Source organism: Sphingopyxis sp. (assembly GCF_040216815.1).
In the GTDB taxonomy this organism is placed as follows: domain Bacteria; phylum Pseudomonadota; class Alphaproteobacteria; order Sphingomonadales; family Sphingomonadaceae; genus Sphingopyxis.
Genome location: NZ_JAVJOJ010000005.1, coordinates 221,765 through 276,737, shown reverse-complemented (window position 1 = coordinate 276,737; position 54,973 = coordinate 221,765). Strand labels below are relative to the sequence as shown.

Genomic DNA, 54,973 nt, shown 5'->3' with positions numbered 1-54,973 from the left:
GCGCCGCATGGCCAGCCGGCCGATCCTTAAAAGCTCCGCCTTGCGCCGCGCGGGGGCAAGGTTACAGTTCGCCGCTTCGCGAACCACGGCGGCACCATAGCGGTCGGCGACGATCAGTCCCGAGGTTTCGGGGCGATAGTCGGGCGTTTCGAGGATCGCAGGGTCGAGCCCTGCGGCGAGCGCCCAATAGAAGCGATCGCACCAGTCGCAATAGTCGGGCCATTTGCCGTCGCCGTGGAGGTCGGCGCGGCTGACCTTGATCTCGACGATCGTGATCTGTCCCTTGGCGTCAATCGCGGTGAGGTCGGTCCGCCGTCCGTTGGGCAGCGTGACCTCCGGGATCGCGACCAGCCCCTGCTGCGCAAACAGGCGGCACACGCCGCGCGCCACGTCGGCGGCGGTCAACAGGTCGCTCGCCATCGCTCAAAAAGCCTCAGAAGGGGACGTCGTCGTCCAGATCGTCGTCGAAGGGCGGGCGCCCGCCGCCCGAAGCACCGCCGCCCTGGTTCCAGCCGCCGCCCGAACCGCCGCCGGACGAACCGCCACCCTGATCCCAGCCGCCCGACGAGCCGCCGCCCTGGTTCCAGCTGTCGCCACCGCCGCGCGAACCGCCGCCGCCCGGCGCGCCGTCGAGCATCGTCAGATTGCCGCCCATGCCCGCGATCACCACCTCGGTCGTATAGCGGTCGTTGCCGTCGCGGTCCTGCCACTTGCGCGTGCGCAGGCTACCCTCGATGTAAACCTTGCTGCCTTTTTTGAGATAGCGCTCGACGACGCCGACCAGCCCTTCGCCGTTGATGACGACATTATGCCATTCGGTGCGCTCCTTGCGCTCGCCGGTCATCCGGTCCTTCCACTGCTCGCTGGTCGCGATGCGGATATTCGCAATCTTGCCGCCGTTCTGGAACGATTTGATCTCGGGATCGGCGCCGAGGTTGCCGATCAAAATTACCTTGTTGACGCTGCCAGCCATCCGCCGCTCCGCTCCGCTTGAAAATGGGGAGGATCAGCCCAAGCCCAGGGCAACGGCTGTCCAATATGTGATACCAGCAGCGGCATAGGCGAGCGCGAACAAATAGCCAACCATGAACAGCGGCCATTTCCACCCATTGGTCTCGCGCCGCGTAATAGCGATGGTCGAAATACATTGCGGCGCAAAGACGAACCAGGCGAGAAAGGCGAGCGCGGTCGCAAGGCTCCACTTGCCCTGCAGCCGCTCGCCGAGCGACGCGGCCACCGCTTCCTCGTCGTCGCCCGCGTCGATCGCATTCGCCGTCGCCATCGCCGACACCGCGACCTCGCGCGCCGCCATCGCCGGAATCAGCGCGAGCGCGATGTCATGGTTGAACCCGATCGGCGCGACGGCGACCTCGAGCCCGCTCGCGATGCGGCCGGCGACGCTATATTCGACCTGGCTCTGCCCCTCTGGCGCCTTGGGAAAGGTCAGCAGCAGCCACAGGACAATAGTGGTCAGCGCGATGATCGTCCCCGCTCGGCGGAGGAAGATCCACGCGCGCTGCCACAGACCGAGCGCAATGTCGCGCAGACGCGGCATCTGATAACGCGGCATTTCCATCATGAACCCCGCGCCCGCGCCCTTCGCCACCGTACGGCGCAGCGCGAATGCGACGATCAGGGCGCCGACGATTCCCGCGACATAAAGGCCGAACAGCACCAGCCCCTGAAGCCCGATCGCGGTGCCGCCGACGCCGCGGTTCGGGATGAAAGCGGCGATGATGAGCGCATAGACGGGCAGCCGCGCCGAACAGGTCATCAAGGGTGCGATCAGGATCGTCGTCAGCCGGTCCTTTTCGTCGGGGATCGCACGCGTCGCCATGATGCCCGGCACCGCGCACGCGAAACTCGACAAAAGCGGGATGAAACCGCGCCCCGATAATCCGACCTTGCCCATCAGTCCGTCCATCAGGAACGCCGCGCGCGTCATATAGCCCGACGCTTCCAGGAGCAGGATGAAAAGGAAGAGGATCAGAATCTGCGGAAGGAAGACCACGACCGCGCCGACTCCCGCGAGCAGCCCCTCGACCACAAGGTCGCGGAGAAAATTCTGCGGGACATTGTCGACGACCCAGCCCTGCATCGTGCCGACCAGCCCTTCCAGCGCGTCGGCGGGGGGAGCGGCCCAGGCATAGACCGCCTGGAACATCACGAACATCAACGCGAGCAGGATGGCCATGCCGAACACGGGGTGCAGCACGACATTGTCGACGCGCTGCGTCCAGCGGCGGACCGGCGTTTCGCTGATGATCGCCGCGCGCGCGATGGCGCGCGCGCGCTGGTGCAGCACGGTGTCGGCCTCCGGTTGCTGGGTCGCGGCGCGCGGCGGCTGCGCGCGGATCGCATCGTCGACGGCAACGAGCAGTTCGGCAAGTCCGCGCCGCCGCACCGCGACCGTCGGCACAACCGGTACGCCAAGCTCGCGCGCAAGCCGCTCAGGATCGAGGGTGAGGCCATCGCGCTCGGCGAGATCGACCATGTTCAGCGCAACGACGGTCGGGAGCCCAAGCGCAAGCAGTTCGAGCGCGAAGCGGAGATGATTGTCGAGGTTCGCGGCGTCGAGCACGACGACCAGCGCGTCGGGGCGCGCCTCGCCCGCCTGACGCCCAAGGATCACGTCGCGCGTCACCGCTTCGTCGAGGCTTGCGGGGGTCAGGCTATAGGTGCCGGGCAGATCGATCAGCGACAGCGGGCGGCCATCGGCAAAACTCGCATGACCGGCTTTTCGTTCGACCGTGACGCCAGGATAGTTGGCAATTTTCTGCCGCGCTCCGGTCAGCGCGTTGAACAGGCTCGACTTGCCGGCATTGGGATTGCCGACCAGCGCGATCGAAGGGATGGCGGTGGTCATGCGGCGCCCCCGACGCTCGCAATGCCCTCGACTTCGATCGCCGCCGCCTGCCGGGCGCGGATGATCACCTTCATGCGCCCCACGGTGAGCGCGAGCGGGTCGCGTGAAAAGATGCTGCCCCGATGCAGCGGCGTAACCTCGCACCCCTCGATCAGACCGAATTCGCGCAGGCGGCGCCCCTCGTCATCGGACATGGCGGTCCAGTCGATGCGCGCGACGCGCACCGTCTCGCCCAGCGGCGTCTTGTCGAGCAAAGCAGTCATTTGCGAGCGATTATCAATAACAATCGCGCGGCGCCAGCCTTTTGTGCCCCACGCTTTATCGCCCCGGATAGCGCAGTCGGCCGACAAAGCGCGCCAGGCTCGGCCGTTCGCGCCTCGTCGCGGCGCGGCGGTGCTTCCAGCCTTCGAACCGCATCACTTCGCCAATGCGGCGGGCGAGGAAGGCACGCGTGTCGCGCTGCCCCTCGCTCTCGTCGTTCAGGAGAACGGCCATCGTCGAGCCGTACACGGCGCCGAGGATCGCGCGCTTGCTGTAGTGGTTATAGTCGGTCGCCGTGTCGCCGGCGAGGCGCCACATCAGGTCGGCCGCGCGCCAGCCAAGCCGCGCCGCACGCGGCACATTGGCGGGCAAGGCGAGCAGCGCCAGCGCGCGCCGCAGCGATTCGCGGTCGGGCGCAAGCAGGTCGATGCGCGTTTCGACCAGCGCCGTGATCCGTTCGCGAATCTTGAGGTCGGCGAGCTTTTCGGCAGGCCATTTCGCCGCCATGCGCGCGTCGATGCTGGCGAACCAGGCATCGACCATGTCGCGCGCGCCGCCCGGAAACGCCAGCCGTGCGACGTCGCGATCGACCCCGACACGCGCCGCAGCGTCCGTCAGCGCCGCATCGCCAAAACCGTCGAAGGCGGCGTTCTGCGCGACAAGCGGCCCCAACGCAGCGCGAATCTCGTCGAGCGTGGGGTCGGCGGGAAGGATCGAGGCCATAGCTTCAGATAGGCGCCGCGCCGCCGATCGGCAACCGGAACCCGCAAGGGCGAATCGCCGCGCCGCGGCACATCTTCGTCAAGGTTTAGATTTTCTTTTGCTACTCACCCATTGTGTCTGCGCCGTGCGGGCCATAGCTTTGACCCAAGCCCGGCGGCCATGGGGCCGCTCGCGGGATTTGACATGTGGAGGCAATATGACCGCATCGCTGTTCGAACCGATCACGCTGGGCGCCATCGAGGCGCCGAACCGCATCATCATGGCGCCGCTGACGCGCGGCCGCGCGGGGCCCGGCTTTGTTCCGAACGAGCTGGCGCGCGACTATTATCGGCAGCGGGCATCGGCGGGGCTGATCATTTCCGAAGCGACGGGCATTTCGCAGGAGGGCCTCGGTTGGCCGAACGCGCCCGGCCTCTGGACCGAGGCCCAGGTCGAAGGCTGGAAACCCGTGACCGATGCGGTGCACGAAGCGGGCGGCCGTATCGTCGCCCAGCTATGGCACATGGGACGCCTGGTCCATTCGGTGTTCAACGACGGCAAGCAGCCCGTGTCCGCCTCGGCAACGACGGGCACCGGCCGCGCGCACACGCCCGTCGGCCGCCGCGACCTCGAAGAAGCGCGGCCGCTGCGGCTCGACGAAATCCCGCGGGTCATCGCCGATTATGTAAAGGCCGCAGAAAATGCCAGGAAGGCGGGGTTCGACGGGGTGCAGCTCCACGGCGCCAACGGCTATCTGATCGACCAGTTCCTGCGCGACAATTCGAACCTGCGCGATGACGATTATGGCGGGTCGGTCGAAAACCGCATCCGCCTGCTCCGCGAGGTGACAGCGGCGCTGATCGAGGTGTGGGGCAAGGACCGCGTCGCGGTGCGTCTGTCGCCCAACGGCGAAACGCAGGGCGTCGACGACAGTGCGCCCGAGACGCTGTTCCCTGCCGCCGCCGCCGCGCTCAGCGAGCTCGGCATCGCTTTCCTCGAACTGCGCGAGCCCGGCCCCGACGGCACGTTCGGCAGGACCGAGGTGCCCAAACAATCGCCCACGATCCGGCAGGCGTTCAACGGGCCGCTGATCCTCAATAGCGATTATACCGCCGCGCTGGCCGAAGCGGCGATCGCGAGCGGCGCGGCCGATGCCATCGCATTCGGGCGCCCCTTTATCGGCAACCCCGACCTGGTCGAGCGCATTCGTTCGGGCGCCGAATGGGCCGCGGACAATCCGCAGACCTGGTATTCGCCGGGCCCCGAAGGCTATACCGATTATCCGGTGTTGCAGATGGCGTAAGGCGGAATAATCCTCCCTGTCGCGAGCGATGGGGAGGATTTAACCCTTCTCTGCGAGCGCCTTGTCGACGATCCCCGCGCCGATCGGGCCGAGGACCTGGCTGCCAAAGCGGAACAGCAGAAAGGCGCCGATAAAGAGCAGCAGCGGCTCGACAAGCAGTGCGACGACCGCTGCGATAACGACGCCGAAAAACAGGAACATCAGCCCGCCGCTGAGTTGGGCTTGCCCCTTCGGCCCCAGTTCCAACGTGCGCGGGCCCTTCGCATCCCACCATTTGCCGGTAACGACCGTCTTTCGGCCGGGCAACGACGCGGCGGGCCTGGAGGCGGCGCGCGCTGGCGCAGGGGCTTCGGCAGGGGCGGGTGCGCGCGGCGCCGGAGTTTGAGGTCGGGCACGCTCCTTTTGGCCGCCCCATGGCGCGCGCTTGCTTTCGCCCTGCATCGCGGCCTGCCGCTCGCGCTTCGCAGCATCAGCCCCGCGCCTTGCAGCGCGGACCGATGCCGCGGGAGCGGCGACGGTCCGCGGCGGCCGCGCAGGTTCGACCAGCGTTTCCGAAACCCGATCGGGAAGGACAGGGCGTTCGGCCGCATGGCCCCGGCGCCGGTCATGCTCGGCCATGCGCTCGGCCGCGCTTGGCGGCGTCCGGCCCGTTTCGCGATCGACAACCACCAGCCGTCCGCCGCGTTCGACGACGGAGTAACGGCTGGGAGGGGCGCGATCAACCAATGCCGAATTGTTCCTTCAGGGCCAGCATCGCGAGCGCGGCCTTCGCCGCCTCGCCGCCCTTATCCTTGCGCGTCTTGTCGGCGCGCGCAAGCGCCTGTTCCTCGTCCTCGACAGTCAAAATGCCGTTGCCGATCGCGAGGCCATCGAGCGTCAGCGCCATGATGCCGCGCGCGCTTTCGTTCGACACCACTTCGAAATGATAGGTTTCGCCGCGGATCACGACGCCGAGCGCGACATAGGCGTCAAAGCGCCCGGCGTCGGCGGCCAGCGAGATCGCCGCGGGTATTTCGAGCGCGCCGGGCACCGTCACCGTCTCGTGGCTATGCCCCTCGGCCTCGAGTGCGCTGCGCACACCGTCAAGCAGCAGGTCGTTCAAATGGCTGTAGAAGCGGGCTTCGACGATCAGGATATGCGCCATCAGGCTTCTCCGGGAATGGGGCGTTCGCCGACGATCGACAGGCCATAGCCTTCGAGACCGACGATATTGCTGTGGGTGGGGGTGAGCAATTCCATCGCATGAACGCCAAGGTCGGCCAGAATCTGGGCGCCGATGCCATAGGTGCGAAGGTCCATGCCGCCCGTCGGCGGCGGCAGCGCTTCGGCATCGGCCGATCCGGGCAGCGGACGCATCAGCATGACAATGACGCCCGCGCCGGCCTCACCGATCGCATCCATCGATCGTTGCAGCCGACGCTTCTTCGGCCCCGGCCTACCCATGATGTCGTCGAAAAGCGATACAGGGTGCATCCGCACCAACGTCACCCCATCGGGATCGACCGGTCCCTTTTGCAGCACCATATTAACGCTGCCGTCGATCTTGTTGCGATAGGATTTCAAGCGCCACTCGCCGCCATAGTCCGATTCGAAGGGTTCGTCGGCGACGCATTCGACCAGCCGGTCGCTGCGGTTGCGATAGGCGATGAGGTCGGCGATCGTGCCGATCTTGAGCCCGTGGCGCCGCGCGAAGGGGATAAGGTCGTCGAGCCGCGCCATCGTGCCATCGTCGTTCATAATCTCGCAGATCACGCCCGACGGGTTGAGCCCGGCAAGCCGCGCGATGTCGACCGACGCCTCGGTATGCCCGGCGCGCACGAGAACGCCGCCGTCGCGCGCAATGAGCGGAAAAATATGGCCCGGCGTCACAATGTCGTCGCGCCCCTTGCCCGCGTCGATCGCTACCGCCACCGTGCGTGCGCGGTCGCCCGCCGAAATACCCGTGGTGACACCTTCGCGTGCCTCGATCGAGGTGGTGAAGGCCGTTTCGTGCCGCGTCCCGTTCTGGCGGCTCATCAACTCCAGCCCCAGCGCATCGACGCGCGATTTGGTGAGCGTCAGGCAGATGAGGCCGCGGCCGTACGTCGCCATGAAGTTGATCGCATCGGGAGTCGCCATCTGCGCGGGGATGACCAGATCGCCCTCATTCTCGCGATCCTCATCGTCGACGAGGATGAACATGCGGCCATTGCGCGCCTCGGCAATAATCTCTTCCGGCGTCGCCATCGGCGACAGGTCGCTGCCGTTCGCGAGCCAGTTTTCGAGTTTGCGCAGCGTTTCCGCAGTCGGATTCCAGCCCGGCGAATCGAGATCGCGAAGGCTGTTGGCATGAAGACCCGCGGCGCGCGCGAGACCCGACCGCGACATGGTTCCGTCGGCGACGATGGCGCGGATGCGATCGATGAGCTGGATAGACATGAAAGCCATGTCTCACATCATAATGTGATTGTCAACTCGACAATCACATCTCCGTGGTCAATTGGGTCCGAAAGTCGGTCCATATTCGCGCTTCGGCGCGTCTGCGTCGGCCTTGGTATCGAGAATGGCGAGCAACTGGCCCGACCGATCGTCGCGCTTCGCATAGTCGCGCGCCGACAGGCCCGCGATATGGTCGGCCTTGTCGGGGTTGGCGCCGCGCCGCATCAGCAGGCTGGCCATCGCCGCGTTCTTCGACTGCACCGCCAGAATCAACGCCGTCTCGCCGCGCCGGTTCGCCTGGTCCACGGGGGCCTTCCGCTTGAGCAATTCATCGGCACCGTCGGTATAGTTGAGCAGCGCCGCGTGCATCAACGGCGTCATGCCGTTGCGGTCGCCGATCGCCGGATCGGCATCCTTGGCCAGCAGGAAGCGCAGCCAGTTCGTATCGCGCCGCTTGGTGACGATCATCAGCGCGGTTTCGCCCGTGTCGACATTGCGCGTGTTGATCAACGTCGGATCGTCCTGAAGCGCCGCCGTCGCCTTGGTCCCGTCGCGGTTTTCGACCGCTTGCAGGAAAGCATATCCGCCGCGGAACTGCGCCTGCGCCGGACCATGGGCCAGCCCCGCCGCGGCAAGCGGGACAAGGGTGAAAGCGGCAAGGCGAAACGCGGCGTGGCGGAACATGATGTGGCGACCCCTGGGGCAATTTGTCCGCCGCGCGCGCGACGACAATGGTTGATTTTCGCGGGCTAGCCGACCAAGGCTGGCCGCATGATGAATATCGCAAATATGGGACAAAGGATCGTGCGTGCAAGCCTGATCCTCGCTTTCGGGGCCGCGGTGTCGGGCTGCGACGGCGGCGGCAGCGCCGCTGCACCGGCCAAGCCGCCGCTCGAAGGCGCGCGGATCGGCGGGCCCTTTGCGCTTACCGACCAGAATGGCCGGAGGGTCAGCGATACCGATTTTGCAGGGCAGTACCGGCTCATCTATTTCGGCTACAGTTTTTGCCCCGACATCTGCCCCGTCGACCTGCAAAAGCTGATGCGCGGCCTCGCTCAGTTCGAAAAGGCCGACGCCGCGCGCGGCGCCAAGGTCGCGCCGATCTTCATCACCGTCGATCCCGAGCGCGATACCCCCGAAGCACTGAAGCCCTTTGTCGCGCGTTACCACCCGCGCCTGCTCGGCCTGACCGGCTCGCCGGAACAGGTTGCGGCCGCTGCGAAAGCCTTTGTCGTCACCTATAACAAGGTGCCGGGCTCGGCGCCCGATCGCTATCTGATGGCGCACAGCCAGCTCGCCTTCCTGATGGATCCCGAAGGCAAGCCGCTGGCGCTGCTGCCGCTCGACGACCCGACCACCGACGCCGACGAGGGCGCACCTGCCAAGGTCGCCGCCGAACTGGCGAAATGGGTCAAATAACGATGGCGGGGGCGACTTCGGAGCGCCCCTTCTGGGAAGCGCCGCTCGCCAGCCTCGACGCGGGACAATGGGAGGCGCTGTGCGACGGCTGCGGCAAATGCTGCCTGCACAAGCTGGAGGATGAGGATACGGGGCGCATCTATCCGACCAATGTGGCGTGCCGCCTGCTCGACCTTTCGACCGCGCGCTGCGGCGACTACAAGCATCGCCGCCGCCACGTTCCCGATTGCCTGACGTTGACCCGCGCCAAGGTCGATGACATCGAATGGCTGCCGCAAACCTGCGCCTATCGCCTGCGTGCCGCGGGCGAGCCGCTGCCCGAGTGGCACTATCTGGTGTGCGGCGATCGCGCCGCGGTCCATCGCGCGGGCGAATCGATCGTCGGCTGGACGGTGAGCGAGGATGTCGCCGGTTCGCTCGAGAATCATCTTGTCGAACGCGTCATTTGACCCCGCGGCGGACGGACCGCATATCCGCGTCGGGGACGAGGCTTGGCCGGTGCGGGTCGTCCGTCACGCGCAATCGCGCCGCTATCGGCTGATTTTCGACGGCGCCCGCGGCGAGCTCCGGCTCACCGTTCCGCGCCGCGCCAGCGAGCGGGCGGCGATCAAATGGGCGGCCGAACAGCAGGCGTGGCTCACCGAACAGATCGGCAAGGCGATCAAGCCGCTGCTCGTCGGCCCCGGCACGGCGATCCCCTTTCGCGGGATCGAGCGGCGGATCGACTGGTCGCCGACCGCACCGCGCGCCGTTCGTCTGGGCGAAAGCGCGATCGGCGTCGGCGGTCCGGCCGAGGGCGTCGGCCGCCGCGTCGAGCGCTGGCTGAAGGGCGAGGCGCTGGCGCTGATGGAACGCGAGAGCCGCGACATCGCCGAAGCCGCAGAGCTCGCCGTCCGCCGCGTCGGCGTCGGCGACCCGCGCAGCCGCTGGGGCAGTTGCACGGCGGGCGGCGACCTACGCTACAGCTGGCGGCTGGTGATGGCGCCCGATCATGTCCGCCGCGCCACCGTCGCGCACGAGGTCGCGCATCTTCGCCACATGGACCATGGCCCGGCCTTTCACGCGCTCGTCGAGCGGCTGCACGACGGCGACGTCGCGGCGGCGCGCGGGTGGCTGCGCCGCGAAGGGCGCGCACTGCACCGCTATCGCTTCAGGCCCTGAGCGGGGTCAATCGGCAGGCTCGGCGGGCCCCGGGCGCGGCGGTGCGATCCGGACCGGCGGCGGCGGCGCCTTGGGCGCCGAAATCATCTTGGGCTGGCTGCCGTTTCGCGGCGCTGCGGCGGCGGCCCCACCCGGGGGAGTTCGGCGGCCGGTCTGCTCCTCGATCCATTGCTGGTCGAGCACCGGGCCTTCGTTGGCGGGGGGCGGCGGCGTGTCGGATTGTTCGGGCGGGCGGCTGTCGTACGGCAGCTCGATCGGCATCCCGTTTTCGTCGACGAACAGCCCGTCCTCACCCGGTTCGCCCAGATAGGCCTCGTCCTCATCCTCGAGCTGCCATTCGGGCAGCACCACCTCGGTATCGAAAGGCTCGACCGGGCGCCGCGCGACGGCGACGCGCATATAGTCGGCAAAGGCCTTGGCCGGCGCGCGGCCGCCCTGGAGCCCGCCGACGGGTTTCGCATCGTCGCGGCCCATCCACACGCCGGTGGTGATCCCGCTCGAAAAACCGAGGAACCAGCCGTCCTTGTTGCTCGACGTCGTGCCCGTCTTGCCCGCGACCGGGCGGCCGATCTGCGCCGCGCGCCCGGTGCCCGTGTTCACCGCGGTCTGGAGCAGGTCGGTGATCCCCGCCGCGACCCAATGGTCGACCAACGTGCTGCCGCGTTCGGCAGGGCGTTGATAGAGCAGCTCGCCGCTCGCGGTCGTCACCTTGGTGATGCCATAGGGCTGCACCGACACGCCGCCGCGCGCCACCGCAGCGAAAGCGGCGGTCATGTCGATCACGCGCACTTCGGCGCTGCCCAGCACCATCGACGGATGGGTGTTGACCGGCGTGGTGATGCCGAACCGCCGTGCCATGTTGGCGACCGCTGAAAAGCCGATTTCGTCGCCCAGCTTGGCGGCGACGGTGTTCACCGAATAGGCAAAGGCGCTGCGCAAATCCATCGTGCCCGCAAAACGCCCCGACGAGTTGCGGGGCGACCAGCCGTTGATCGTCACCGGCTCGTCGACCACGGGATCATCGACCTTATACCCCGCCTCCAGCGCAGCCATATAGACAAAGAGTTTCCACGCCGATCCGGGCTGGCGCAGCGCCTGCGTCGCGCGATTATAGTTCGACGTCACATAATCGCGGCCGCCGACCATCGCGCGTACCGCGCCGTCGCGGTCGAGCGAGACGAGCGCGCCCTGAACGCCGCCCGGCGTGTTCGCCTGAATCGACGCGGTTGCGGCGCGCTGCATCCCAAGGTCGATCGTCGTATAGACGTCGAGCGCCTCGCTGCCCTCGTCGATCAGCATGTCGAGCTGCGGCAGCGCCCAGTCGGTGAAATAGCGTGCGCTATTCTGTCCCTGTTCCTTCGCCAGCTGGACATTGGCGGGTTCGGCGGCGTCGGCCTGCGCGCGGCTGATCACCCCGGCATCGACCATGACGTCGAGCACGACCCCCGCACGGCCAAGCGCGGCCTGTGCGTCGGCGGTCGGCGAATAGCGCGACGGCGCCTTGACCAGCCCGGCGACGACCGCGGCTTCGGACAGCGACATTTCGGTCGCGCTATGCCCGAAAAAGCTGTTCGATGCGGCGTCGATGCCATAGCTGCCGCCGCCGAAATACACTTTGTTGAGATAGAGTTCGAGGATCTGGTCCTTCGAGAATTTCCATTCGAGCGCGAGCGCGAGGATCATTTCGCGCATCTTGCGCGACCAGGTATAGCTGTTCGACAGGAAGATGTTGCGGGCCAGCTGCTGGGTGATCGTCGAGGCGCCCTGCATCCGCCGCCCGGTGCCGTAGTGCTGGACCGCAAAGACGGCGGCGCGCGTCATGCCGACGGGATCGAGCCCGGGGTGATAGCGAAAGCGGCGGTCCTCCACCGCGACCATCGCGTCCTGCATCACCTGCGGCGTTTCGCCGAGCGACAGCCAGCGGCCGTAATTGGGGCCGAGCGACAGAAAGACGGTGCCGTCGGCGGCGCGGACACGGATCGTCTGCCCCGCAGGCGACTTTTTGAGCTCCTCGAAACTCGGCATGCGCTGCACGGCGATCCCGACCGCCACGGCGAGCGCAACGAGGCCGACGACCGCCAGGCCGAGGCTCCAGCGAAAGATTCGGCGCAACCACAGGCGCCAGCGCGGCGGCTCACCACCGGACGTGCGCTTGCGGGATGATGGCGATTTATTCGACGAAGCTTGCTGTCTCTCGCGGCGCAAAGCCCGTATTCCTTCCCTCACTGCGCCCCTGATGCGTCAGTCCGGGAAGGGGTCAGCCTTCGCCGGTTGACGCCTCATCCGGCGAGCGCTCCGCGAAGTCAAGCGCCGCGCTGTTGATGCAGTAGCGCAGACCCGTCGGTCCGGGGCCATCGGGAAAGACGTGGCCGAGGTGGCCTTCGCACGCCGCGCAGCGCACTTCAGTTCGGATCATGCCGTGGCTGCTATCGCGATGCTCGCTTACGGCCGCCGCGCCTGCCGGCGCGGTGTAGCTGGGCCAGCCCGACCCGCTGTCATATTTGGTCCGGCTGTCGAACAGCGGCGCGCCGCATCCCGCGCAGCGATAGATGCCGTCGCCCTTGTGATCGGTATATTTGCCCGTAAAGGCGCGCTCGGTGCCGCCTTCGCGCAGCACATGGTGCGCCATCGGATCGAGCGGCTTGTTGGTTTTCGGATCGGTCATCGGGAATCTCCAGCGGGCGTGTGGCCCTTGTCCGTCATAATATCGGGACGGCGCCGCACCGCAACAAGGGGGGCAGCCCGCTCCGGGGCTTTACGCCGAATTAACGCCGTTTGGGGCATGGATAACGCGTGAAACCCTATCTTTTCCTGTTGGCGGCCCTCGTGCCCGGCGTTACGCCGGCCGCCGCACAATGCCTGCTTTGCGCGCAGGAGAGCACAGCGATTTCCACGGCGCGAAAGGGCGAAATGCCGCTGCGCATCGAGATCGAAACGCGGCTCGATATGGGCCGCATCGCGGTCGGCGCGATGGGCGGCGAGGTCGAGGTCGATCCCGTATCGGGCGCGCGGCGGCTGCGCGGCGATGTCGTCGACCTTGGCGGTTTTGCGCTGTCGGGCACTGTGAGCGTGCGCGGCGAACCCGGCGCCGAAGTACGCGTGATCCTGCCCGCGAGCGTCGACCTCGAAAGCGGCCGCGGCCGCACCGCTCGCGTCACCGGCCTTGTCACCGACCTTGGCGCGGCGCCGCGGCTTGGCCCCGACGGCCGCCTGCAATTCCGTTTCGGTGGCCGGTTGCAGGTCGCCGCGCTCGACGACGGCGACTATCGCGGACGCATTCCGGTAACGGTCGAGTATCAATAGGCCGGGAGACGGCTTTGGGGTGGGAAGCGGACTTCTTCAATTCCGTCATCCCGGCGAAGGGTGTTCAGAGGCACGTGACTCTGAAACACGATCTCACCCTAACGATTTGCCGCACCGGCGAGATCCCGGCCTTCGCCGGGATGACGATAGAGTTGAGGGCAGCTTTCGGTCGCTAGCCGCCATCCGCCCTCAATCGTCGGCGAGGAGCGCCAGTTTCACCCGCGCGGTGCCGCTGCGGTGCATCCCGATCTCGCGCGCCGCGGCGTGGCTCACGTCGATCACCCGTCCGTGCGCAAAGGGTCCGCGATCGTTGATCCGCACCACAACGCTGTCGCCCGTCGCCACGTTGGTCACGCGAACCATCGTACCGAAAGGCAGCGTACGGTGCGCGGCGGTCAGCTGGCCGGGATCGAAGGTTTCGCCGCTGGCGGTACGATTGCCCGCAAGTTCATTGCCATAATAGCTTGCGATCCCGCCGTCGATTTCGCTTTCCTGGACAAGCTCGGCGATCGGATTTTCGGCGATTTCGGTTTCCTGCGACGCCGCCGGACCGACGAGCAGAAGCGGAAGCAGCATGGCTGAAACGGCCCGCATGGCACATCCCCTTGTCAGAGGAGGCGCCCAAAGCAGCCGCCGCGCGGCAAGGCAAGCCGCCGCGCGTTAAACGGAACCCGATTTGCGGCCGAACGTGCGTTCAGACGTCGAGATTCGCCACCGACAGCGCGTTGGTCTGGATGAAATCGCGCCGCGGCTCGACCTCGTCGCCCATCAGTCGTTCGAAGATTTCGTGTGCGACGTCGGCCTGTTCGGCCTCGACGCGCAGCAGCGAACGGTTGGCGGGATCGAGCGTCGTTTCCCAAAGCTGCTCGGCGTTCATTTCGCCCAGCCCCTTGTACCGGCTGATCGCGAGCCCCTTGCGGCTGTGCGCGAAGATCGCGTCGAGCAGTTCGGACGGGCGCGTCACCGGATTGGCCTTCGCCCCCGCGACTCCGACGGCCGCTTCGCCGTCCTCGCCCTCGACGGGTTCGGGCTCGGCGGCGGCGGCGCCCGCTTTTACCAGCCGCGCGGGGCGGGCATAGGTGTCGGCTTGCTCGGCGGCGAGCTTGTGCATCCGGCGCGCCTCCTGGCTGGCCAGGAAAGCGGCATCGATCGCATGATGGTCGCTCACGCCGCGCCAACGGCGTTCGAGCGTGTACCCACCGCCCTCGACCGCATCGACCGTCCAAACGGCCTCGCCACCCCCGGTCAGGGCGCGCTCGGCGGCATTGAGCCAGCTTGCGGCGGTCGCCGCGGCGCTGTGACGCCCCGCAGCGTCGAGATCGGGATCGAGCGCGCCGGTCAGCGCAAGCGCCTCGACAAGCCCCTGGTTGAGATTGCGCGGGACATAGCGCATCAGCGCGCGCAGGCGGCGGCCATGGTCGATCAGCGAACGCAGATCGGCGCCCGAACGCGCACCGCCCGTGGTTTCGAGCAGCAGCGCATCGATCCCCGCATCGACGAGGTAATTTTCGAGCGCATTGTCGTCCTTCAAATAGACTTCGCTCCGCCCCTTCGCGACCTTATAGAGCGGCGGCTGGGCGATATAGAGAGGCCCGTTCTCGATGATCTCGGGCATCTGGCGATAGAAGAAGGTGAGCAAAAGTGTGCGGATATGCGCGCCGTCGACGTCGGCGTCGGTCATGATCACGATCTTGTGATAGCGCAGCTTTTCGATGTTGAATTCGTCGCGGATTCCGGTGCCGAGCGCCTGGATCAGTGTGCCGACTTCCTTCGACGAGATGATCCGGTCGAACCGCGCGCGCTCGACGTTCAAAATCTTGCCTTTCAGCGGCAGGATCGCCTGCACATGCCGGTCGCGCCCCTGCTTCGCCGATCCGCCTGCCGAGTCGCCTTCGACGAGGAAAAGCTCGCATTTGCTGGGATCGCGTTCCTGACAGTCGGCGAGCTTGCCGGGGAGCGAGGCGATGTCCATCGCACCCTTGCGCCGCGTCAGTTCGCGCGCTTTTTTCGCGGCCTCACGCGCGGCAGCGGCGTCGATCACCTTCTGGATCACCGCCTTCGCATGGGCCGGATTTTCCTCCAGCCATTCGGTCATCCGGTCGGCCATCAGGCTTTCGAGCGGCTGGCGGACTTCGGAAGAGACCAGCTTGTCCTTGGTTTGCGACGAAAATTTGGGATCGGGCAGCTTGACCGAAACGATCGCGGTCAGTCCTTCGCGCATGTCGTCGCCGGTCAGGCTGACCTTCTCCTTCTTCAGCATCCCCGACTTTTCGCCATAGCTGTTCAAGGTGCGCGTCAGCGCGGCGCGAAAGGCCGCCAGATGCGTGCCGCCGTCGCGCTGCGGGATATTGTTCGTGAAGCAGAGGACATTTTCGTAATAGCTGTCGTTCCACTCCAATGCGACGTCGATACCGATGCCGTCGCGCTCGCTGCTGATCGCGATCGGGTCGGGGAGCAGCGCATTCTTGTTGCGGTCGAGATATTTGACGAACGCCGCAATCCCGCCTTCGTAGAAAAGGTCGTGCGTCTCGTGCTCGGCATGGCGCGCATCGACGAGCTTGATGCGCACGCCCGAATTGAGGAAAGCGAGCTCGCGATAACGATGCTCGAGCTTCTCGAAATCGAACTCGGTGACATTCTTGAACGTCTCGGTCGACGCCATGAAAGTCACGCGCGTGCCTTTCTTGCCTGCGGGGGCGGGCCCCGTGACCTTCAGCGGGGCGACCGAATCGCCATGTTCAAAGCGCATCCAATGTTCTTCGCCGTCGCGCCAGATCGTCAGTTCCAGCCATTCGGAAAGCGCGTTGACCACCGAGACGCCGACGCCGTGCAGGCCACCCGACACCTTGTAGGCATTGTCGTCGCTGGTGTTTTCGAATTTCCCGCCGGCGTGGAGCTGGGTCATGATGACCTCGGCCGCCGAAATGCCTTCCTCGGCGTGGATCCCGGTCGGAATGCCGCGGCCATTATCCTCGACACTGACCGATCCGTCGCTGTTCAGCGTGATGAGGACGAGGTCGCAATGCCCCGCGAGCGCCTCGTCGATCGCATTGTCGCTGACCTCGAACACCATATGGTGCAGACCCGACCCGTCGTCGGTGTCGCCGATATACATCCCCGGCCGTTTGCGCACGGCATCCAGCCCCTTCAATACCTTGATCGAATCGGCGCCATAGGCATTGGCGTTGGGTTGCTTGGAGGCGCCTTCGGGCGCGCTGTTTTCGGGCGTGTCTGTCATATCGATTATATAGGGTCGAAGGGCGCAGAACCCAAGCGAAAATGCGGTTCTGCGCCATGTCGCGACGAACATTGCACGCCCGCGCTGCGGCGGCTAGTTTCGGCGCATGAAACAAGGTCTCGTTTTCCCGCTTGCCGCGGTCATGGCAGCCGCGCTCGCCGCGTGCAGCCAACCCGCCCCGCCCGCCGACAATGCCCCCGACGTCGTGGGCGAACCGCTCGCGACGCGCGCGGTGATGATCGGCACCGAGGGGCCGAGCCTGCCTGCCTGTTCGAGCATCAGCCGGGTGAAAGACGGCGGCACCGACGTCTATTGGGCGCCGGGTGAAACGCGCGCGGTCAAGGCGAGACTCGCCGGCGGCGCGCGCGTCTCGCTGTGCGAAGCGGCGGAGAATGACGCCTGGTTCGGCATCGTCTTTTCAGCCCCCGGCACCGATCCCGACATGTGCGGCGTCGGCAAGTCGGTTCAAAACGCGCGCGAATATCAGGGCCCGTGCCGCTGGGGCTGGATCAAGGGCGGAACGGTGCGGTTGGGGGGGTAGGCCCCCGCCGACGCCGCCGACGATTGAACCGCTTTCGACCGGAAGCCGCCCTCAACTCTATCGTCATCCCGGCGAAGGCCGGGATCTCGCCGGTGCGGCAAACCGTTAGGATGAGATCGTGTTTCAGAGTCACGTGCCTCTGAACACCCTTCGCCGGGATGACGGACCTGAAGAAGTCCGCTCCCCATCCCAAAGCCGGCTCCCTATCCCCTGCAATCCTCGATCACCCGCCCGATCTCCGACTGCACGGGCAAGGTCAGCGCGCCGCCGCCGGGTGCTTCCAGTGCGAACCGCCCGCGGCTGAAGGCGATGCGGTCGAGCCGCGGGTCGCGGCTGGGCAGCGCCGCACCGCCGCCGTCGAAGCGGATCTGGTCGGTGCCCGCGCTCGTGCGCAGGCTGACATTGCCCGAAAGCGCGGCGGTCATGCGAATACCGCCCCCGCTGCACGCCATCGTCAGCAGCGGGTTCGCGCTGCCCGTGGGCACGAAGGCAGCGGTGCGGCTAGGTACGTCATAACGCCACGCGCCGCGATCGACCGCGCGGTCTTCCCAGCCGAGCGTCGGCGTAGGCAGCGGCGCGGGTGTCGGCGCGGGCGCCGCGGGCTGCGGCGGGGGCGGCGGCGCTTCGGGCGTCGGGATTGCGGTACAGCCCGCAATCGTCAGCGCCAGCGCCGCCGTCATCGCATAACCAAAGCCGGACCTCGCCATCCCCTAAAATCCCTTCCAGTCGATCACTTCGTCGAGCGGCGCGCGCGGCACCGGCCACCGGTTCACCGCCGCATCGGTATCGGCATAGCCGATCGCAAGCCCGGTGAACAAAATCTGCCCATCGTCCAGCCCCAGCGTGCGCCGCACCGTCGCGCCATACATCGCCCAGCATTCCTGCGGGCAGCTGGCGAGGCCATGTTCGACGAGCAGCAGCATCACCGATTGCAGCCACATGCCCATGTCGGCCCATTGCGGCGGCCCCATGATGCGCGAACAATGGAGGAAAAGCATCACCGGTGCGTCGAAACCCCGGTAATTGTCCATGAACCGAGCGAGCCGCGCGCGCTTGTCCTCGCGCGGAATGCCGAGCGAGGCGTAGAGCGCCTCTCCCACGCCGAAGCGCCGGTCGGTCCAGGGTTCGGTCAGCGCGGGGGGGTAGATGTCATATTCGGGCTCCTGCCCCTCGCGCCCCATCGCGATGCGCGCGGCGACCGCTTGTCTAACCGCCTGCCACGGTTCGCCGGTCAGCACCGTCACCTGCCACGGCTGAAGATTGCCGCCCGACGGCGCGCGCTGCGCCGCGGCGAAGATATCCTTCAGCAGCGCGGGGTCGACCGGCGTGTCGGTGAAGGCGCGCACCGACCGGCGCATGTGGAGCGCTTCGGTCACATTCATGTCAGTCGCTGGCATATTTATCCTCTCGCCTCTTGCCGAACAGCAGCCCGCGTTCGAGCCGCGCTTTCAATTGCCGGTAATAGGAAAGCAGGAAGACGTCATCCTCTTCGGCAACGGGGCGCCCGATCTTGGCGCGGATCGTGTCGGCGACCTCGCGCATCGCACGCGGGTCGCGGTGGCGGAGCACGCGTTCCAGCTCCTGCAATTCGAAAATCCCGTAAACGCCAAGCTCGGCGTCGGTGAAGGCGATCCCCTCCTCATCGGCCTGGGTCGCCATATCGGCGTTGAGCTTCGCACGCTCGGCCATCACCACCCAGGTGCCCGCGATCAGATCGCCCATCCGCATCCGGTCGCGGTTGAACAGCAGGAAGAGGCTGAGCGTAAGCGACCAGAGCACGCCCGCGAGTATGATCCATCCCGAAACGCTGTCCTCGGCAACGCCGGCGCCGAGCATCATCAGCGGCAGGAAGAGTTCGAGCTCGCGGATCAGATTGCGCGCCACCACCGCGTCGGCGGTGAGTCGCCCACCGTCGCGCGCGACGACGCGAATCCCCATCAATCTTTTGCCCGGCGTCGCGGCCCGCGCGCCAAGCTCGAAGCCGATGAACCAGAAATTGCGCAGGACAAAGGCGCCGAGCATCCACACGACGACGGTGAGGTCCGACTGCGACGCGATGCCGACCCACAGCATGAACAGCGTGAAAAGGACCAGCACGGCGAGAATGAGGAACAGGTCGATGATCAGCGCGCCGCAACGCATCCCCGCGCCCGCGATGCGCAGTTCAAGGTCGATGCCCTCGGGCGTAACGAACTGGCGGGTCTTTTTCGCGCGGGCGGCGCGCGCCTTCGCATGGGCCGACGCCGCGGTCATGCCGCATCCCCGCGCCGCGGAATATAATAATAGGCGAGCCAGAGCAGCAGCATGAGCGAGCCGATCGCATAACGCAGCATCGTGTCGGTGATCAGCTGGCGCCCGAATCCTTCGAGCAGGCCCGCGGCGAGCAGCATCAATAGGACGCCGACCATCACTTTGCCCGCGGTCCGCCCCGCCGCCGCCGCGGCCTCCAACCGCCCGCGCGCGCCGGGAAAGACCACGGCGGTGCCGATGCGCAGCCCCGCGGCGCCCGACAGTGCGGCGGCGAACAGCTCGGTCGTGCCGTGGATGAACAGCCAGCCGCCGAAATCGAAACCCAGCCCCTTGCCCGCGAAAACCGCCATCATCGCGCCGAGCCCGATACCCTGGTAAAATTCGAGCATCATCGTCGGCACGCCAAAGGCGAAACCGAGCGCGAAGGAGAGGATCGACACGCGGCTGTTGTGCGTGAACAAATAGGTCGCAAAGATGTGGAGGCCGCTTTCGCCCTTGCCCGCCGCCTCCTTGCCGTGCCCCAGCGTCGATTGCAGATATTCGGCGCTCGCGCGCGGGTCACGCCCCGACGACATGCCTTCGTCGACGAAATTATAATACCATTCGGGATTGCTCGACACGAGCGAATAGCTGGTGAGCGCGCCGAGCAGGATGATGAGCGCGATGACGATCGTTTCCTTCCACACCGCCCGCACGGCTGCGGGCCAGTCGTAGAGAAAGAAGCGGCGGAGGCGGGCCCAGCGACTCTCGCGCACGCCATAAACGAGGAAATAGCCGCGGATCGACAGCGCTTCGAGATGGTCGAGCAGCGCCTTGTCGAGACTGGTGGCGCGCGCGATCGATAGCGACGAAAGCGTGGCGCGGTAGAGTATGGGCAGTTGCAGCAACTCCTCGCTCGACAGGCCCTTCGCGCCTTTTTTCTCCAGCCGGGTGAGCAGGCGGTCGAACGCGATCCAGTCGGCCTCGCGCTCGGCGCGGAAGCGGCTCGCCGAGAAGCCGGGTGCGCCGGTCGCGCGCGGTACGGGCGGCGGCGGGATCACAGCCCCCCCTGCCGCTTGATGCCGAGATAAGCCTCGACCGCGCTCGCGCCCATCGCGTCGGCGGGCACCTCGATCACATCGGCGCCAAGGCGGCGCAGCCGCGCGATCACGAGCTGGCGGTCGGCGAGCATCGCCGCGGCGACATTCGCGCGCGTGATGTCGGCGGCGCTTTCGGGGTGGCGGCGTTCCTCCGCCTCGACCTCCTCATCGCGCAAGACGACGAACAGCAGACGATGCTTCTTTGCCAGCCGTCCGGCGGCGCGAATCATCAGGTCGGCGCTCGTTGCGTCGGCAAATTCGGTGAAGAGGATGATGAGCGAGCGGCGATTGAGCTGCGCGCTGAGCGTGGTCAGCGCGAGGGTGAAATTGCTTTCGACAGGCGCATAGTCGATCCGGCTCGCCGCGCGCTGAAGCGCCGGGAAATCCTGGATATGCATATAGGCAGGAGTCAGCGCCTGCGGCTTGGCGGCAAAGGAAAAGAAGCTGATCCGGTCGCCCAGCTTCAACCCGACATAGGCGAGCAACAGCGCCGCCGCCACCGCGCGGTCGACGCGCGGCATCCCGCCCGCGGGCTCGGCCATCGTCCGCCCCGCGTCGATCGCCAGCACGACGCGATTGTCGCGTTCGACACGATATTCCTTGGCGAGCAGCTTGACGTGGCGCGCCGACGCGCTCCAGTCGATCGACCGCCGGTCCATCCCCGGCTGATATTCGGCGAGCGCCTCATACTCGCTGCCTTCGCCGCGAAACCGCTGCTGGCGAAGGCCGAACCAGCTGTTCCGCTGAAACAGGCGGCTGCCCGCCTCGGTCACGGCGCGCAGGCTGGGCACGATGTCGACCGCGCCGTCGACCCGGAACCGGCGCTGTTTCCATACCAGTCCCAGCGGCCCCGCCCAGCGGATCCAGAGCGCCTCTACTCCCGCCTGCCCGCGCCGCGACGCGGCAAGCGCGACGGTGCCGACGAGCGCGCCGCCGGTACGGCGCATCGTGCCCGTCAGCCGCCCGCCGTCGGCGAGTCGTTCGTCGAGCGACAGCGCAAACGCAGCGCGCGGCGGGACGTTCCGGCCGTGCGCGGCGAGCGACAGCTCGAAAGAATCGCCGACGCCCGCCTGCGTTGGGAAGCGCGCGTCGAGCGTCAGGTGGCGCGGATTGGCTCCCGATAGCGTGTCGAGGATCAGGCAGGCGAGGATCACGCCGATCCAGCCCGGTGCGACGAGCCACAGATCGGGGCGGACAAGGCCGAGCACGAGCGCCAGCGGGGCGCCGGCAAGCAGCAGATAGATCGCGCGCCGGGTGGGATAGATCATAGTAGCCCGCCGAGCATTTCCTCCGCCATTGCGAGCGCAGCGAAGCAATCCGGGGCGGGGCAAGCCGCTCTGGATTGCTTCGCTGCGCTCGCAATGACGCCGTGAAAACCGGTTCCGCTCACCGGGGCGCTTCCTCGCGTTCGAGCAGCGCGGCGACGACCTGTTCGACGCTGCGCCCCTCGATCTCGGCCGCGGCCGACAGGATGACGCGGTGGCGCAGAACGCCCCCGGCGAGGCGCTGGACATCGTCGGGAATCGCATAGTCGCGCCCGTCGAGCGCCGCCGCCGCACACGCCGCGCGCGCAAGCAGCGTTGCGGCGCGGGGGCTGGCGCCGCATTCAAGGTCGGCGCTTTCGCGCGTCGCGCGGACGAGGCGGACGATATAATCGACGATCTCATCGGCGAGGCGAACGGTGGCGATCACATCGATTGCGTCGCCGATCGCCTTGGCATCGGCAACCTGCGCGACGCCGAAATCGCCGATCGCGGGGCTTTTGAACCGCCCGCCATGGTCGGCGACGATGCGGCGTTCCTCGTCGGCGGCGGGGTAATCGACGACCAGTTTGAACAGGAAACGGTCGAGCTGTGCCTCGGGCAGCGGATAGACGCCCTGTTGCTCGATCGGATTCTGCGTCGCGAGCACCGTGAAGCGCGGGCTCATGGCATGTGGCTCGCCGTTGATGGTGACGCGGCGTTCCTGCATCGCCTCCAAAAGCGCGGCCTGCGTCTTGGGCGGCGTGCGGTTGATTTCGTCGGCGAGCAGCAGTTCGGTGAAGATCGGCCCCTTGGTCAGCGTGAAGCTCGACGTCTGGAAATTGAAGAGGTTGGACCCCAATATGTCGCCGGGCATCAGATCGGGCGTGAATTGAATGCGCCCGAAATCGAGCCCCGTCGCGCGTGCGAAAGCCTGCGCCAGCAGGGTCTTGGCAGTGCCGGGCGGCCCTTCGAGCAGCACATGCCCGCCCGCGAGCAGCGCGATCGTCACCATGCGCGTGAGTGCTTCCTGCCCGAACACGGCCTTGGCGACCTCCGCCTCGATCGCGGCGCCGAGGGCCGCCACGCTTTCAACGCCTGGAGCGGCAGGATTAGCTGTCACGGAGTAGATCCTTTCTAATGGCATGCAGCGCCTGTGCGTCGCTGAGAAATTCGTGCGTGCTCCGCGCCAGCGGCAAACGCCGCGCGAGCGCCGAAAAAGATTCGCCGCCGCCGCGCTGGTGCCGATCGATCCAGTCGTCGGTTTCGGCATCGCTCAGTCCGGCGGGCGCGTGCAGCCGCCGGACGATCGCGCTGCGCTGGCTTTTCACATAGGCGCCGGCGCCGTCGATCTCACGGCGGGCTTGTTTGATGAGGTCGGCGCTGTTCGCAATCAACGCCGCCTTCGACACCGGGATCGCGCGCCCGGGGCGGATCGCGGGACCGAAGCGCGCCCACGCCTGCCACAGCGCGAAAAGCCCCGCCGCGATCAGGCAGAGGGTGATGCCGATGAAGGGCGGGACAAAGGCGAAGCGGAGGAGCGATCGCTGCGCGCCAAAGCCGTTCAGCGTCAGGTCGAACGCCAGGGCATCGGCACCGGCATCCTCGGCGATCGCATCGATGAGATTGGCCGCGGCGGCGGCCTTGTCACGGCTGGCAAAGGCAAGATTGTTGACGAGGTCGGGATCGGCCAGAACATAAAGGTTGCGATCGCGTACCCGCGCGAGCAGCGCCGATCCGTCCGATGCGACGATCAACGGCTCCAGGCCCGCACCGCGCATCGTGTGGAGCGGGCCTGGCTCGACCAAGCGGATCGCGCGCGCGCCGACGCGGCCACGCGCATCGTCATTGCCCCAGCGCGCCCGGCCCATCCTGACGGGGCCGAAAATATCCTCGGGCAGCAGCCGCATCGGCGGCAGAAGCGCGATGCCGCTGCCGACCCAGCCGGGTTTCGGTGCTTTGGCATCGGCACGACCGGCCGACCATTTGGGCAGGATGACAAGTATCGGCGTGTCGCCATTCGCGGTCAACAGCTCGCGCATCTCCTCGGTCCGCGTGCGCGCCGTCGGGGTCAGGATAAGGAGCGGGTCATGCTCATAATGAAAGGTCGGCTCGACCTTTCGGCGCAGTTCGACCTCAGCCCCCGCGCGTTCAGCCAGATCGACGATGCCGGCATAGCCCGGCGCCGCCTTTGACAGCGCGTGCCCGCCGCCGTCATTGCCGCCACCGATCTGCGGCCCCAGCGCGATCAGCGCCCACAGCGCGATAAAGGCAATGACGCCGATCGCGACCACTGCCGCGATCAGCCGCGGATTGAAACCATGGTCGCTGACGGCGCCCGTTCCGGTCATGTGCGCGCCCAGTTTCTTGCGATCGTCAGATCGGTATAGGCGCTGCGGCATTGGTCCCAGGCGCTCGCGTCGACCGCGCGCCCGCCGAACAGGCTGATCTCGACCGCGCGCGCGATGCGGCTGAACGCGCGCCGCGCCGCCGGGGGAAGGTCGTGCGCCTCGGCCAGATCGCGCGACGTCATCGCGGGCCGGACGAGGCCGGGGCGACGCCCCTCGATATCCTCGACGCTGCGATAGAGAAGCAGGTGCACCGCCTCGGCAAAGCGGTCCGCAGCGGCGAGCGCGTCGGCCTCGGCCAGCAGGGCGCGCGCGGCCCCTGCCTCGACCTCGGCCGCCCCGTCATCCGCATCGGTTTCACCGCGCCTTCGGCGGAAGCGCAACGCGTCGACCCAGCGCGCGAAACCGGGAACAAAACGATACAATAGGAACAGCGCAACCAGCGCCACGGCGATCCATATCAATGGCTTTGCGGCAGGGGTACTCCAGTCGAAAAAGCGCCCGATCGCATCGAACAGCGATGTCAGCCATTCGGGCGGCGGGGTCGGCGGGGGTGGCGGCGGGGGAAAAGCGGTCTGGATTTCTCCCCCGGCGACCGTCTGGCTGAACGCGGGATCGATCAGTTCGGGATCGAGCAACCAGCCCTCCGATCCTCCGGCGCTCGCCGGGCCGGCGGCGGCCGACGTCTGGGCGATCCCTGTGGCTGTCATGCCGAAAAGAAAATTTCGCCCCACACGGTCATCGCCGATCTTGGTAGCGCGAGCGAGCAGAGCAAGGCAAGAGATGCTTGCGCGCCGGACGACCCCGTTATAGCGCGCGGTCCGGTCGGCCGGTTGGTTACGATGGCAACCAGTGGCCAGACGAGGGGCCAAAGGAGAGGAGAGTCGGGTGGACGCGGCGCAGGCGGTACATGAAAAATTCCTCGCGGCGCTGGCCGAAGGGCGATTGCCCGGCCGCGGCGACGCCCCCGATCCGGGCGCCATCGGCCTGTCGCGCGCCGACGCCACCGATATCTTCCTGTCGCAGTTGACGAGCCGCCAGATGGACCGGCTGTCGCGCGCGCTCCAGGCGCGCGGCGAGGGCTTTTATACGATCGGCTCGTCGGGGCATGAGGGGAATGCCGCGGTCGCCGCGGCGCTGCGCGTCACCGACATGGCGTTCCTCCATTATCGCTCGAACGCGTTTCAGCTCCACCGCGCAAGGCAGCGTCCCGGCGGAACGCCGACATGGGACATGCTGCTGAGCTTTGCCGCGTCGAGCGAAGACCCGATTTCGGGGGGGCGGCACAAGGTCATCGGGTCGAAACCGCTCAATATCCCGCCGCAAACCTCGACGATCGCCTCGCACCTGCCCAAGGCGGTCGGCGCCGCCTTCTCGATCGGCATCGCGCGGCGGCTGGGCATGGACGATCTGCCGTTGCCGGGCGACGCCGTGGTGCTTGCAAGTTTCGGCGACGCCTCGGCAAATCATTCGACCGCGCAGGGCGCGTTCAACACCGCGGGCTGGGCGGCGCATCAGGGGACCCCGATGCCGCTCGTCTTTCTGTGCGAGGACAATGGCATCGGCATTTCGACGCGCACTCCGGCGGGATGGATCGAGGCGCAGTTCCGCCAGCGCGCCGGGCTCCATTACATCCAATGCGACGGCACCGACCTCGCCGCGGCGTACAGGGGCGCAAAGGAAGCCGCCGATTATGCACGCCGCACGCGGCGGCCGGTGTTCCTGCACATGGGCACGGTGCGGCTTTACGGCCATGCGGGGTCCGACGTGCAGGGTGCCTATCTTCCCAAGGCGCTGATCGAAGCCGACGAGGCGCGCGATCCGCTGCTGAAGGGCGCGGCGCTGATGATCGAACAGGGGTGGATGAGCGCGGCGGAGATCACGGGCGCTTATGACGAGATCGGCGCCACGCTGGCGCGGCAGGCGGAGGCCGCGATTCTGCGGCCCAAGATCACGACCGCGGCGGGCGTGATGGCCAGCCTGGTTCCCCCGAAACGCGATGTCGCGCGCTCGAACAGCCCTGCGGACGACGACCGCAAGGCGATGTTCGGCAGCGATTGGGGTCAGATGGACAAGCCGATGCATATGGCGCGGCTGCTCAGCTGGGCGCTCGCCGACCTGATGCTCGCGCACAAGGAAATCGTCGTCGCGGGCGAGGATGTCGGGCCCAAGGGCGGGGTCTATAACGTCACCGCGAAACTGCACCAGCGCTTCGGATCGGCGCGCGTGATCAACACATTGCTCGACGAACAGGCCATCCTGGGGCTCGCAATCGGCATGGCGCACAATGGCTTCGTCCCGATGCCCGAAATCCAGTTCCTCGCCTATGTCCACAATGCCGAGGACCAGATCCGCGGCGAAGCCGCAACGCTGAGCTTCTTTTCGGACGGCCAGTACGCCAACCCGATGGTCATCCGCATCGCGGGGCTGGGGTATCAAAAGGGCTTTGGCGGGCATTTCCACAACGACAACAGCCTGGCCGTCTTTCGCGACATTCCGGGCCTTGTCCTCGCGGTACCGTCGAACGGGCGCGATGCGGTGGCGATGCTGCGCGAATGCGTTCGGCTGGCGCGCGAGGAACAGCGCGTCGTCGTTTTTGTCGAGCCGATCGCCCTCTATATGACGCGCGACCTGCACGAGGAAGGCGACGGCCTGTGGACCAGCATTTATGAAGCGCCGGGCGAGGGGACGCCGATCCGCCTCGGCGATGTCGGCATTCATGGCGACGGCACCGATCTGGCGATCGTCACCTATGGTAACGGATATTATCTCTCGCGCCAGGCCGAAAAGCTTCTGGCGGCCGATGGCATCCAGGCTCGGGTGATCGACCTGCGCTGGCTGGGACCGGTCGACGAGGAAAAGCTGGTTGTCGCGGTCGGCGATGCCAAGCGCATATTGATCGTCGACGAATGCCGCATCACGGGATCACAGAGCGAGGCGCTGATGGCGACCTTTGCCGAACGCACACCCGACAAAAAATTCGCGCGCATCGCCGCCGACGACAGTTTCATCCCGCTAGGCAAGGCGGCGACGCTGACCCTGCCGAGCCGCGACAGTATCGTTGCGGCGGCGAAGGAGCTCTTGGCATGAGCGGCCGCAAGACCGCCATCGTCGTCGCGCCCGGCCGCGGCACCTATGGCAAGAGCGAGTTGGGCAGCATCGCGCGGTTGCACGGTCAGCGGTTCGCCGACGCCATCGCGGGTTTCGATGCGGAGCGCCGCGACCGCGGCCAGCCGACCGTCACCGAACTCGACGGCGCCGACCGCTTCAGCGTCGCGACGCATATGCGCGGCGACGTGGCGGCGCCGCTGATCTACACCGCGACCGCGCTCGATTATCTCAGCATCGACCGCGAGGCCTATGACATCGCCGCGACGCTTGGCAATTCGATGGGCTGGTACAGCGCGCTGGCGCTGGGCGGCGCAGTGTCGATCGCCGACGGCTTTCGCATCGCCAATGCCATGGGCCTCAACAGCCAGACGCACGGACCGGGCGGACAGATTCTGATGCAGGTCGTCGATGACGACTGGCGGCCCGTGCCGGGATTGCGCGACACGCTGCTCGACATGGTGGCCGCGATCGACGCACGGGCCGATCACGCGCTTGCGCTGTCGATCGACCTCGCCGGTATGCTCGTGCTTGCGGGCAATGAGGAAGGGCTCGCCGCGCTGCTCGCCGAAGCGCCGCCGACGCCGGGGCGCGATCCGTTGCGGCTCGCGGGCCACGGCCCCTTTCACACACCGCTGATGGCCGGCAGCTCGCAAAAAGCGAAGGCCGAGCTGCCGCCGTCGCTGTTCGCGCGCCCCGCGCTCCCGATGGTCGACGGCCGCGGTCATATCTGGCGGCGCTTTTCGAGCGACCCCCTGCAAATGTGGGACTATAGCTTTGGGCACCAGATCCTCGCGCCCTATGATTTCGCGCTTTCGGTCCAGGTTGCAGTCAAGGAGTTCGCGCCGCAGGCGATCATCCTGCCCGGCCCCGGCGACACGCTGGGCGGTGCGATCGCGCAGGCGCTGATCGGGATCGAATGGCAGGGGATGAAGAGCAAGGCCGATTTCATGGCGCGGCAGGCGTCGGACCCAATTCTGCTGTCGATGGGCCGCACCGAGCAGCGCGCGCTTGTGACCGGCGACAAATAGGGCCGACAGCGATTATTCGCTGCCGGCCCTTTCGTGCGTACGCGGTCAGGTGGGGTTGACCGCGCCCGAATGAACGGCGGCGCCCATGGGGACCAACACAGGGGCGGGATGCCGTTCATATCCCTTATAGCGCGCCAGCGCGCGATCAGGCCGCAACCGCGCCCCCATCATGCGCCGAAATGGACCGGATCGACAGGAGCGGCGCGCGCATAATCGGCGGTGAAGCAAAGATGCAGCAGCTCGGCGACATTGCCCGCCCCCGACCGGCGCATGATGTTCGCGCGGTGGACCTCGACCGTGCGCGGGCTGAGATCGAGCCGCCGTGCGATCGCCTTGTTGCCGAGCCCGGCAGCGATACCGTCCAATATGTCCCGCTCGCGCGGTGTCAGCCCGGCGAGGCGCGCTTCGGCGGCGCGGCGGCGCGCGCGCGCCGCTAGCCACGACCCGCGCTCCGCCAGCGCCGCGTCGACGGCACGGCGAACGAGCCCCGGATCGAGTGGTGCGGGGAGGAGGTCGCGCGCCCCGCCGCGCAGGATGGCGCGCGATTCGGCGATGCTCAGCCGTTCGGCGGCGACGAAAGCGGCGATACCGTCGCGCGCCGCGACATGGGCGAGCAGTGCGGCGCCATCGACCGTTCCCGGCTGGTCCCAGCGCAGCAGCAACACGCCGCAGCTTTCCTCATCGCCCGCCGCGAGCCAGTCGTCGCCGCTCGCAAAGCTGCGCACGACGCGCGCCGCCCCCGCTGCGAGCACGCGGAAACAGGCGGCGCGCTCGACCGGGTCGGGAAGGATCAGGTGGATGTGGCCGTCATCGCCGGTCATGCCGCCGATGCTAGCCGCCCGGCGAGCGCACGCGACAGCCCAACAATGACAGCGATGGCGCCATAATGGAGCACGTCCGTCCCGCGCCGACGATCATGCCGGCCGCCACGGCGCTCCGCCAACGCGAAGGGGCGGGCCGCATGGCGGCCCGCCCCGATCCTTATCCAGAGCCAACGTCAGTTGTTGCGGACGTGATTCCGCGGTTCGTGAGGACGTCCGCCCGCTGACTGCCGACCCGAGGCCGGTTGCGCGGCGGCGGGCTGTCCCGACGGCGCGGTGGGCTTGGCCGACGCTGGAGCGGGCTGCCCGGCCGATCCCGCTTCCTCCTGCGCCTTCGCGGTATCCTTGAGCTGGCCCTTGGTCATGCCGCTGACGAGCACATCGCCCGAACCGGCGAAGCTGGCGGCGGGCAGCGTCGCGACACGATCGCCGACCTCGACCGTCACCGCCTCGACGACGCCGCTACCCGTCTGACGCACGCCGTGGACATAACCGATCACCTTGCCGCGCGGGTCGGTGACGGGCATCCCCGACGCAACGGCGAACATGCCGTTGCCGCTGGCGGCGCCGCTACCGGCGGCGGCGAGCTGGCCAAGACTGCCCTGAAACGCGCCGTTTCCGGCACCCGTTCCGGCCACCGAACCCAGCAGGCCGGGGGCCGGCTGTCCGGCTTCCTGCCCCTTGGCGACATCCTTGATCTCGCCTTTGGTCATCCCGGTGATCAGCGCATTGCCCGCGCCGTTGAAACTGGCAGCGGGAAGAGTCGCAAGGCGATCGCCGACCTCGACCGTCACCGCCTGCACGACGCCGCGGCCCGTCTGGCGCACGTCATGGACATGACCGATGACATTGCCGCGCGGATCGGTGACGGGCATCCCCGATGCGACCGCGAACATGCCATTGCCGCTGGCCGCACCGCTGCCCGCCGCGGCAAGCTGGCCCAGGCTGCCCTGAAAGCCGCCCGCGGCCGAACCTGCGGCGCTGGCGCTGCCGGAGACGTTCGACAGCACACCGCCTGCCCGGTCGCGGGCAGCCCCGGCCGCGCCCTGCGCGGTTCCGGTGGCAGTGGCGGCGGCGCCGCGCGCCGTTCCGATGGTGCCGCCAACGGTTTCGCGGGCAAAGTCGGTGCCGACGGCCTGCGCGCCGACGCTGCCGTCGGCCGAGGCGCGGCCCGAACCCTGTGCATTGCCGCCCAGCGTGCTGCCGAGCAGATCGCCGCCGGCATTGGCCGAACCCTTACCGCGTGCATCGGCGCCGCCGCGACCTTCGACGCGGCCCGACCGCCGATCGACCTTTGCTTCGCCGCGGCCCGACCCCGTAAGGTCGCCCGCGCCGCCAAGCGTGCCGCCGATCGGACCCGTCGGGTTGCCGAGGGTGCCGCCGAGCGTGCCGCCAAGACCGCCGCCGAGGCCGCCGCCGAGGCCGCCGCTACCACCGAGCAGCTGCGCCGTCGCCGGCGCCGAAAAAGCCATGGCCGACGCGGCAAGCGCGAAGGCCGAAATGAAAATACGATTTGCCATTGTCCTACTCCTGCATTGGGCCCGGAGGGGCTGGGCCTGATGCAAGAACGATGGCGCGTCCGATATTCTTCCAAAAAAATATGCGGGGCCCGCTCAGCGTCCGCAATCGCCGCAAATCAGGCCGTGACCGTAAATCTTGTCGCGCCCCTTGGCGCCGAGGTCGCGCGCCTCCATCACCAGCGCGGCAACCGCGGGCCCGATCGCCTCGATCGCGGCGACCGGATAGTGGAGCGCAAGCCGCCCGGCGACGAGCGGCGCGGCAAAGGATGTCCCGCGCAGGCGGCCGGAACTGGCCGCGCCGGTCGCGGCGTGCACCGCATCGCCGGGGGCGGCAAAGTCGATGTCGAGCGCGCGGCCGGCCTCCGGGAGCGCGCGCCGCCTGGCATCGACACCGGTTACGGCGAACACGCCGCGATAGGATGCGGGATAGGCGGGCGGCGCGGCAGGTCCGTCATTGCCGACCGCCGCGACGATCAGCATTCCCCGGCGCTGCGCGGCGGAAACCGCCGCCGCGAGCAATTTATTGTCCGGGCCGACAAGGCTGATCGTCGTCACCGCGACGCGGCGCGATGCAAGCCAGCCCAGCGCGCGGGCGATCGCGCTGGCGCTTCCACCCGCCGGGTCGGCGCCATAGACGTCCGCGGCGAGCAGATGCTGTCCCGGCGCCGCGCCCTGCACCTTCCCCGCGCCGACGAGCAAGGAGGCAACCGCCGTTCCATGTTCGCTGGCCGCGGGCGCACCGCGCGCGAATCCCTGCTGCTCGACGCGCCCCGCCACCGATGGATGCGCCGCGACGCCGCCGTCGATCAGGCCGAGCGGCGCCGGGCCTCCGGGCGCGGTCGTTGCCAGCATCGTCCCCGGCAAAGCCCCGCCCGGCCCGCTCGGAAAATAAATATGGTCAACATCGACTTCGGCTTGGGGCAACAGCTTGGCCAGTTGCCGCTGCGCCCGGCCGAGGCTGCGCCCGTCGGGGACGCGAAAACGCGCGATGTCGATGCCGAGCGCATCGAGCCTTTCGCGGTTGATCAGCCCAAAACCCTTTTCGCGGGCACGCGCGATCATCGGCCCATCGACGCCGATCGCGACGAGGACGCCGCGCACCGCCGGCTCGCCCCGCGCGTCGCGCTCGATCGCGTCGGGGTGACGCCGGACCAGTGCGGCGATGCGGTCGAGCCGCAGCGCGCGCAGCCTGTCCTCCGTGGCGCCAAGCGTGTCACCCGCCAGATCGGGCAGCCCCGGCAAGATGCGCCCCGTGTCGGGAATGCCGACCGGCGGCAACGCAACCTGCGCCCCGGCGCGCGGGACCGCGCCGCCGGGAAGGAGGCAAAGCGCGAGCAGCCATGCGAACATATATTTCATCTTTGTCTCTCATCGACGCGCGGCGTCGGCCGCGACAGAAAATTTTAGCATGATGCGGAAGAAACGATAGAAGGCTGTCGTTTCATCCTCAGGCAATCGAAAAGGCGACGATGCGCTTTGAAGAGGAACTGATCGAGCTGCTGCCCCGGCTGCGCCGTTTCGCGCGCGGCCTGACGCACAGCACCGCCGACGCCGACGATCTGTGTCAGGCGGCGATCGAGCGCGCGCTGAAATCGCGCGGGCAGTGGCAGGACGGAACGAGATTGGACAGCTGGATGTATCGCATCACCCGAAATCTGTGGATCGACGAGCGGCGGGCGGCGGGGCGGCGCGGCGTCCATGAGGTAATCGACGAGGGCGTGATGCAAATCGCGGGCGACGGCGCCGCCGAGGTCGAGGCGGGCGCGCTGCGCGGCGATGTCGATGGCGCCATGGCGCGCCTGCCCGACGAACAGCGCGAGGTCGTGATGCTCGTCCTTGTCGAAGGCTATGCCTATCGCGAGGCGGCCGAAATCCTGGACGTGCCGATCGGCACCGTCACCTCGCGCCTGGCGCGCGGGCGCGACACATTGATGCAGTTGCTGGGAGAGGCGGCATGAGTTTCGATCCCCTTTTGGTCGCCGCTTATGTCGACGGCGAAGTCGACGACCTGACGGCACGCCGGATCGAACGCGAGGCGGAAAGCAATGCTGCGCTCGCCGCCGCGATCGCACGCCATCGCGCGCTGACGGTACAGCTGGCGGCGCATTACGCTCCCGTTGCGGCCGAACCGGTCCCCGACCGGCTGCGCGCGCTGCTGGCCGATACGTCGATCGACACGAGCCTTGCCGAACGGCGCGAACGGCGGCGCCTGCGCGTTGCGCCCGCGCATATGGGCGCAATCGCGGCGTCACTCCTCCTCGGACTGACGATCGGTATGCGGCCGTGGGCACCCGCCGCCGACGTGGCGGAACGCGGCGGCATGCTCGTCGCCTCGGGCGAGCTTGCCGCCGCGCTCGACACGCAGCTCGCGGCGACGCAGGGCGCCGATCCCGCGGTGCGGATCGGCCTCAGCTTCCAGGACCGGCGCGGGCGTATCTGCCGCAGTTTCGAGGGCGCCGCGCTGTCCGGCATCGGCTGCCGCGACGCGAACGGCTGGTCGCTCGAACGGACGGTGGGCGGCCGGACCGCCAGCGCCTATCGCCAGGCGGGATCGGGATCGCTGGCGGCCGATGCGGCGGCGATGATGGCCGGCGAGCCTTTCGACGCCGCCGCCGAACGCGCCGCGCGCGCGCGCGGGTGGGAATAGACGCCCGGACGTCCCGCGCGCGCTCAACCCCGCCGAAACGGGTCTTCGCGCAGCGACCGTCCCGCCGTTTCGGGCATGAAGCGCAGCGCCACCATCCCGACAAGGCAGGCGAGCATCATATAATAAGCCGGCATGAGCGGGTCGCCGGTCAGGCTGATCAGCCCGCTGCCGATCATCGGCGCGGTGCCGCCGAAGATCGAGGTCGAGATATTATAGGCGACGGCAAAGCCCGCGAAGCGCACCGCGGTCGGGAACATCGCGGGAAAGGTGGCAGAGATCGTCGCAAGTTGCGGCACATAAAGCAGACCGAGCGCCATGAAGGCGATCACCGCGCCCGCAAAACCCGTGCCGATCAGCATATAGAGCGGCACGACGAGCAGGAAGAGCCCGATGAGCGACCAGCGCCACATCGGCCGCCGCCCCACCCGATCCGACAGCGCGCCGGCAAAGGGCAGGAAGATCATCATGAAGAGCATGCCGATGATCGGCACGAGCAGCGCCTCCTCGCTCGACAGGCCGATGCGCCGCTGAAGATAGGTCGGCATATAGCTGAGCAGCGAATAGTTGACGACGTTGAGCGCCACCACCAGCCCGCCAACCACCAGCAAGGGGCGCCAGTAATCGCGCAGCAGCACGGCCAGCCCCGGCGGCTCGCGCCGCTCGGCGGACGCCATTTCCTCGCGAAATACCGGCGTATCCTCCATCTTCGATCGGACATACATGCCGATGAGCCCGATCGGCCCTGCAATCAGGAACGGAATGCGCCAGCCCCATTCGTGCATCGCCGCATCGCCGAGATAGAGCGAATAGCCGAGCATCAGCGCCGCGCCGAAGGAAAAGCCCGCGAGCGTCCCGAATTCGAGGAAGCTGCCGTAAAAGCCGCGCCGGTCGTCGGGCGCATATTCGGCCATGAAGGTCGCTGCGCCGCCATATTCGCCGCCGGTCGAAAAACCCTGGAGCATCCGCAGGATGATAAGCAGGGTCGGCGCCCAGAAACCAATGCTGTCATAGGACGGAATGAGTCCGACCGCGAAGGTCGCGCCCGCCATCAGCAAAATCGTCATCGCGAGCACCGACTTGCGCCCGATGCGGTCGCCGAGCGGCCCCCAGAACAGCCCGCCGAGCGGCCGCACGAGGAAGGAGATGGCAAAGGTCGCGAGCGCGAACAGCACCGCCTCCTCGGTCTCGCCCGGAAAAAGCGCCGCCGAAATATAGGTCACGCCATAGGCATAAATGCCATAGTCGAACCATTCGACGGCATTGCCGAGCGCCGACGCCCCGACCGCGCGGCGGAGCGGCGATGATCCGGCGTGCGCCGATGAGGGGGCGGAGGCGTCGGGGGTCATGATCTTGTCCATGCGTCACCTGTTTTTTTGGATTGGTTCGGGTTCGGGGCCGGCGGGATCGAGCAGCGCGGCAACCGGCGTGGTGCGCGGCAGGATCTGGAAATCCTGTTGCGCCGCGCCGGGAACGGGATCGCTGGCGGCGAGGCGCCAAAGGCCGAAGGCGAGCATCGCCGCCGCCGCCAAAGCGATGAAGAGGAACAGCCCCCCCGCCCCCGCCGCGGTCATCGCTGCCGCCGCGCCGAGCGGGCCTATTGCGGCGCCGACCGAATAGAGGAGGACGAGCTGACCGCTGGCGGTCACGCGCTCCGACGGCAGCAGGCGGTCGTTCGCGAAGGCCACGCACAGCGGATAGAGCGCGAAGCTGAGCCCGCCGAACAAGGCGCCGAGCGCAAAAAGCAGCGCCCCGGCGGGGGCCATGGCGAGCGCGACGCTGACACCGAGCGTCGCGGCAAAACAGGCGATGATCACGCGGCGGCGGTCGAAGCGGTCCGACAGGCGGCCGAGCGGCCATTGCAGCGCGACGCCGCCCAGAATCACCGTCATCATGAAGGTCGCGGTGTCGGCGAGGCTGAGCCCGGTCCGCCGCGCATAAATGGCGGCAAGGCCATAGAAGGCGCCGAGCAGCAGCCCGGTCATCCCCGCCCCCGCGACGCCAAGCGGCGACGCTTCGAACAGCCGCCGCAGCGGCAGCGACGCCGCATCCTCGAGCGCGGGCGCCGCGCTGCGCGTCAGGCAGACGGGAATGATCGCGAGCGAGATCAGGACCGAGGCGAGTTCAAAGGGAATCTGCGGCGCCGTATTGCCCGAACGCAGCAGCAGTTGCCCGATCGCCTGTCCAGAATAGAGCGCGACCATATAGAAAGCGAGGACCGTGCCGCGCGTTTCCGCCTCCGCCCGGTCGTTGAGCCAGCTTTCGACGCAGATGAACACCCCCGCGACGCACAGCCCGTCGACCAGCCGAAGCCCCGCCCAGAGCAAGGGGTGCTGAAACAGCGCATAGGTCAGCGTGCTCGCCGAAAGCAGCGCAACAAAGGCAGCATAGGCACGAATATGGCCGACGCGGCGCACGAGAACGCCCGCGCGGAGCGCGCCGATCACCAGCCCGCCGAAATAGGCGGTGGCGACAAGGCCGATCACCATCGTGCCGCTGCCCGCGCGTTCGAGCCGGAGGCCGATGAGCGTCGACAGGAAGCCGCTGCCCGCCATCATCACGAAGATGGCGACGAGCAGGCTGCGAACGGGGTTGATCGTGGCAAGCATCGGCGGCAGCCGGATCAGGCGGCGCGCCGCTTTACCGCTCCCCCGGCCTCATCCTCGACCAGCGCCTTGTGCAGCGCGACGACGGCAGTGTCGAAATCGCCCGGATCGATCAGGAACTGGATGTCCACGTTGCGGATCTGATGCTGCATCGCGATCATCGATACCCCCGCCGCATCGAGTGCGCGCAGCGCATCGGGAACGAGGCCGGGGCGCGAGATGTCGCTGCCGATCACCGATACCATCGCCACCGGCTGTGCCGAAATCGCGGCGTCGGGATATTGGTCCTGCAGGCCGCCGATCACCTTGTTCACCGCGGCGGCGCTCGCCGACAGATAATGGGTGATCGTGTTCGCGTTCGACGATTTGCTGACGATCCAGATCTTGTGGCGCGTCAGCGCGTCGAGGATCGCGGCGTCATAACCCTTTACCCCGACCATATCCTGTTCGAAGAATTGCAGCGCCTGCACCTGGCGCAGCCCGGTGACGATCTCGACGCGCGGTACGTCGGAGACATAGTCGCCGGTCACCAGCGTGCCTTCGTCCTCGCGGTCGAAGGTGTTGCGCACGCGCAGCGGGATGCCGGACTGGCGCAGCCCGCGCCCGGCCCCCGGATGGACGGCTTCCATCCCAAGGTTCGCGAGCTGGTCGGCGACGTCGTAATTGGTGCGGCCGATCTTGCGCGCCTTGCCTTCGCCGACCAGCTTGGGGTCGGCGCTCGACAGGTGGAACTCCTTGTGGATGATCGCCTCGCGCGCGCCGGTGAGCACGGCAAGCCGCGAGAAGGTCATTTCGGTATAGCCGCGCGCATAGCGGCGTACCATGCCGCCTTCGCATCCCGCATAGCCGGTGACGATCGGCAGCGTGGTGCGAAGATCGATCGGGGCAAAGGCTTCCTTGATCCGTTCGTCCAGGCTTCTGAGATCGTCCTGGTCCCACAGCGTCAGATCGACGAACAGCGCATTGACGTCGCGGTCGCGCAGCAGCAGCGCGGTGCTGTGCGCGCTATGCGCCTCGCCGATCCCCGCGAGCAGTTCGCGCACCGTCGCGAGCTGGTCCTTCAATCCGAAGCGCCCATGGCTGCGCAGCCGCGCGAGATCGTCGAGGCAGGCGGCGACGGCATCGACGCGCGCATCGACGAACCGGTCGGCCTCGGCCCGGCTTTCGCCGCGCACGAACATCTCGGCATTGCGCGCGTGCATCGCGGTGCGCACCGCCGCCATGCCGCGGCGCCATGCGTCGGCATCGTCGTCGTCGACGAAATGACCATAGACCCCGGGCGCGCCTGTCTTCTTGTTTTCAAGGAGCAGGTCGGTCATCCCGGCATAGGCCGACACGACAAAGATGCGGTTGTAGAGATCGGCGCCCGACCGCCCCGCGACGAGCACATTGTCGAACAGGGTCGCGGTCGCGGCCATCGAGGTGCCGCCGATCTTTTCGACGCTGTGCCCCGTCATGCCGGCACCGCCTGGGCGAGCGGCCCGCGCTCGACGCTCAGTGCCGCTGGTTCGTCGCGGTTCGCGAGGAACCAGGGACGCGGCTTTTCGACGCCGAAGGGCTTTTCGAGCCGGTTGCTGACGGCGTTATAGACCAGGAAGGCATTGGCGCGCGGGAAGGGCGTGATGTTGCCGTTCGACCCGTGCATCAGATTGCAGTCGAACAGGATCACCGTGCCCGGCTTGCCCGTCGGCGCGACGATGCCATGCTTGTGCGCCAGTTCGGCCAGGCTTTCCTCGTCCGGGACGCCATATTCCTGTTTCTTGAGCGAGCTCAGATAATGGTCGTCGGGGGTTTCGCCGACGCAGGTGAGGTAGGTGCGGTGCGACCCCGGAATCACCATCAGCGGACCATTGTGCGGCGTGTTTTCGGCGAGCAGCACCGACATCGACAAGGCGCGCATCCGCGGCATCCCGTCCTCGACATGCCAGGTTTCGAAATCGCTGTGCCAGTAAAATTCCTTGCCCTTGAAACCGGGCTTATAATTGAGCCGCGACTGGTGGATATACACCTCGTCGCCGAGCAGAAAGCGCGCGACATCGGCGAGCCGCGCGTCGGAGGCCAGCCGCTTCATCACGGGGCTTTGCGCGTGAATCTCGAAGATGGAGCGGATTTCCTTGCCCTGCGGCTCGGTAACGATCGTCTCGGCGTCGAGCGCGGCGGGGTCGGCGAGCAGGGCGCCGGCGGCTTTTTGCAGGAAGGCGACTTCGTCGGCCGAGAAAATATCCTCGAGCAGCATATAGCCATCGCGGTCAAAGGCCGCGGCCTGCGATGCGCTGATCGGCGCGGCGTCGCTCCATTCGCTGTAGACGACAGGGTCCAGGCGCGGCCGCATCTCGGCTTCCGCGCGCTGGCGCGAGGGGTAGAGGTCTTGCATCGGACGTCTCCCTTTCTGTTGGGTGTGAAGGTCAGTCGGCGGCGACGCGCTCGCGCGCGAGGTCGGGGTCCGCCGGATAGGCCCCGCTTTCGTCATGCACTTCCCGGCCCGTGACGGGCGGGTTGAAGACGCAGGCGGTCAATATGTCGGTTTCGGGCCGAACGATGTGGCGGTCATGGTCGTTGAGTGCATACATCACGCCGGGGCGCAGCGCGTGAACCTCTCCGGTCGCCAGATCCTCGATCGTGCCCGTGCCTTTCAGCACCAGCACCGCCTCCAGATGGTTCTGATAATGCATCTTGAGCTCGCTGCCCGCAAAGAGGGTGGTGACGTGGAACGAAAAGCCCATGCCGTCATCCTTGAGCAGCAGCCGCGCGCTGGCCCAGCCATCCGAACGGACGTTGCGGTCGGTTTTGCGAATCTCGCCTAGGTTGCGAACGATCATGTCTTTTGTCTCCTGTGCTTATTCGGCGGCGACGGCGTAATCCGAAGCCATCGCGTCGCGGATCTTGGTTTCGAGAATGTCGAGGCCGGCGCCGAGTACGGCGTCGTCGATGACGAGCGGAGCAAGCACCTTGATCACCTCGTCATGCGCACCGCTCGTTTCGATGATCAGCCCGGCATCGAAACAGGCGGCCGTCACTGCCGCGGCGAGTTCGCCCGAACCGACATTGATGCCGCGCATCATGCCGCGGCCGCGCGTTTCAAAGCCGTGGTCGGCGGCGATCGCACCGAGCCGCGCCGCGAGCAGGTCGCCGCGACGGCGCACGTCGCGCTGGAAATCGTCGCCGTTCCAGAAATGGCGGAGCGCGGCGGTGGCGGTAACGAACGCGTGGTTGTTGCCGCGAAAGGTGCCATTATGCTCGCCCGGCGACCATTGGTCGAGTTCGGGGCGCAGCAAGGTCAGCGCAAAGGGCAGTCCCATGCCCGACAGCGACTTGGCGAGCGTGACGATGTCGGGGGTAAAACCCATATCCTCGAAGCTGAAAAAGCCGCCGGTGCGGCCGCAGCCCGCCTGGATGTCATCGACGATGAGCAGCGCGCCGTGCGCCTTGGCGATGTCGGCGATGCGGCGCAGCCACTCGGGCGATGCGGCGTTGAGCCCGCCTTCGCCCTGTACCGTTTCGACCAGGATTGCCGCGGGCGCGTCGAGCCCGCTCGACGGATCGGCGAGCCGCTGTTCGAGCAGGTCGGCGGTATCGACGTCGGGGCCGTAATAGCCGTCATAAGGTTCGTGCGCGACGTGGGCGAGCGGCACGCCCGCGCCGCCGCGCTTGGTCGCATTGCCGGTGCAGGCAAGCGCGCCCAATGTCATGCCGTGGAAACCGTTGGTAAAGGCGATGACCAGTTCGCGGCCCGTGACCTTGCGCGCGAGCTTGATCGCCGCCTCGACCGCGTTGGTTCCCGTCGGGCCGGTGAACATGACGCGGTGATCGAGCCCGCGCGGTTTCAGGATCAGTTCCTCGAACGTATCCAGAAAATCGCGCTTGGCATCGGTATGGAGGTCGAGCCCGTGGGCGATGCCATCGGCCGCGATATAGTCGAGCAGCGCCTGCTTCAAAATCGGGTGGTTGTGGCCATAGTTCAGCGTCGAGCATCCTGAGAGAAAGTCGAGATAGCGCCCGCCCTGATCGTCGTGCATCCACACGCCCTCGGCCTTGCCGAACTGGCGCGGCATCGAGCGCGCATAGCTGCGCACCGCCGATTCGCGGCGCTCATAGATGCTCCGGTCGGGAAGCGTGCCCGAAGGCTGCGGTGTCTTGCTCATCATCCTATTCCTGTTCTGCGTCGATTTTTGTGCGGTCGAACGGCCCGATGCGGGCCAGAAATTCGGTTGCGTGGGCGCCAGCGAAATGCGTCTCGCGCTCGAAAAGCGGGGTGCGCTCCAGCTCGGCGTCCCAATCGCGCGCCAGCCCGCGAAAAAGCGCCCACGACGCCTGATTGTCGGCGGTGATCGTCGTGATCATGTGCGTCACGCCGTCCTGCGCCGGTCGCGCCAGCAGTGCGGCAATCATCCGGCTGGCCAGCCGCCGCCCGCGCCCTTCGGCGGCTACGGCGACCTGCCAGACGAAAAAGGCGTGCGCATCCGACGGCGGGCGATAGCCCGACACCCAGCCGACGATGCGCCCCGCGCGCTCGGCGATGATGCACTGTTCGGCAAAATGTTCGCACTGGAGCAGGTTGCAATAGCGCGAATTGCGGTCGAGCGGCGGGCAGGCGGCGATCAGCGCGGTGACGGCGGGGCCGTCGGCGGCCGTCGGCCGGCGAAAGCGCAGATCGGACGCACCATGGTCCGATGGGCTGGCGTCCGCCGCGGGCGGCACAGAGGCTTCGTCTTTTGGACGATCGAATATATTTCATCTCCTGAAACAAATAACGGCGCATTGCGCGCCGGTTGATTCTCAAAGCGCGCGAAATATAGGATCATTCCGTGGTTTCGCAACCCATTGCGTCGATTATATTTCATTATCCGAAATAAATAGAAGGATCGGGGGCGTCGAAAATGGGTTTGGCGCCGCTGCGCCGCGCGTCTAAACGGGAGCGATGGAAAGCGAGATCGCCAACGCCACACTCAAAGCCTTGCGCCGCGTGCTGCGCGCTGCCGAGGGCGGCACGCGGCGGCTCGCCGCCGCCACCGGCCTGACGCCATCGCAGCTGCTCGTGCTGCGCGAGATCGACGCGCGCGGCGAGGTGACGCCGGGGATCGTCGCGCAGCGGCTGGAATTCAGCCACGCGACGGTGACGGCGATCGTCGACCGCCTCGTTGCGCTTGGCCTCGCGAGCCGCGCGCGCAGCGATCAGGACAAAAGGCGGATGCTGCTCGCCGCGACCGAAAAGGGGCGGCGCTGCCTTGCCGAAGCGCCCGACATGCTACAGGAAATCTTTGCCGCGCGCTTTGCCGCGCTGCCGGCATGGGAACAGGCGATGATCCTGGCGGGCACCGAGCGGCTTGCGGACATATTGGGCGTGCGCGAAATGGACGCGGCGCCGCTGCTCGACACCGGCGCGATCGACCGCATCTGATCCGGCGCGGCTGCCACGCACAAAGGCCACGCACGAAAAAGGGCGGCGCAAAGAGCCGCCCTTCTGGCCCCCGCCCGCGCGGGGATGACGTATTTTCAGACCGCGCGGCGTCGCCGCACGGGATAATGCGTCACTTGATCTTGGCTTCCTTGAACTCGACGTGCTTGCGCGCACGCGGGTCATATTTGCGCACCGTCATCTTCTCGGTCATCGTGCGCGGGTTCTTCTTGGTGACATAGAAAAAGCCCGTGTCGGCGGTGCTCACCAGCTTGATCTTAACAGTCGTCGGCTTGGCCATGGCCCTGGTTCCTCGAAGTAACTGCACATCCGCCGGTGGCCCGGTGGATGCGGCGGGACTAAGCGGCCCCGACGTTGGTGTGAAAAACATGAAAGGGCCGCGCGACGCCGCGCCGCCCTTCAATATCCGCGCGCCTTTGGCGGGATTCGGCGCTTCTGTCAAGCGAAAGGAAGGGGACGGGCGGCGCATCGCCGCCCGTCCCGGAGGGGTCCGCGCCCCTCAGGCGCTCCGAATCTCGAACCGGACCGTCATCACTTTCCAGCTTTCCTCCGGCACGCCGCCGCGCGTTGCGGGTTTGAAGCGCCATTTGGCCAGCGCGCGGCGCCGCGTTTCCTCGAAAAAGCCCGGACTGTCGGCGTGGATCAACTCGACCGCCTTCACGCGCCCATCGGTCCCGATGAGCACGCGCACCTTGGCAACCCCCTCGATGCCGCGCCGTTGCTCGCGCGCGGGATAGTCGGGCTGGAACGCCCCGGCATGGCGCGCGTCGAGTTCGGCGAGCACGAGCTTGGGCGGTGCCGGCGGATCGGCGGGCCGCGCCGGCGGACCCGGATCGATCGGGCGGCTATCATATACCGGCCCGGTCGCGACGCGATCGTTGGTGAGCGGTTCGGTTTCCACGCGCGGGGCGACGGTTTCGGTGGCCGAGGGGGTCTTGGGTGTCGGCTTCGCATCCTCGACGGGTTGGGGCGGCGGTGGCGGTTTGGGCAATTCGATGAGCGTACCGGTCATCGGTTCCGACTTCGGCGGCGTGACAACGATCATCGGCGACAGCGCCACCGCGACGACCAGCACGGCGGGCAGCCCGACCGCGAGTAGCGCCGCGACCGGATGGCGGCGATGGTCGCTGCCATAGACGGTGCGGGCCGATGTCGCCGAGTGGCCCGCCGGTACGGCGGTGACGCCGGGCGCGGCCATCATTGCAGAAATCAGCGGTATCAGGGTCATGGCATCTCTCCTTGCCTCGCGACCCGGTTCCGGCGGTCGACCGCCGCCATCAGCCCGGTCGCAGAACAAGAATGTTATAACATCACTTATTTGTCAAACGGATTGCTTATGTGTCTCCCGCACCCCCGCGAAGGAACACAAGAACCCGACGTCTGGCGCCCTTACGCCGCCGCCAGCCGTGCGATCGCCTCATCCTTCGCGATCAACGGCAACAGCTCGGCCATGTCGGGGCCATGGCCGCGCCCGGTGAGCGCGCGGCGCAGCGGCAGGAACAGTGCGCGCCCCTTCGCCCCCGTCGCCTCCTTTACCGCAGCGGTCAGCGCGTGCCACGGGTCGGCGGTCCAGTCGATGCCCGGCGCCACCTTCGCCGCCGCTTCGATCACCGGCCGGTCGGCGGCTTCGGGCACCGGCGGCGCGAAGGGCCCGTCGAACACGGGGAGCCACTCGGCGGCTTCGGCAACCGTCGCCAGATTGGGGCGAATCGCATTCCAGCGCGCTTCGGTGAGCGCCGCGGGAAGGCGATCGGCCACCGCGGCATAGCCCGTGTGATGCAGGATTTTCTGATTGAGCAGCGCCAGCTCGGCTTCGTCGAAGCGCGCAGGCGCGCGGCCGAAGCGCGCAAAGTCGATGCTCTCGACCAGCGGCGCCATTTGGGTGACGGGCTCGACCGGGTCGCTCGTCCCGAGCCGCGCCAGCAACGCAGCAAGCGCGATCGGTTCGATCCCCGCATCGCGCAGGCTCGCCATGCCGAGCGAGCCCAGCCGCTTCGACAATTTGCCCTCGGTGCCGACGAGCAGCGCCTCGTGAGCAAAGGCCGGCGGCGCGGCGCCGAGCGCGGCGAACATCTGAACCTGCGCCGCGGTGTTCGACACATGATCCTCGCCGCGCACGACATGGGTAATGCCCATCGCGATGTCATCGATCACGCTGGGAAGCAGGTACAGCCAGCTTCCGTCGGCGCGGCGCACGACGGGATCGGACATCGTCCCGGGATCGAAATGCTGGGGCCCGCGAACAAGGTCGGTCCATTCGATCGGCGCATCATGGTCGAGCCGGAAGCGCCAGTGCGGCGCCACGCCATCGGGGACCGGCGCGCGGTCGGGCTTGCGCTCGTACACGGGGGGCAGGCCGCGCGAGAGCAGGATCTTGCGGCGAATCTCCAGTTCTTCGGGCGTTTCGTAACAGGCATAGACGCGGCCCGCCGCTTTCAGCCTTTCGAACTCGGCCTCGTAAAGCGCAAAGCGCGCCGACTGGCGCTCCTCGCCGTCGACGTCGAGCCCCAGCCACGCCAGGTCGGCGCGAATGCCCTCGACATATTCCTCCTTCGACCGTTCGAGATCGGTGTCGTCGATGCGCAGCAGGAAGCGCCCGCCATGTTTCCGCGTCCACAGCCAGTTGTGGAGCGCGGTGCGGACGTTGCCGACGTGAAGCTGGCCGGTCGGCGAGGGAGCGAAGCGGGTCGTGACGATCATGGCGCGCGCCTATAGCCGCATTGCCGCCCCGCTGGCGACCCCGCAGTTGCAGGATGGGGCGCGCCGGTCAGCCGTCGCGCTCTTCGCGGATCTTGCGGCTCATCAGGATATGCGCGGCCCAGCGCAGCGCCATGCCGATCACCGACAGCGCCGCCCCCGCGACCACCGCGGCAACCAGCGCGCGATCCTCGCCCGCGGCAGGCCAGGCGACCCACGCGAGCAGCGCGACGCTGACAATCGACAGCGCATAGCCAATGCCGGTCAGCCAGTTCGCCAAGCGATCAGCCCGCGGCGCGTTGCGGCGCGCGCAACACCGGCCAGTACGCCCAGGCGATGCCAAGCAGCGCGACGATCAGGAGGACGCTATATTCGACGCCATTGCGCCCGCCGCCGACGACGAACCACCCGGCGGGCATATGCACAAGGATCATCCCCAGCGTCAGGATGAAGGCGTGGCCGAGCGCCGCCAGGCTGGTCCAGCGGCGCGCAAGCATCAGTGCAGGGCCGACGAGTTCGTACAACGTCACCGCCATCGCCCAGCCATAGCCATAGGGAAATCCCAGGCTGTCGAGCCAGGTGCCGAAGGGGGCGACCAGATCGGCCGCCAGCCGGTAGACGCCGTGGATCAGGATGAGCAGTGCCACGGTGATCCGCACGATGTCGAGCACGCGTTCGGCCCGCGCGGCGGGCGCCTTCGGCCCCAATGGCAGCGTGACCTCCATCCCCTGTCCCCCTTACCCTATGCCGTCCGGAACCCGTGAGTGATCGGATAGCGCCGGTCGCGCCCGAAGTTGCGCGTCGACAATTTGACCCCCGGCGGCGCCTGGCGGCGCTTATATTCGGCGATGGCGAGCAGGCGTTCGATCCGCGCCACGGCGTCGCGGTCGAAACCGTGACGCGCCACGACATCGTCGACGCTCGCTTCCTCTTCGACCAGCATGTGCAGCATCCGGTCGAGATCCTCATAGGGCGGCAGACTGTCCTGATCTTTCTGATCCGGGCGCAGCTCGGCACTCGGCGGCTTGGTGATGATCGTGTCGGGCATCACCGGCGCGCGCCGGTTGCGCGACAGACGGGGCACATTTGCGTTGCGCCATTTCGCAAGCGCAAAGACCGTCATCTTGTAAGCGTCCTTGAGCGGATTGTAGCCGCCCGCCATGTCGCCATAGATGGTCGCATAGCCGACGCTCATCTCGCTCTTGTTGCCAGTCGTGAGCAGCATCGGACCGAATTTGTTGCTGAGCGCCATCAAGGTCACGCCGCGGATGCGCGACTGGACATTCTCTTCGGTGATATCGACCTCGGCGTCGGCGAAGCTGCCCGCGAGCATTTGATCGAACGCCTCGACCGCGGGGACGATCGGGATGGTGTCGAGCCGGCATCCGATCATCTCCGCACAGCCCGCGGCATCGTCGAGGCTCGCCTCACTGGTGAAGCGGCTCGGCAGCATGACGCACCAGACCTTGTCGGGGCCGAGCGCGTCGGCCGCGATCGCGGCGCACAGCGCCGAATCGATCCCGCCCGACAGGCCCAGCACGACACCGGGGAAGCGGTTGCGCTCCACATAGTCGCGCAGGGATATGATCATCGCGCTATAGATGTCGGCGGGATGCGCCTCCCACTCGGTGATCGCGCCCGGTTCGCAGACCCAGCGCCCGCCGCCCTTGCGGGTCCAGCGCGTGACGCGCTCCTCGATCTCCCAGTCGGTCAGCCGGTGCACCGTCCGTCCATCGCCATCGAGGACAAAGGAGCAGCCGTCGAAGACCAGCTCGTCCTGCCCGCCGATGCGGTTCAAAAAGATCAGCGGCAGCTTCGTTTCGGCGACCCGGCTCGCGAACACCTGGGAGAGCCGGCGTTCGTCCTTGTCAATTTCATAGGGGCTGCCGTTGACCGAGATGAGCAGCTCGGCGCCCTGCCGCGCGAGATGGCTGCACACCGTCGGCAGCCAGCCATCCTCGCAGATCGGCAGGCCCAGCTTCACCCCGCGCCATTCGACGATGTCGGGCAGCGGCCCCGGCGCAAAGACGCGCTTTTCGTCGAAAGTGCCGTAATTGGGCAGCTCGTGCTTCCGCCGCGTGGCGACGACGCGGCCACCGTCGAGCAACGCGACGATATTATAGAGCAGGCCCGCAGCGTCGCGCTCGACCGACCCGACCAGCATCGCGGGGCCGCCGTCGGCGGTCTCGGCCGCAAGTTCGGCGAGGATTTGCGCGGCGCGATCGGCCAGCGCGGGCTTCAGCACCAGATCCTCGGGCGGATAGCCGATCAGCTGCAGTTCGGGATAGAGAATGAGGTCGGCGCCCTTGTGCCGCGCGCGAACCGCGCGCATCGCGGCGGCATTGGCGGCAAGATCGCCGACCGTCTGGGTCATCTGCGAAAGAATGATGGTCAGCGTGTCGGCGCGGTCGGTCATGGATGCGAGCCTTACCCCCGGCGCGCGCGATTGCAACGACCAAGCAGATCGGGAGTGCGACGACGCGGGCGGCCGCGGCGCCGAGGGGCAGAGATCGCCCCTTTAACCCCTTCCCCTTCGCGCCTTCGCTGGCTAAGGGGGCGCGCAATCCCACCCGCGAAAGGGCCTGCACCTTTATGAAACTCATCTCCGGCAACAGCAACCTGCCGCTGGCCCGCGCGATCGCCGACTATCTCGAGCTGCCGCTCACCGACACCAGCGTGCGCCGCTTTGCCGACGAGGAAGTCTTCGTCGAAATCCACGAGAATGTGCGCGGGCAGGACGTGTTCGTCGTCCAACCGACCAATTTCCCGGCGAACGACAATCTGATGGAATTGCTCATCATCAACGACGCGCTGCGCCGCGCGTCGGCGAAACGCATCACCGCGGTGGTCCCCTATTTCGGCTATGCCCGGCAGGACCGCAAACCCGGCCCGCGCACGCCCATTTCGGCCAAGCTCGTCGCGAATCTGATCACCACCTCGGGCGCCGACCGCGTGCTCGCGATCGACCTGCACGCAGGGCAGATTCAGGGCTTTTTCGACATTCCGACGGACAATCTTTACGCCGCGCCGGTGATGAGCGCCGACATCCAGGCGCGCTTCGGCGACAAGAATCTGATGGTCGTCTCGCCCGACGTCGGCGGCGTCGTCCGCGCCCGTGCGCTCGCCAAGCGGCTCGACAACGCGCCGCTCGCCATCGTCGACAAGCGCCGCGAACGCGCCGGCGAATCGGAAGTGATGAACATCATCGGCGACGTCGCCGGCCGTTTCTGCATCCTGATCGACGACATCGTCGATTCGGCGGGCACGCTCTGCAACGCCGCCGCCGCCTTGAAGGCCGCGGGCGCCGAAGGCGTCGTCGCCTATTGTACCCACGGCGTGCTGTCGGGCGGCGCGGTCGCGCGCGTCGATGCGAGCGAGCTTACCGAACTCGTGATCACCGATTCGATTCAGCCGACCGACGCGGTGAATGACAGCCAGAAGGTCCGCGCGCTCACCGTCGCGCCGCTGCTCGGCGAAGCGATCAAGCGCATCGCCGACGAAACGAGCGTCTCCTCGCTTTTCGATTGATAGGGCGGGGCCGGTTAGAACCGCCCCCATTCGTCATACCGGCGCAGGCCGCGATGACAATTGGATCGAGATGATCGCCATTCAGGATTACCGCGCGACGAGCGCCCCGACGATATGATCGAGCTGGCGGCGGAAGGCGGCATGGTCGGGGACGGCATGGACCAGTCCGCGCGCCGTCCAGCATAAGGCCTGCGCCATGCTGCCCGCCCGCGACACCGCCGAGCCGGGACCGCTCATCCGGATCGCTTCGGCTATCGCAGCGACCAGCCGCCGCTCGGCAAGACGCGCCGCATCGGGCAGATGGCGTTGAAGCATCGGGACGATTTCGGCGCCGTGCGGCGAGGCGTGAAGCGCCGTCATGTGCCGACCGACCCACGCATCGAGCGCATCGGCGAGCCGGTCCGCGAGCGTCTTCGCGGGCTGCTCGATAGCGGCGAGCGCGGCGCCAAGCGAACCGTCGATCAGCCCTTTGGCCGCCCAGCCGATCAGCGCGCCCTTCGATCCGTAGCGCAGATAGAGCGCTTGGCGCGATACGCCGAGCGCCGCGGCAACATCCTCCATCGACGTCTTGCGCAGCCCGTGGCGCGCAAAGGTTGCGACGACTGGATCGAGAGGGAAATCGCCTGCCATGACCCCTGATTTTACAATTTATACGAGTTTTGTAAAATTGGTATAATTGCGCCGCAGCGATGCCCTATATTCGCGCTCCCTACATCCCGGACTGGCGAGGACGACCGCGCTCGGCTAGCGGAGGGCGATGACGATCACATCCGACCTTGCTCTCGCCAACCGCCTTGCCGACGCCGCCGGCGAGGCGATCCGCCCCCTGTTCCGATCTGCCTGGTCGCACGAGGCCAAGGACGATGCCTCCCCCGTCACCGAAGCCGACCGCGCTGCCGAAGCCGCGATGCGCCGCCTGCTCGATGCCGAGGCGCCGCGCGACGGCATCATCGGCGAGGAATATGGCGCCGAGCGCGCGGGCGCGTTGCGCCAGTGGGTGCTCGATCCGATCGACGGCACGGTGAGCTTCATGGCCGGACGCCCGATCTTCGGCACGCTGATCGCGCTGTTGCAGGACGGCTGGCCGCTGATCGGGATCATCGACCAGCCGATCACCGGCGAACGCTGGGTCGGGGCGACGGGACATGCAACGCTGTTCAACGGCAAGCCGGCGACAACGCGCAACTGTCGCAGCCTGGCCGACGCCGTGCTCGCTACGACCGGCCCGCAATATTTCAGCGACCATGACGGCGAACATTTCATGGCGCTCGCCGCGAAGACGTCGCACAAGCGCATGGTCTTCGGCGGCGACTGCTATAATTATGGGCTGCTCAGTTCCGGCCACATCGACCTGGTCGTCGAGGCGGGGCTCAAGCTCCACGACTTCGCCGCGCTCGTCCCCGTGGTCGAGGGGGCAGGCGGAACGATGTGCGACTGGAACGGCGACCCGCTGCACAGCGAAAGCGCGGGCCATGTCATCGCCCTCGGCGATCCGGCACGGCTCGAGGATGTGATCGAAGGACTCGCCTGCCATCACTGAACGGAGACAAGACATGGCATATCAAGGAAGCTGCCATTGCGGCACAGTGACCTATAGTGTCGAAGGCGACATTCCCGATACGGCGATGAGCTGCAACTGCTCGCACTGCCGCCGCAAGGGCTTTCTGCTTACCTTTGTGCCCATCGACCAGTTCCGGCTGGAAAGCGGCGCCGAGCGGCTGTCGTCGTACAAGTTCAACAAACATAATATCGACCATCAATTCTGCGATGCGTGCGGGTGCCAGAGCTTTTCGGTCGGCACCGGCCCCGATGGATCGAAGATGGCGGCGGTGAACCTGCGCTGCGTTCCGGGCGCCGACCTCGACGCGCTGACTATCCAGAAGGTCGATGGCGCGAGCTTCTAACTCTCCGTGACCGGCCCGCCGATCGACCAGATATGGCCGAAGGGGTCGGTCACCTGGCCATAGCGCTGGCCCCAGAACTGGTTGTCGAGCGCGAAGCGCACGGTCGCCCCCGCGGCGAGCGCCTTTTCCCACGCCGCGTCGGCGTCGGGTACGTCGAGATGCAGCCCCACGCCCGCCGGAGCCGGGGCCGCGCCGCCCATCATTTCGGGAAAATCGTCGTTGAGCATCAGCGGGCCGCCGTTGAGATCGAGATGCGCATGCATGATCCGCTTGCCGTCCTCCGCCATATGACGCCCGCTTTCGCTGGCGCCGAATGCGCGGGTGTAGAAGTCGATTGCCTCGGCGGCGCGATTGTCCCGGATCGTCAGATGCGGAACGACACCTTTCATGGCACAATAGTCTTCGCTCATGCGACTCGCTCCCTTTTTGAAGGTGGAGCCGCAATCTAGCCCGCGATGCTTGCAATTCCGAGCGAATCCGTCTAGGCGCGCGCCTTCCGATTGTGTCGGCTGGCGACAAGGGCTGCCAGGCCGATACCAAAGCGGACTCTAAGATTTGGTGCGGCACCGGCCCGCGCCCCCACCCGGCCTCCCAACAGGGTAGCTTTTCTGGGTGGCCGGGTGGGGGCGCGGGCCGGTGCCGGATCTCAACAACATAGGAGACCAAAATGCCCAAGCTGAAGACCAAGAGCGGTGTGAAGAAGCGCTTCAAATTCACCGCCTCGGGCAAGGTGAAGCACGGCGTCGCCGGCAAGCGCCACCGTCTGATTTCGCATAATTCGAAATATATCCGCACCAATCGCGGCACCAGCGTGCTGAGCGATGCCGACGCGGCCCATGTGCGCCTCTGGGCGCCCTATGGCCTGAAGTAAGGAGCGCTAAGACATGTCACGCATCAAACGCGGCACGACCACGCGCGCCAAGCACAAGCGGATATTGGATCAGGCGAAGGGTTATTACGGCCGTCGCAAGAACACGATCCGCATCGCCAAGCAGGCCGTCGAAAAGGCCGGCCAATACGCTTACCGCGACCGCAAGGTTAAGAAGCGGAGCTTCCGCGCCCTGTGGATCCAGCGCATCAACGCCGCGGTCCGGGCCGAAGGCCTCACCTATTCGCAGTTCATGCACGGCGTGAAGCTGGCCGGGATCGAGCTCGACCGCAAGGTCATGGCCGACCTCGCGATGAACGAAGGCGGCGTGTTCACCGCAATCATCGCGCAGGCGAAGGCGGCGCTGCCCAAGGCAGCCTGACGCCTCTACGCCAAGGCGAACGAAACAAGGGCGGTCCCTGGCGGGGCCGCCCTTTTTCATGGTCTACGCCTGGAAAATATTGGCGTATCGGGCGGGCCATGCCGCCATCGAGGTAGAGGCGAAAGACCCGGACGCCGCAACGGCGCTGCGCGATCGACACAAAAGAAGATGCCCCGGCTGTGGGGGCCGGGGCATCCGATCAGGCTATTTAAGGGACCAACCAAATATAGCCTGAATTTTGTTCGTCCGGCTTAGCGGAGCAGGTTCATCACACCCTGCGAGCTCTGGTTCGCCTGCGCGAGCATCGCGGTCGATGCCTGCGCCAGGATGCCGGCGGCGGCGAGGTTCGTCGATTCGACCGAGAAATCGGCGTCTTCGATGCGCGACTTAGATTCCGCCAGATTCGTGACGGTCGATGTCAAATTATCGACGGCCGACGTGAGGCGGTTCTGCTGGGCACCCAGGTTGGCGCGCTGCGTCGCGACCGTCTGGATCGCGGTGTCGAGCGTTGCCAGCGCACCCGACGCACCCGCCGCGGTCGAAATATCGAGCGCGCCGACGCCCAGCGCCGCGGCCTGCATATCGGCAATCGTGATGTTCACGACGTCGCCCGAAGCGGTGCCGGTCTGGATATCGAAACCGGTTGCGGCACTGCCGTTGAGCAGCTTGTTGCCGTTAAATTCGGTGCGCGTGGCGACGTCGCCGATCTGCGAGATCAGCGCGGCAACTTCGGTCTGGAGCGCAGCGCGGTCGGTGGTGCCGTTGGTGCCGTTGGCCGACTGAACGGCCAGTTCGCGCATACGGACGAGGATGTCCGAAATGCTGCCGGCCGCGCTATCGGCGGTCTGGGCGAGCGAAATGCCATCGTTGGCGTTGCGGATCGCCTGGGTCAGGCCGCGGGCGGTGGCATCCATGCGGGTCGCAATGGCGAGGCCGGCGGCGTCGTCCTTCGCGGCGTTGATCCGCTTGCCGCTCGACAGGCGTTCCATCGCCTGCGACTGCATTTGGCCTGCGACACGCGAGTTATTCTGGGCGCGAAGCGCGCTCACATTGGTGTTGATGACGGTCATCTTAGTTCCTTTCCGGCCTCGACGGCCATTCCCGTGATGTGAGGGCTCGAGGAGCGGTCACGGAAAACTGTAACGGCAGGCGAAAAGGCGGCTTAAGCCCGCCCCGTCAAAAAAATGTCGGAAGCGGCCTGGAGCGGCTCCGGGATCATAATAAATCACTGAAATATAGTTATTATTTTTTCTGGCACGGGCTTTGCATTCTTCTTTGTGCGTGCGGCGCATCGCCGCGCATCAGGACGGATGAAGAAGCAATGAGCACGATTGACCCGAGCCGGCTGCTGCAGATGCGCAGTTCGATCCTCAATCAGAATCAGGCGCTGCAACGCGCCGCCGGGCGCGGCGGGGTGGGCACCGGCGAGGCCGGAGTCGAAGGCGCCGGGGGCACTCCCGACTTCGGCGCCGCGATCAACAGCGCGCTGCAACAGGTCAACGCCCAGCAAGCGAAGGCAAGCGAGCTCAGCGAAGCTTATGAACGCGGTGACACGCACGACATCGTCAGCGTGATGATCGAGCGGCAAAAGGCCTCGCTCGGCTTCGAGACGACCTTGCAGGTCCGCAACAAGCTGCTCTCCGCCTATCGCGACATCATGAACATGCCGGTGTAACCCATGGCCGACGCACAGACCCTGACCCCCATCGATTCCAGCGGCGCGAACCGCCTGCCCGCCCCCGTCCTCGGCGGCCGCCTTGCCCCGCTTTCGCAATTCGTCCGTCAGCCCGCAGTCCAGCGCGCGCTGCCCGCGATCGCCATGACCTCGGCGATCGGGATCGCCGCGCTCGCCTATTTCACCATGCAGGCCGCCCCGCAGGCGCAGCTTTTCGCGGGACTCGACGATGCCGACAAGGCCGCGGTGGCCGAGGCGCTCCAGGCGCAGGGCATCGGCCACAGCATCGACACCTCAACCGGTGCGCTCACCGTCGACGCCGACAAGTTGCACCAGGCGCGCATCGCGCTCGCCGGACAGGGCCTTCCCAAGGCGGCGCCGAGCGGCGACAGCCTGATCGCGTCGCTGCCCATGGGGTCGAGCCGCGCGATCGAGGGCGAGGCGCTGCGTTCGGCGCGCGAAGCCGATCTGTCGCGCACCATTGAAACGATCGACGCCGTCAAAAGCGCGCGCGTCCACGTCGCCGCCGCCGAACCCAGCCTGTTCGTCCGCGACGACAAACCCGCCACGGCATCGGTGATGCTGACGCTGCAGAACGGCCGCTCGCTTTCCGACGGCCAGGTGCAGGCGATCCGTTTCCTCGTCGCATCGTCGGTGCCCGGCATGAACGCCGAACAGGTGTCGGTGATCGACCAGCGCGGTGCGCTCTTGTCCGACACCGCGACCGGCAGCGACATGAAGGCGTTCCAGCTGCAATTGCAGGTCGAGGACCGCTTCCGCCGCGCGCTCGACACGCTGCTGGGTCCGATGCTCGGCGCGGGCAATTATACGGTCGAGGTCCATGCCGACGTCGACATGTCCGAAAGCCAGGCGACGCGCGAAAGCTTCCCCGAAAACGACCGCGCGCTGACCAGCGAGCGCATCACCCGGTCGGTCAGCGGCGGCGCCAATGCCCCCGCGGTCGGCATCCCCGGCGCGCTCGCGAACCAGCCGCCGCAGGCGACAACCATCACCGCGAACGGCCCGCAGCCCACCCCCGCCGAGGCACCGGTATCGGGCACCGAAAGCAACGAAAATGCCGCGCGCGCCTATGAAGTCGGGCGCGAGATTTCGGTGACGCACCAGCCGCAGGGCAAGCTGCGCCGCGTGTCGGTCGCCGTCGCGCTCAATCAGGGTAAGAAGGCGCTGACACAGGCCGATCTCGCCAAGATCGACGCGCTGGTCAAGGGCGCGATCGGCTTCGACGCGGCGCGCGGCGATCTTGTCGCGATCAACCAGCGTCCCTTTGTCGCGGTCGAGGAAACGGCGCCCGCCTTTTACGATCAGGGATGGTTCCTGCCGCTCGTCAAGCAGGTCGGTGCGATCCTCGCCGCGCTGCTCGCCTTTCTCTTCATCGGACGCCCGATGATCCGCGCCGCCAAGGACCGCGCCGCGCGCCGCGCCGAACAGACTCAGGCGATCGAGGACAGTCTGCTTGCCGCGACCGACCGACCGGCGCTCGCCAGCGGCGCGAACAGCCGTGAAATCACGCTCGAGATGATCGAGGCGGCGCCGAGCTATGAAGCGCGCGCCAACCTCGTCCGCGCCTTTGTCCGCCAGGATTCGGCGCGCGCCGCGCTCGTCGTGCGCCACCTGATGCAGGAGGGCGCCCGTGCCTGACGCCGCCGAACTCGACAGCGCCCCTGCCCAGTCGGCAATCGACGGATCGGCGGCCGCCGCCATTCTGTTGATGCTGCTCGACGAAAGCGAGGCGGCGACGATCCTGAAGCACCTCGGCCCCGAGGAAGTGCGCCAACTCGCGAAAGCGATGTTCGACACCGCGAACGCCAGCGAGCAGCAGATCGGACAGGCGCTCGACCAGTTCGTGACGCGGAGCCGCGACGTCAGCGCGCTCGCGATCGGCGCCGACACGCGCATCCGCACGGTCGTGACGCAAGCGGTCGGCAATGTCCGCGCCGACAATATCCTAGCCGCCGTCGCGCCGCAGCGCAGCGCCGCTTCGCTCGAAATGCTGCGTTGGATGGACGTCGACGCAATCAGCGCGCTGCTCGCGAGCGAGCATCCGCAGGTCGGCGCGCTGATCCTCTCGGTGCTCGTCCCCGACGTCGCCGCGCGCGCGATCGAAACGCTCGACGAAGTGTTGCAGGCCGATCTGGTGCTGCGCGCCGCGATGCTGACCGCCGTTCCTGCCGCAGCCATCGAGGATCTGGAAGCGGTGCTCGCGAGCGCCAATGTCGATGGCCAGCGTGTCGCCAAGCAGGCGATCGGCGGGCCGAGCGACGTTGCCAAGATCATGAAAAAAATGCCGAAGCAGCTCAGCGAACGCACGATCCGCGCGCTCAAGAAGCACGACCGCATTCTCGCGCAGACAATCGAGGAAGAGATGTTCATCTTCGAAAATCTGCGCGATCTCGACAAGAAGAGCCTCAGCAGCGTTCTGCGCTCGGTCGACGCCGCACAGCTCGCGATCGCGCTCAAGGGCGCCGATGAGGACATGGTCGACATGTGCCTTGCCACCATGTCGCAGCGCGCCGCCGAAACGATCCGCGACGAAATGGCTGAAATGACGATGGTGAAGCGCGCCGACGTCGACGATGCGCAGAAGAGCGTGATGCAGATCGTGCGCCAGATGGCCGCGAACGG

The 54,973-nt window shown here is 67.1% G+C and carries 59 protein-coding genes (2 of these 59 cut by a window edge); 19 read left to right on the top strand and 40 right to left on the bottom strand.

From position 1 onward, the window contains the following. The 5 genes in view from RIA72_RS08880 to RIA72_RS08860 are tightly spaced (at most 55 nt apart) and all read right to left on the bottom strand, a layout consistent with a single transcriptional unit that may run on beyond the window. Positions 1-420: the 5' portion of an MmcB family DNA repair protein gene (locus RIA72_RS08880; protein WP_350031816.1), read on the bottom strand. The gene continues 51 nt to the left of window position 1, outside the view; 420 of the gene's 471 nt are visible here — the first part of the coding sequence; its start codon is at positions 418-420; its stop codon lies off the left edge, out of view. A gap of 13 nt (positions 421-433) precedes the next feature. After that, a complete protein-coding gene (ssb, locus tag RIA72_RS08875) occupies positions 434-973 on the bottom strand; it encodes a single-stranded DNA-binding protein (protein ID WP_350031815.1) in 540 nt (179 codons plus the stop codon). Between the two features lie 33 nt (positions 974-1,006). Further along, complete coding sequence (feoB, locus tag RIA72_RS08870; RefSeq protein WP_350031814.1) at positions 1,007-2,866, bottom strand: ferrous iron transporter B; 1,860 nt, start codon at positions 2,864-2,866, stop codon at positions 1,007-1,009. Continuing rightward, positions 2,863-3,129, bottom strand: coding sequence for a FeoA family protein (locus RIA72_RS08865; protein ID WP_350031813.1), 267 nt, complete (start codon positions 3,127-3,129; stop codon positions 2,863-2,865). Before RIA72_RS08865 ends, feoB begins: the two co-directional genes overlap by 4 nt. 55 nt (positions 3,130-3,184) lie before the next feature. Next, entirely contained in the window at positions 3,185-3,850 is a 666-nt protein-coding gene (locus RIA72_RS08860) for a COQ9 family protein (protein WP_350031812.1), read from the bottom strand. A gap of 196 nt (positions 3,851-4,046) precedes the next feature. On the opposite strand from RIA72_RS08860, the gene RIA72_RS08855 reads away from it, so the two are divergent. After that, positions 4,047-5,132 carry an alkene reductase gene (locus RIA72_RS08855; protein ID WP_350031811.1) on the top strand — a complete coding sequence of 362 codons (1,086 nt, stop codon included), beginning with the start codon at positions 4,047-4,049 and terminating at the stop codon, positions 5,130-5,132. 39 nt (positions 5,133-5,171) lie between these two features. On the opposite strand, the gene RIA72_RS08850 is transcribed toward RIA72_RS08855, so the two are convergent. The 4 genes from RIA72_RS08850 to RIA72_RS08835 are packed head-to-tail and all read right to left on the bottom strand — an operon-like array spanning position 5,172 to position 8,234. Next, complete coding sequence (locus RIA72_RS08850) at positions 5,172-5,858, bottom strand: hypothetical protein (protein WP_350031810.1); 687 nt, start codon at positions 5,856-5,858, stop codon at positions 5,172-5,174. After that, a complete protein-coding gene (ribH, locus tag RIA72_RS08845; protein ID WP_350031809.1) occupies positions 5,851-6,276 on the bottom strand; it encodes a 6,7-dimethyl-8-ribityllumazine synthase in 426 nt (141 codons plus the stop codon). Before ribH ends, RIA72_RS08850 begins: the two co-directional genes overlap by 8 nt. Beyond that, positions 6,276-7,550: a 3,4-dihydroxy-2-butanone-4-phosphate synthase gene (gene ribB, locus RIA72_RS08840; protein WP_350031832.1), complete on the bottom strand. Its 1,275-nt coding sequence runs from the start codon at positions 7,548-7,550 to the stop codon at positions 6,276-6,278. The genes ribH and ribB overlap by 1 nt, the downstream gene beginning before the upstream one ends. Before the next feature lie 57 nt (positions 7,551-7,607). Then, a complete protein-coding gene (locus tag RIA72_RS08835; RefSeq protein ID WP_350031808.1) occupies positions 7,608-8,234 on the bottom strand; it encodes an ankyrin repeat domain-containing protein in 627 nt (208 codons plus the stop codon). Between the two features lie 87 nt (positions 8,235-8,321). On the opposite strand from RIA72_RS08835, the gene RIA72_RS08830 reads away from it, so the two are divergent. The 3 genes from RIA72_RS08830 to RIA72_RS08820 are packed head-to-tail and all read left to right on the top strand — an operon-like array spanning position 8,322 to position 10,130. After that, positions 8,322-8,969: an SCO family protein gene (locus tag RIA72_RS08830; protein WP_350031807.1), complete on the top strand. Its 648-nt coding sequence runs from the start codon at positions 8,322-8,324 to the stop codon at positions 8,967-8,969. A gap of 2 nt (positions 8,970-8,971) precedes the next feature. Next, positions 8,972-9,418: a YcgN family cysteine cluster protein gene (locus tag RIA72_RS08825; protein WP_350031806.1), complete on the top strand. Its 447-nt coding sequence runs from the start codon at positions 8,972-8,974 to the stop codon at positions 9,416-9,418. Continuing rightward, positions 9,399-10,130, top strand: coding sequence for a M48 family metallopeptidase (locus RIA72_RS08820; RefSeq protein ID WP_350031805.1), 732 nt, complete (start codon positions 9,399-9,401; stop codon positions 10,128-10,130). Before RIA72_RS08825 ends, RIA72_RS08820 begins: the two co-directional genes overlap by 20 nt. Before the next feature lie 6 nt (positions 10,131-10,136). On the opposite strand, the gene RIA72_RS08815 is transcribed toward RIA72_RS08820, so the two are convergent. Then, positions 10,137-12,155, bottom strand: a complete 2,019-nt coding sequence (locus RIA72_RS08815) for a transglycosylase domain-containing protein (RefSeq protein ID WP_350031831.1) — start codon at positions 12,153-12,155, stop codon at positions 10,137-10,139. Positions 12,156-12,387: 232 nt separating this feature from the next. Then, entirely contained in the window at positions 12,388-12,795 is a 408-nt protein-coding gene (gene msrB / locus RIA72_RS08810) for a peptide-methionine (R)-S-oxide reductase MsrB (protein ID WP_350031804.1), read from the bottom strand. A gap of 128 nt (positions 12,796-12,923) precedes the next feature. On the opposite strand from msrB, the gene RIA72_RS08805 reads away from it, so the two are divergent. Next, entirely contained in the window at positions 12,924-13,433 is a 510-nt protein-coding gene (locus tag RIA72_RS08805; protein WP_350031803.1) for a DUF4402 domain-containing protein, read from the top strand. 189 nt (positions 13,434-13,622) lie between these two features. Here RIA72_RS08805 and RIA72_RS08800 read toward each other — a convergent pair whose 3' ends face one another. Both RIA72_RS08800 and gyrB read right to left on the bottom strand, forming a co-directional pair. Continuing rightward, positions 13,623-14,027 (bottom strand): septal ring lytic transglycosylase RlpA family protein, encoded by a 405-nt coding sequence (locus RIA72_RS08800; protein WP_350031802.1) that lies wholly within the window; start codon positions 14,025-14,027, stop codon positions 13,623-13,625. A 100-nt stretch (positions 14,028-14,127) separates the two neighbouring features. Continuing rightward, positions 14,128-16,671: a DNA topoisomerase (ATP-hydrolyzing) subunit B gene (gene gyrB / locus RIA72_RS08795; RefSeq protein WP_350031801.1), complete on the bottom strand. Its 2,544-nt coding sequence runs from the start codon at positions 16,669-16,671 to the stop codon at positions 14,128-14,130. A 106-nt stretch (positions 16,672-16,777) separates the two neighbouring features. Between gyrB and RIA72_RS08790 the strand changes: the two genes are divergently transcribed. Beyond that, a complete protein-coding gene (locus tag RIA72_RS08790; RefSeq protein WP_350031800.1) occupies positions 16,778-17,212 on the top strand; it encodes a hypothetical protein in 435 nt (144 codons plus the stop codon). A gap of 203 nt (positions 17,213-17,415) precedes the next feature. On the opposite strand, the gene RIA72_RS08785 is transcribed toward RIA72_RS08790, so the two are convergent. The 8 genes from RIA72_RS08785 to RIA72_RS08750 form a co-directional block, all read right to left on the bottom strand. Then, entirely contained in the window at positions 17,416-17,919 is a 504-nt protein-coding gene (locus RIA72_RS08785) for a hypothetical protein (RefSeq protein WP_350031799.1), read from the bottom strand. Between the two features lie 3 nt (positions 17,920-17,922). Then, positions 17,923-18,609: a nitroreductase gene (locus RIA72_RS08780; protein ID WP_350031798.1), complete on the bottom strand. Its 687-nt coding sequence runs from the start codon at positions 18,607-18,609 to the stop codon at positions 17,923-17,925. Further along, complete coding sequence (locus RIA72_RS08775; protein WP_350031797.1) at positions 18,596-19,465, bottom strand: RDD family protein; 870 nt, start codon at positions 19,463-19,465, stop codon at positions 18,596-18,598. Before RIA72_RS08775 ends, RIA72_RS08780 begins: the two co-directional genes overlap by 14 nt. Further along, positions 19,462-20,502, bottom strand: a complete 1,041-nt coding sequence (locus RIA72_RS08770; protein WP_350031796.1) for a stage II sporulation protein M — start codon at positions 20,500-20,502, stop codon at positions 19,462-19,464. Before RIA72_RS08770 ends, RIA72_RS08775 begins: the two co-directional genes overlap by 4 nt. Further along, positions 20,499-21,809: a DUF58 domain-containing protein gene (locus RIA72_RS08765; RefSeq protein ID WP_350031795.1), complete on the bottom strand. Its 1,311-nt coding sequence runs from the start codon at positions 21,807-21,809 to the stop codon at positions 20,499-20,501. The genes RIA72_RS08770 and RIA72_RS08765 overlap by 4 nt, the downstream gene beginning before the upstream one ends. A 118-nt stretch (positions 21,810-21,927) precedes the next feature. Further along, positions 21,928-22,797 carry an AAA family ATPase gene (locus tag RIA72_RS08760; RefSeq protein WP_502957948.1) on the bottom strand — a complete coding sequence of 290 codons (870 nt, stop codon included), beginning with the start codon at positions 22,795-22,797 and terminating at the stop codon, positions 21,928-21,930. 97 nt (positions 22,798-22,894) lie between these two features. Beyond that, the gene (locus RIA72_RS08755; protein WP_350031794.1) at positions 22,895-24,133 is read right to left on the bottom strand and encodes a DUF4350 domain-containing protein; all 1,239 of its coding nucleotides are present in this window, start codon (positions 24,131-24,133) and stop codon (positions 22,895-22,897) included. Continuing rightward, a complete protein-coding gene (locus tag RIA72_RS08750) occupies positions 24,130-24,840 on the bottom strand; it encodes a DUF4129 domain-containing protein (RefSeq protein ID WP_350031793.1) in 711 nt (236 codons plus the stop codon). Before RIA72_RS08750 ends, RIA72_RS08755 begins: the two co-directional genes overlap by 4 nt. Before the next feature lie 178 nt (positions 24,841-25,018). On the opposite strand from RIA72_RS08750, the gene RIA72_RS08745 reads away from it, so the two are divergent. Together RIA72_RS08745 and RIA72_RS08740 are read left to right on the top strand one after the other, a co-directional pair. After that, the gene (locus RIA72_RS08745; RefSeq protein WP_350031792.1) at positions 25,019-27,220 is read left to right on the top strand and encodes a dehydrogenase E1 component subunit alpha/beta; all 2,202 of its coding nucleotides are present in this window, start codon (positions 25,019-25,021) and stop codon (positions 27,218-27,220) included. Beyond that, complete coding sequence (locus tag RIA72_RS08740) at positions 27,217-28,269, top strand: ACP S-malonyltransferase (RefSeq protein ID WP_350031791.1); 1,053 nt, start codon at positions 27,217-27,219, stop codon at positions 28,267-28,269. Before RIA72_RS08745 ends, RIA72_RS08740 begins: the two co-directional genes overlap by 4 nt. A 167-nt stretch (positions 28,270-28,436) precedes the next feature. Here the strand turns inward: RIA72_RS08740 and RIA72_RS08735 are convergent, their stop codons facing one another. From RIA72_RS08735 to RIA72_RS08725, 3 genes are all read right to left on the bottom strand, one after another. After that, positions 28,437-29,090 carry a response regulator transcription factor gene (locus tag RIA72_RS08735; RefSeq protein WP_350031790.1) on the bottom strand — a complete coding sequence of 218 codons (654 nt, stop codon included), beginning with the start codon at positions 29,088-29,090 and terminating at the stop codon, positions 28,437-28,439. A gap of 176 nt (positions 29,091-29,266) precedes the next feature. Beyond that, entirely contained in the window at positions 29,267-30,610 is a 1,344-nt protein-coding gene (locus RIA72_RS08730) for a hypothetical protein (RefSeq protein ID WP_350031789.1), read from the bottom strand. 93 nt (positions 30,611-30,703) lie between these two features. After that, positions 30,704-31,969 (bottom strand): S8 family serine peptidase, encoded by a 1,266-nt coding sequence (locus RIA72_RS08725; protein WP_350031788.1) that lies wholly within the window; start codon positions 31,967-31,969, stop codon positions 30,704-30,706. A 110-nt stretch (positions 31,970-32,079) separates the two neighbouring features. Between RIA72_RS08725 and RIA72_RS08720 the strand changes: the two genes are divergently transcribed. Then, positions 32,080-32,568 (top strand): RNA polymerase sigma factor, encoded by a 489-nt coding sequence (locus tag RIA72_RS08720; RefSeq protein WP_350031787.1) that lies wholly within the window; start codon positions 32,080-32,082, stop codon positions 32,566-32,568. Beyond that, the gene (locus tag RIA72_RS08715) at positions 32,565-33,257 is read left to right on the top strand and encodes an anti-sigma factor (protein WP_350031786.1); all 693 of its coding nucleotides are present in this window, start codon (positions 32,565-32,567) and stop codon (positions 33,255-33,257) included. The genes RIA72_RS08720 and RIA72_RS08715 overlap by 4 nt, the downstream gene beginning before the upstream one ends. Positions 33,258-33,280: 23 nt before the next feature. Here the strand turns inward: RIA72_RS08715 and RIA72_RS08710 are convergent, their stop codons facing one another. The 7 genes from RIA72_RS08710 to ectA are packed head-to-tail and all read right to left on the bottom strand — an operon-like array spanning position 33,281 to position 40,462. Then, a complete protein-coding gene (locus tag RIA72_RS08710; RefSeq protein ID WP_350031829.1) occupies positions 33,281-34,603 on the bottom strand; it encodes an MFS transporter in 1,323 nt (440 codons plus the stop codon). Positions 34,604-34,618: 15 nt separating this feature from the next. Continuing rightward, a complete protein-coding gene (locus RIA72_RS08705) occupies positions 34,619-35,863 on the bottom strand; it encodes an MFS transporter (RefSeq protein ID WP_350031785.1) in 1,245 nt (414 codons plus the stop codon). Positions 35,864-35,877: 14 nt separating this feature from the next. Next, positions 35,878-37,317: an aspartate kinase gene (locus RIA72_RS08700; RefSeq protein WP_350031784.1), complete on the bottom strand. Its 1,440-nt coding sequence runs from the start codon at positions 37,315-37,317 to the stop codon at positions 35,878-35,880. After that, positions 37,314-38,234: an ectoine hydroxylase gene (gene thpD, locus RIA72_RS08695; RefSeq protein WP_350031783.1), complete on the bottom strand. Its 921-nt coding sequence runs from the start codon at positions 38,232-38,234 to the stop codon at positions 37,314-37,316. Before thpD ends, RIA72_RS08700 begins: the two co-directional genes overlap by 4 nt. Positions 38,235-38,265: 31 nt before the next feature. After that, positions 38,266-38,679, bottom strand: a complete 414-nt coding sequence (locus RIA72_RS08690) for an ectoine synthase (RefSeq protein WP_350031782.1) — start codon at positions 38,677-38,679, stop codon at positions 38,266-38,268. Positions 38,680-38,697: 18 nt separating this feature from the next. Next, the gene (gene ectB / locus RIA72_RS08685; RefSeq protein WP_502957946.1) at positions 38,698-40,002 is read right to left on the bottom strand and encodes a diaminobutyrate--2-oxoglutarate transaminase; all 1,305 of its coding nucleotides are present in this window, start codon (positions 40,000-40,002) and stop codon (positions 38,698-38,700) included. Between the two features lie 4 nt (positions 40,003-40,006). Next, positions 40,007-40,462 carry a diaminobutyrate acetyltransferase gene (gene ectA, locus RIA72_RS08680; protein ID WP_502957947.1) on the bottom strand — a complete coding sequence of 152 codons (456 nt, stop codon included), beginning with the start codon at positions 40,460-40,462 and terminating at the stop codon, positions 40,007-40,009. Positions 40,463-40,778: 316 nt separating this feature from the next. Here ectA and RIA72_RS08675 point away from each other — a divergent pair, with 316 nt between their 5' ends. Next, complete coding sequence (locus tag RIA72_RS08675; protein WP_350031780.1) at positions 40,779-41,258, top strand: MarR family winged helix-turn-helix transcriptional regulator; 480 nt, start codon at positions 40,779-40,781, stop codon at positions 41,256-41,258. 130 nt (positions 41,259-41,388) lie between these two features. Here the strand turns inward: RIA72_RS08675 and rpmG are convergent, their stop codons facing one another. The 6 genes from rpmG to RIA72_RS08645 form a co-directional block, all read right to left on the bottom strand. Beyond that, complete coding sequence (rpmG, locus tag RIA72_RS08670) at positions 41,389-41,556, bottom strand: 50S ribosomal protein L33 (RefSeq protein ID WP_011543216.1); 168 nt, start codon at positions 41,554-41,556, stop codon at positions 41,389-41,391. A 219-nt stretch (positions 41,557-41,775) separates the two neighbouring features. Beyond that, on the bottom strand, positions 41,776-42,504 hold the full coding sequence (locus RIA72_RS08665) for an energy transducer TonB (RefSeq protein ID WP_350031779.1): 729 nt from the start codon (positions 42,502-42,504) through the stop codon (positions 41,776-41,778). 161 nt (positions 42,505-42,665) lie between these two features. Next, on the bottom strand, positions 42,666-43,976 hold the full coding sequence (locus RIA72_RS08660; RefSeq protein WP_350031778.1) for a glutamate--tRNA ligase: 1,311 nt from the start codon (positions 43,974-43,976) through the stop codon (positions 42,666-42,668). A gap of 67 nt (positions 43,977-44,043) precedes the next feature. After that, positions 44,044-44,253, bottom strand: a complete 210-nt coding sequence (locus RIA72_RS08655; protein WP_350031777.1) for a hypothetical protein — start codon at positions 44,251-44,253, stop codon at positions 44,044-44,046. Between the two features lie 4 nt (positions 44,254-44,257). After that, entirely contained in the window at positions 44,258-44,698 is a 441-nt protein-coding gene (locus RIA72_RS08650; RefSeq protein WP_350031776.1) for a DoxX family protein, read from the bottom strand. A 17-nt stretch (positions 44,699-44,715) separates the two neighbouring features. After that, positions 44,716-46,389 (bottom strand): NAD+ synthase, encoded by a 1,674-nt coding sequence (locus tag RIA72_RS08645; RefSeq protein WP_350031775.1) that lies wholly within the window; start codon positions 46,387-46,389, stop codon positions 44,716-44,718. Between the two features lie 176 nt (positions 46,390-46,565). Here RIA72_RS08645 and RIA72_RS08640 point away from each other — a divergent pair, with 176 nt between their 5' ends. After that, positions 46,566-47,501 carry a ribose-phosphate pyrophosphokinase gene (locus RIA72_RS08640; protein ID WP_350031774.1) on the top strand — a complete coding sequence of 312 codons (936 nt, stop codon included), beginning with the start codon at positions 46,566-46,568 and terminating at the stop codon, positions 47,499-47,501. 87 nt (positions 47,502-47,588) lie between these two features. On the opposite strand, the gene RIA72_RS08635 is transcribed toward RIA72_RS08640, so the two are convergent. Beyond that, positions 47,589-48,131 carry a TetR/AcrR family transcriptional regulator gene (locus RIA72_RS08635; RefSeq protein ID WP_350031773.1) on the bottom strand — a complete coding sequence of 181 codons (543 nt, stop codon included), beginning with the start codon at positions 48,129-48,131 and terminating at the stop codon, positions 47,589-47,591. 127 nt (positions 48,132-48,258) lie between these two features. Here RIA72_RS08635 and RIA72_RS08630 point away from each other — a divergent pair, with 127 nt between their 5' ends. Both RIA72_RS08630 and RIA72_RS08625 read left to right on the top strand, forming a co-directional pair. Then, a complete protein-coding gene (locus RIA72_RS08630) occupies positions 48,259-49,041 on the top strand; it encodes an inositol monophosphatase family protein (RefSeq protein ID WP_350031772.1) in 783 nt (260 codons plus the stop codon). Between the two features lie 13 nt (positions 49,042-49,054). Continuing rightward, the gene (locus RIA72_RS08625) at positions 49,055-49,405 is read left to right on the top strand and encodes a GFA family protein (RefSeq protein WP_350031771.1); all 351 of its coding nucleotides are present in this window, start codon (positions 49,055-49,057) and stop codon (positions 49,403-49,405) included. Here the strand turns inward: RIA72_RS08625 and RIA72_RS08620 are convergent. Then, positions 49,402-49,815 carry a VOC family protein gene (locus tag RIA72_RS08620; RefSeq protein WP_350031770.1) on the bottom strand — a complete coding sequence of 138 codons (414 nt, stop codon included), beginning with the start codon at positions 49,813-49,815 and terminating at the stop codon, positions 49,402-49,404. The two genes, RIA72_RS08625 and RIA72_RS08620, sit on opposite strands and share 4 nt — an antisense overlap. Positions 49,816-50,072: 257 nt before the next feature. Between RIA72_RS08620 and rpmI the strand changes: the two genes are divergently transcribed. After that, the gene (rpmI, locus tag RIA72_RS08615; protein WP_322308580.1) at positions 50,073-50,276 is read left to right on the top strand and encodes a 50S ribosomal protein L35; all 204 of its coding nucleotides are present in this window, start codon (positions 50,073-50,075) and stop codon (positions 50,274-50,276) included. Positions 50,277-50,289: 13 nt separating this feature from the next. Continuing rightward, on the top strand, positions 50,290-50,655 hold the full coding sequence (rplT, locus tag RIA72_RS08610) for a 50S ribosomal protein L20 (protein ID WP_350031769.1): 366 nt from the start codon (positions 50,290-50,292) through the stop codon (positions 50,653-50,655). 251 nt (positions 50,656-50,906) lie between these two features. Here rplT and RIA72_RS08605 read toward each other — a convergent pair whose 3' ends face one another. Beyond that, positions 50,907-51,725, bottom strand: a complete 819-nt coding sequence (locus RIA72_RS08605) for a flagellin N-terminal helical domain-containing protein (protein ID WP_350031768.1) — start codon at positions 51,723-51,725, stop codon at positions 50,907-50,909. A gap of 251 nt (positions 51,726-51,976) precedes the next feature. On the opposite strand from RIA72_RS08605, the gene fliE reads away from it, so the two are divergent. The 3 genes in view from fliE to fliG are tightly spaced (at most 3 nt apart) and all read left to right on the top strand, a layout consistent with a single transcriptional unit that may run on beyond the window. Further along, on the top strand, positions 51,977-52,330 hold the full coding sequence (gene fliE / locus RIA72_RS08600) for a flagellar hook-basal body complex protein FliE (protein ID WP_350031767.1): 354 nt from the start codon (positions 51,977-51,979) through the stop codon (positions 52,328-52,330). Between the two features lie 3 nt (positions 52,331-52,333). Then, positions 52,334-53,989: a flagellar basal-body MS-ring/collar protein FliF gene (fliF, locus tag RIA72_RS08595; RefSeq protein ID WP_350031766.1), complete on the top strand. Its 1,656-nt coding sequence runs from the start codon at positions 52,334-52,336 to the stop codon at positions 53,987-53,989. Then, positions 53,982-54,973, top strand: partial view of a flagellar motor switch protein FliG gene (gene fliG / locus RIA72_RS08590; protein ID WP_350031765.1) — the 5' portion only. Its footprint extends 40 nt past the window's final position; 992 of the gene's 1,032 nt are visible here — the first part of the coding sequence; the start codon lies at positions 53,982-53,984; its stop codon lies beyond the right edge, outside the window. Before fliF ends, fliG begins: the two co-directional genes overlap by 8 nt.

Bases quoted from the DNA above. Each gene is read 5' to 3' on its own strand.
- ssb (WP_350031815.1), bottom strand. From the start codon at position 973: ATGGCTGGCAGCGTCAACAAGGTAATTTTGATCGGCAACCTCGGCGCC.
- feoB (WP_350031814.1), bottom strand. From the start codon at position 2,866: ATGACCACCGCCATCCCTTCGATCGCGCTGGTCGGCAATCCCAATGCC.
- RIA72_RS08865 (WP_350031813.1), bottom strand. From the start codon at position 3,129: ATGACTGCTTTGCTCGACAAGACGCCGCTGGGCGAGACGGTGCGCGTC.
- RIA72_RS08860 (WP_350031812.1), bottom strand. From the start codon at position 3,850: ATGGCCTCGATCCTTCCCGCCGACCCCACGCTCGACGAGATTCGCGCT.
- RIA72_RS08855 (WP_350031811.1), top strand. From the start codon at position 4,047: ATGACCGCATCGCTGTTCGAACCGATCACGCTGGGCGCCATCGAGGCG.
- ribH (WP_350031809.1), bottom strand. From the start codon at position 6,276: ATGGCGCATATCCTGATCGTCGAAGCCCGCTTCTACAGCCATTTGAAC.
- ribB (WP_350031832.1), bottom strand. From the start codon at position 7,550: ATGTCTATCCAGCTCATCGATCGCATCCGCGCCATCGTCGCCGACGGA.
- RIA72_RS08835 (WP_350031808.1), bottom strand. From the start codon at position 8,234: ATGTTCCGCCACGCCGCGTTTCGCCTTGCCGCTTTCACCCTTGTCCCG.
- RIA72_RS08830 (WP_350031807.1), top strand. From the start codon at position 8,322: ATGATGAATATCGCAAATATGGGACAAAGGATCGTGCGTGCAAGCCTG.
- RIA72_RS08825 (WP_350031806.1), top strand. From the start codon at position 8,972: ATGGCGGGGGCGACTTCGGAGCGCCCCTTCTGGGAAGCGCCGCTCGCC.
- RIA72_RS08815 (WP_350031831.1), bottom strand. From the start codon at position 12,155: ATGCCGAGTTTCGAGGAGCTCAAAAAGTCGCCTGCGGGGCAGACGATC.
- msrB (WP_350031804.1), bottom strand. From the start codon at position 12,795: ATGACCGATCCGAAAACCAACAAGCCGCTCGATCCGATGGCGCACCAT.
- RIA72_RS08800 (WP_350031802.1), bottom strand. From the start codon at position 14,027: ATGCGGGCCGTTTCAGCCATGCTGCTTCCGCTTCTGCTCGTCGGTCCG.
- gyrB (WP_350031801.1), bottom strand. From the start codon at position 16,671: ATGACAGACACGCCCGAAAACAGCGCGCCCGAAGGCGCCTCCAAGCAA.
- RIA72_RS08790 (WP_350031800.1), top strand. From the start codon at position 16,778: ATGAAACAAGGTCTCGTTTTCCCGCTTGCCGCGGTCATGGCAGCCGCG.
- RIA72_RS08785 (WP_350031799.1), bottom strand. From the start codon at position 17,919: ATGGCGAGGTCCGGCTTTGGTTATGCGATGACGGCGGCGCTGGCGCTG.
- RIA72_RS08780 (WP_350031798.1), bottom strand. From the start codon at position 18,609: ATGCCAGCGACTGACATGAATGTGACCGAAGCGCTCCACATGCGCCGG.
- RIA72_RS08775 (WP_350031797.1), bottom strand. From the start codon at position 19,465: ATGACCGCGGCGTCGGCCCATGCGAAGGCGCGCGCCGCCCGCGCGAAA.
- RIA72_RS08765 (WP_350031795.1), bottom strand. From the start codon at position 21,809: ATGATCTATCCCACCCGGCGCGCGATCTATCTGCTGCTTGCCGGCGCC.
- RIA72_RS08760 (WP_502957948.1), bottom strand. From the start codon at position 22,797: ATGGTGACGATCGCGCTGCTCGCGGGCGGGCATGTGCTGCTCGAAGGG.
- RIA72_RS08755 (WP_350031794.1), bottom strand. From the start codon at position 24,133: ATGACCGGAACGGGCGCCGTCAGCGACCATGGTTTCAATCCGCGGCTG.
- RIA72_RS08750 (WP_350031793.1), bottom strand. From the start codon at position 24,840: ATGACAGCCACAGGGATCGCCCAGACGTCGGCCGCCGCCGGCCCGGCG.
- RIA72_RS08740 (WP_350031791.1), top strand. From the start codon at position 27,217: ATGAGCGGCCGCAAGACCGCCATCGTCGTCGCGCCCGGCCGCGGCACC.
- RIA72_RS08735 (WP_350031790.1), bottom strand. From the start codon at position 29,090: ATGACCGGCGATGACGGCCACATCCACCTGATCCTTCCCGACCCGGTC.
- RIA72_RS08730 (WP_350031789.1), bottom strand. From the start codon at position 30,610: ATGGCAAATCGTATTTTCATTTCGGCCTTCGCGCTTGCCGCGTCGGCC.
- RIA72_RS08725 (WP_350031788.1), bottom strand. From the start codon at position 31,969: ATGAAATATATGTTCGCATGGCTGCTCGCGCTTTGCCTCCTTCCCGGC.
- RIA72_RS08720 (WP_350031787.1), top strand. From the start codon at position 32,080: ATGCGCTTTGAAGAGGAACTGATCGAGCTGCTGCCCCGGCTGCGCCGT.
- RIA72_RS08715 (WP_350031786.1), top strand. From the start codon at position 32,565: ATGAGTTTCGATCCCCTTTTGGTCGCCGCTTATGTCGACGGCGAAGTC.
- RIA72_RS08710 (WP_350031829.1), bottom strand. From the start codon at position 34,603: ATGACCCCCGACGCCTCCGCCCCCTCATCGGCGCACGCCGGATCATCG.
- RIA72_RS08705 (WP_350031785.1), bottom strand. From the start codon at position 35,863: ATGCTTGCCACGATCAACCCCGTTCGCAGCCTGCTCGTCGCCATCTTC.
- RIA72_RS08700 (WP_350031784.1), bottom strand. From the start codon at position 37,317: ATGACGGGGCACAGCGTCGAAAAGATCGGCGGCACCTCGATGGCCGCG.
- thpD (WP_350031783.1), bottom strand. From the start codon at position 38,234: ATGCAAGACCTCTACCCCTCGCGCCAGCGCGCGGAAGCCGAGATGCGG.
- RIA72_RS08690 (WP_350031782.1), bottom strand. From the start codon at position 38,679: ATGATCGTTCGCAACCTAGGCGAGATTCGCAAAACCGACCGCAACGTC.
- ectB (WP_502957946.1), bottom strand. From the start codon at position 40,002: ATGAGCAAGACACCGCAGCCTTCGGGCACGCTTCCCGACCGGAGCATC.
- RIA72_RS08675 (WP_350031780.1), top strand. From the start codon at position 40,779: ATGGAAAGCGAGATCGCCAACGCCACACTCAAAGCCTTGCGCCGCGTG.
- rpmG (WP_011543216.1), bottom strand. From the start codon at position 41,556: ATGGCCAAGCCGACGACTGTTAAGATCAAGCTGGTGAGCACCGCCGAC.
- RIA72_RS08665 (WP_350031779.1), bottom strand. From the start codon at position 42,504: ATGACCCTGATACCGCTGATTTCTGCAATGATGGCCGCGCCCGGCGTC.
- RIA72_RS08660 (WP_350031778.1), bottom strand. From the start codon at position 43,976: ATGATCGTCACGACCCGCTTCGCTCCCTCGCCGACCGGCCAGCTTCAC.
- RIA72_RS08650 (WP_350031776.1), bottom strand. From the start codon at position 44,698: ATGGAGGTCACGCTGCCATTGGGGCCGAAGGCGCCCGCCGCGCGGGCC.
- RIA72_RS08645 (WP_350031775.1), bottom strand. From the start codon at position 46,389: ATGACCGACCGCGCCGACACGCTGACCATCATTCTTTCGCAGATGACC.
- RIA72_RS08640 (WP_350031774.1), top strand. From the start codon at position 46,566: ATGAAACTCATCTCCGGCAACAGCAACCTGCCGCTGGCCCGCGCGATC.
- RIA72_RS08635 (WP_350031773.1), bottom strand. From the start codon at position 48,131: ATGGCAGGCGATTTCCCTCTCGATCCAGTCGTCGCAACCTTTGCGCGC.
- RIA72_RS08630 (WP_350031772.1), top strand. From the start codon at position 48,259: ATGACGATCACATCCGACCTTGCTCTCGCCAACCGCCTTGCCGACGCC.
- RIA72_RS08625 (WP_350031771.1), top strand. From the start codon at position 49,055: ATGGCATATCAAGGAAGCTGCCATTGCGGCACAGTGACCTATAGTGTC.
- RIA72_RS08620 (WP_350031770.1), bottom strand. From the start codon at position 49,815: ATGAGCGAAGACTATTGTGCCATGAAAGGTGTCGTTCCGCATCTGACG.
- rpmI (WP_322308580.1), top strand. From the start codon at position 50,073: ATGCCCAAGCTGAAGACCAAGAGCGGTGTGAAGAAGCGCTTCAAATTC.
- rplT (WP_350031769.1), top strand. From the start codon at position 50,290: ATGTCACGCATCAAACGCGGCACGACCACGCGCGCCAAGCACAAGCGG.
- RIA72_RS08605 (WP_350031768.1), bottom strand. From the start codon at position 51,725: ATGACCGTCATCAACACCAATGTGAGCGCGCTTCGCGCCCAGAATAAC.
- fliE (WP_350031767.1), top strand. From the start codon at position 51,977: ATGAGCACGATTGACCCGAGCCGGCTGCTGCAGATGCGCAGTTCGATC.
- fliF (WP_350031766.1), top strand. From the start codon at position 52,334: ATGGCCGACGCACAGACCCTGACCCCCATCGATTCCAGCGGCGCGAAC.